General features: G+C 61.1%; 45 protein-coding genes and 1 pseudogene (2 of these 46 cut by a window edge). 25 read left to right on the top strand and 21 right to left on the bottom strand.

The window, feature by feature from the left end:
• From A4R35_RS15940 to A4R35_RS15910, 7 genes are all read left to right on the top strand, one after another.
• A protein-coding gene (locus tag A4R35_RS15940) for an alpha/beta hydrolase (protein ID WP_112431053.1) crosses the window boundary here: on the top strand, positions 1–221 show its final stretch. Its footprint begins 1,297 nt before the window's first position; only the last 221 of its 1,518 coding nucleotides appear in the window; its start codon lies off the left edge, out of view; it ends in the stop codon at positions 219–221.
• Between the two features lie 842 nt (positions 222–1,063).
• Positions 1,064–3,049, top strand: coding sequence for a magnesium transporter (mgtE, locus tag A4R35_RS15935; RefSeq protein ID WP_189361909.1), 1,986 nt, complete (start codon positions 1,064–1,066; stop codon positions 3,047–3,049).
• Positions 3,050–3,279: 230 nt separating this feature from the next.
• On the top strand, positions 3,280–4,164 hold the full coding sequence (gene modA, locus A4R35_RS15930; protein ID WP_112431049.1) for a molybdate ABC transporter substrate-binding protein: 885 nt from the start codon (positions 3,280–3,282) through the stop codon (positions 4,162–4,164).
• The gene (locus A4R35_RS15925) at positions 4,157–5,008 is read left to right on the top strand and encodes an ABC transporter permease (RefSeq protein ID WP_112431047.1); all 852 of its coding nucleotides are present in this window, start codon (positions 4,157–4,159) and stop codon (positions 5,006–5,008) included. Before modA ends, A4R35_RS15925 begins: the two co-directional genes overlap by 8 nt.
• A 428-nt stretch (positions 5,009–5,436) precedes the next feature.
• Positions 5,437–6,207 (top strand): ParA family protein, encoded by a 771-nt coding sequence (locus tag A4R35_RS15920; RefSeq protein WP_052890922.1) that lies wholly within the window; start codon positions 5,437–5,439, stop codon positions 6,205–6,207.
• Positions 6,200–7,258: a ParB/RepB/Spo0J family partition protein gene (locus tag A4R35_RS15915; protein WP_112431045.1), complete on the top strand. Its 1,059-nt coding sequence runs from the start codon at positions 6,200–6,202 to the stop codon at positions 7,256–7,258. The genes A4R35_RS15920 and A4R35_RS15915 overlap by 8 nt, the downstream gene beginning before the upstream one ends.
• A 15-nt stretch (positions 7,259–7,273) precedes the next feature.
• Positions 7,274–7,813: a DinB family protein gene (locus tag A4R35_RS15910; protein WP_112431043.1), complete on the top strand. Its 540-nt coding sequence runs from the start codon at positions 7,274–7,276 to the stop codon at positions 7,811–7,813.
• 449 nt (positions 7,814–8,262) lie between these two features.
• Here the strand turns inward: A4R35_RS15910 and A4R35_RS15905 are convergent, their stop codons facing one another.
• The 3 genes from A4R35_RS15905 to A4R35_RS15895 form a co-directional block, all read right to left on the bottom strand.
• Positions 8,263–8,478 (bottom strand): helix-turn-helix domain-containing protein, encoded by a 216-nt coding sequence (locus A4R35_RS15905; RefSeq protein WP_112431041.1) that lies wholly within the window; start codon positions 8,476–8,478, stop codon positions 8,263–8,265.
• 574 nt (positions 8,479–9,052) lie between these two features.
• On the bottom strand, positions 9,053–11,047 hold the full coding sequence (locus A4R35_RS15900) for a methyl-accepting chemotaxis protein (protein WP_112431039.1): 1,995 nt from the start codon (positions 11,045–11,047) through the stop codon (positions 9,053–9,055).
• Positions 11,048–11,049: 2 nt separating this feature from the next.
• Positions 11,050–12,003, bottom strand: a complete 954-nt coding sequence (locus A4R35_RS15895; RefSeq protein WP_112431037.1) for a phosphate ABC transporter substrate-binding protein — start codon at positions 12,001–12,003, stop codon at positions 11,050–11,052.
• Positions 12,004–12,454: 451 nt separating this feature from the next.
• Between A4R35_RS15895 and A4R35_RS15890 the strand changes: the two genes are divergently transcribed.
• The gene (locus tag A4R35_RS15890) at positions 12,455–13,336 is read left to right on the top strand and encodes a response regulator transcription factor (protein WP_223258360.1); all 882 of its coding nucleotides are present in this window, start codon (positions 12,455–12,457) and stop codon (positions 13,334–13,336) included.
• On the opposite strand, the gene A4R35_RS15885 is transcribed toward A4R35_RS15890, so the two are convergent.
• On the bottom strand, positions 13,306–14,688 hold the full coding sequence (locus A4R35_RS15885) for a glycosyltransferase (RefSeq protein WP_112431035.1): 1,383 nt from the start codon (positions 14,686–14,688) through the stop codon (positions 13,306–13,308). The genes A4R35_RS15890 and A4R35_RS15885 overlap by 31 nt on opposite strands.
• Before the next feature lie 390 nt (positions 14,689–15,078).
• Here A4R35_RS15885 and A4R35_RS15880 point away from each other — a divergent pair, with 390 nt between their 5' ends.
• Positions 15,079–17,100: a copper resistance protein CopC gene (locus A4R35_RS15880; RefSeq protein WP_112431033.1), complete on the top strand. Its 2,022-nt coding sequence runs from the start codon at positions 15,079–15,081 to the stop codon at positions 17,098–17,100.
• Positions 17,101–17,213: 113 nt separating this feature from the next.
• Here A4R35_RS15880 and A4R35_RS15875 read toward each other — a convergent pair whose 3' ends face one another.
• On the bottom strand, positions 17,214–17,765 hold the full coding sequence (locus tag A4R35_RS15875) for a gamma carbonic anhydrase family protein (RefSeq protein WP_112431031.1): 552 nt from the start codon (positions 17,763–17,765) through the stop codon (positions 17,214–17,216).
• Between the two features lie 285 nt (positions 17,766–18,050).
• Here A4R35_RS15875 and A4R35_RS15870 point away from each other — a divergent pair, with 285 nt between their 5' ends.
• A complete protein-coding gene (locus tag A4R35_RS15870) occupies positions 18,051–19,421 on the top strand; it encodes a serine/threonine protein kinase (RefSeq protein ID WP_112431029.1) in 1,371 nt (456 codons plus the stop codon).
• Here the strand turns inward: A4R35_RS15870 and A4R35_RS15865 are convergent.
• On the bottom strand, positions 19,382–20,707 hold the full coding sequence (locus A4R35_RS15865) for a thymidine phosphorylase (protein WP_112431028.1): 1,326 nt from the start codon (positions 20,705–20,707) through the stop codon (positions 19,382–19,384). The two genes, A4R35_RS15870 and A4R35_RS15865, sit on opposite strands and share 40 nt — an antisense overlap.
• Before the next feature lie 38 nt (positions 20,708–20,745).
• Positions 20,746–21,408, bottom strand: coding sequence for a hypothetical protein (locus tag A4R35_RS15860; RefSeq protein ID WP_112431026.1), 663 nt, complete (start codon positions 21,406–21,408; stop codon positions 20,746–20,748).
• Positions 21,409–21,801: 393 nt separating this feature from the next.
• Between A4R35_RS15860 and A4R35_RS15855 the strand changes: the two genes are divergently transcribed.
• Positions 21,802–22,635, top strand: a complete 834-nt coding sequence (locus A4R35_RS15855) for an ABC transporter ATP-binding protein (protein ID WP_112431024.1) — start codon at positions 21,802–21,804, stop codon at positions 22,633–22,635.
• Positions 22,636–22,719: 84 nt separating this feature from the next.
• The gene (locus A4R35_RS15850) at positions 22,720–23,991 is read left to right on the top strand and encodes an ABC transporter permease (RefSeq protein ID WP_112431021.1); all 1,272 of its coding nucleotides are present in this window, start codon (positions 22,720–22,722) and stop codon (positions 23,989–23,991) included.
• A gap of 175 nt (positions 23,992–24,166) precedes the next feature.
• On the opposite strand, the gene A4R35_RS15845 is transcribed toward A4R35_RS15850, so the two are convergent.
• The 3 genes from A4R35_RS15845 to A4R35_RS15840 form a co-directional block, all read right to left on the bottom strand.
• Positions 24,167–24,820: an ATP-binding protein gene (locus tag A4R35_RS15845; RefSeq protein ID WP_112431019.1), complete on the bottom strand. Its 654-nt coding sequence runs from the start codon at positions 24,818–24,820 to the stop codon at positions 24,167–24,169.
• A gap of 192 nt (positions 24,821–25,012) precedes the next feature.
• A complete protein-coding gene (locus A4R35_RS24735) occupies positions 25,013–25,240 on the bottom strand; it encodes a hypothetical protein (protein ID WP_146747236.1) in 228 nt (75 codons plus the stop codon).
• The gene (locus A4R35_RS15840; RefSeq protein WP_112431017.1) at positions 25,197–27,440 is read right to left on the bottom strand and encodes a MerR family transcriptional regulator; all 2,244 of its coding nucleotides are present in this window, start codon (positions 27,438–27,440) and stop codon (positions 25,197–25,199) included. Before A4R35_RS15840 ends, A4R35_RS24735 begins: the two co-directional genes overlap by 44 nt.
• Before the next feature lie 591 nt (positions 27,441–28,031).
• Here A4R35_RS15840 and A4R35_RS15835 point away from each other — a divergent pair.
• The 4 genes from A4R35_RS15835 to A4R35_RS15820 all read left to right on the top strand — a co-directional run bounded on the left by A4R35_RS15835 (position 28,032) and on the right by A4R35_RS15820 (position 31,922).
• Complete coding sequence (locus A4R35_RS15835) at positions 28,032–28,715, top strand: sigma-70 RNA polymerase sigma factor region 4 domain-containing protein (protein ID WP_112431015.1); 684 nt, start codon at positions 28,032–28,034, stop codon at positions 28,713–28,715.
• 372 nt (positions 28,716–29,087) lie between these two features.
• Positions 29,088–30,302 carry a M20 family metallopeptidase gene (locus tag A4R35_RS15830; protein ID WP_112431013.1) on the top strand — a complete coding sequence of 405 codons (1,215 nt, stop codon included), beginning with the start codon at positions 29,088–29,090 and terminating at the stop codon, positions 30,300–30,302.
• Positions 30,303–30,386: 84 nt separating this feature from the next.
• A complete protein-coding gene (locus A4R35_RS15825; protein ID WP_112431011.1) occupies positions 30,387–31,334 on the top strand; it encodes a pseudouridine-5'-phosphate glycosidase in 948 nt (315 codons plus the stop codon).
• 210 nt (positions 31,335–31,544) lie between these two features.
• A complete protein-coding gene (locus A4R35_RS15820) occupies positions 31,545–31,922 on the top strand; it encodes a hypothetical protein (RefSeq protein ID WP_112431009.1) in 378 nt (125 codons plus the stop codon).
• 155 nt (positions 31,923–32,077) lie between these two features.
• Here A4R35_RS15820 and purH read toward each other — a convergent pair whose 3' ends face one another.
• Positions 32,078–33,649 carry a bifunctional phosphoribosylaminoimidazolecarboxamide formyltransferase/IMP cyclohydrolase gene (purH, locus tag A4R35_RS15815; protein WP_112431007.1) on the bottom strand — a complete coding sequence of 524 codons (1,572 nt, stop codon included), beginning with the start codon at positions 33,647–33,649 and terminating at the stop codon, positions 32,078–32,080.
• Between the two features lie 714 nt (positions 33,650–34,363).
• On the opposite strand from purH, the gene A4R35_RS15810 reads away from it, so the two are divergent.
• Positions 34,364–35,845, top strand: coding sequence for a hypothetical protein (locus tag A4R35_RS15810; protein WP_189361907.1), 1,482 nt, complete (start codon positions 34,364–34,366; stop codon positions 35,843–35,845).
• Between the two features lie 259 nt (positions 35,846–36,104).
• Here A4R35_RS15810 and rpmA read toward each other — a convergent pair whose 3' ends face one another.
• Positions 36,105–36,425 carry a 50S ribosomal protein L27 gene (rpmA, locus tag A4R35_RS15805; RefSeq protein WP_112431005.1) on the bottom strand — a complete coding sequence of 107 codons (321 nt, stop codon included), beginning with the start codon at positions 36,423–36,425 and terminating at the stop codon, positions 36,105–36,107.
• A 26-nt stretch (positions 36,426–36,451) separates the two neighbouring features.
• Entirely contained in the window at positions 36,452–36,976 is a 525-nt protein-coding gene (gene rplU, locus A4R35_RS15800) for a 50S ribosomal protein L21 (RefSeq protein ID WP_112431003.1), read from the bottom strand.
• A gap of 839 nt (positions 36,977–37,815) precedes the next feature.
• Here rplU and A4R35_RS25340 point away from each other — a divergent pair.
• The 5 genes and pseudogenes from A4R35_RS25340 to recF all read left to right on the top strand — a co-directional run.
• Positions 37,816–38,160: pseudogene (locus A4R35_RS25340) on the top strand (MerR family transcriptional regulator); the annotation flags it as partial.
• Between the two features lie 240 nt (positions 38,161–38,400).
• Entirely contained in the window at positions 38,401–39,162 is a 762-nt protein-coding gene (locus A4R35_RS25335) for a B12-binding domain-containing protein (RefSeq protein ID WP_399358740.1), read from the top strand.
• A 249-nt stretch (positions 39,163–39,411) separates the two neighbouring features.
• Complete coding sequence (locus A4R35_RS15785) at positions 39,412–40,539, top strand: CaiB/BaiF CoA transferase family protein (protein WP_112430997.1); 1,128 nt, start codon at positions 39,412–39,414, stop codon at positions 40,537–40,539.
• A 305-nt stretch (positions 40,540–40,844) separates the two neighbouring features.
• The gene (dnaN, locus tag A4R35_RS15780; protein ID WP_189361903.1) at positions 40,845–41,993 is read left to right on the top strand and encodes a DNA polymerase III subunit beta; all 1,149 of its coding nucleotides are present in this window, start codon (positions 40,845–40,847) and stop codon (positions 41,991–41,993) included.
• 216 nt (positions 41,994–42,209) lie between these two features.
• Complete coding sequence (gene recF, locus A4R35_RS15775; protein ID WP_112430993.1) at positions 42,210–43,391, top strand: DNA replication/repair protein RecF; 1,182 nt, start codon at positions 42,210–42,212, stop codon at positions 43,389–43,391.
• Between the two features lie 71 nt (positions 43,392–43,462).
• Here the strand turns inward: recF and ruvB are convergent, their stop codons facing one another.
• Both ruvB and A4R35_RS24340 read right to left on the bottom strand, forming a co-directional pair.
• The gene (ruvB, locus tag A4R35_RS15770; protein ID WP_112430991.1) at positions 43,463–44,584 is read right to left on the bottom strand and encodes a Holliday junction branch migration DNA helicase RuvB; all 1,122 of its coding nucleotides are present in this window, start codon (positions 44,582–44,584) and stop codon (positions 43,463–43,465) included.
• A 109-nt stretch (positions 44,585–44,693) separates the two neighbouring features.
• A complete protein-coding gene (locus A4R35_RS24340) occupies positions 44,694–44,876 on the bottom strand; it encodes a hypothetical protein (RefSeq protein ID WP_189361900.1) in 183 nt (60 codons plus the stop codon).
• A gap of 95 nt (positions 44,877–44,971) precedes the next feature.
• Here A4R35_RS24340 and A4R35_RS15765 point away from each other — a divergent pair, with 95 nt between their 5' ends.
• Positions 44,972–46,027 (top strand): WD40 repeat domain-containing protein, encoded by a 1,056-nt coding sequence (locus A4R35_RS15765; RefSeq protein ID WP_189361898.1) that lies wholly within the window; start codon positions 44,972–44,974, stop codon positions 46,025–46,027.
• Here A4R35_RS15765 and A4R35_RS15760 read toward each other — a convergent pair.
• On the bottom strand, positions 46,017–46,628 hold the full coding sequence (locus A4R35_RS15760) for a class I SAM-dependent methyltransferase (RefSeq protein WP_112430987.1): 612 nt from the start codon (positions 46,626–46,628) through the stop codon (positions 46,017–46,019). The two genes, A4R35_RS15765 and A4R35_RS15760, sit on opposite strands and share 11 nt — an antisense overlap.
• Positions 46,629–46,841: 213 nt before the next feature.
• Between A4R35_RS15760 and A4R35_RS15755 the strand changes: the two genes are divergently transcribed.
• Complete coding sequence (locus A4R35_RS15755; RefSeq protein WP_112430985.1) at positions 46,842–48,920, top strand: WD40 repeat domain-containing serine/threonine-protein kinase; 2,079 nt, start codon at positions 46,842–46,844, stop codon at positions 48,918–48,920.
• Positions 48,921–49,049: 129 nt separating this feature from the next.
• Here A4R35_RS15755 and A4R35_RS15750 read toward each other — a convergent pair whose 3' ends face one another.
• Both A4R35_RS15750 and A4R35_RS15745 read right to left on the bottom strand, forming a co-directional pair.
• Positions 49,050–49,940: a DNA methyltransferase gene (locus A4R35_RS15750; RefSeq protein WP_112430983.1), complete on the bottom strand. Its 891-nt coding sequence runs from the start codon at positions 49,938–49,940 to the stop codon at positions 49,050–49,052.
• Between the two features lie 181 nt (positions 49,941–50,121).
• Positions 50,122–50,928, bottom strand: coding sequence for a class I SAM-dependent methyltransferase (locus A4R35_RS15745; RefSeq protein ID WP_112430981.1), 807 nt, complete (start codon positions 50,926–50,928; stop codon positions 50,122–50,124).
• A gap of 485 nt (positions 50,929–51,413) precedes the next feature.
• Between A4R35_RS15745 and A4R35_RS15740 the strand changes: the two genes are divergently transcribed.
• Positions 51,414–52,367 carry an alpha/beta fold hydrolase gene (locus A4R35_RS15740; protein ID WP_112430979.1) on the top strand — a complete coding sequence of 318 codons (954 nt, stop codon included), beginning with the start codon at positions 51,414–51,416 and terminating at the stop codon, positions 52,365–52,367.
• 149 nt (positions 52,368–52,516) lie between these two features.
• Here the strand turns inward: A4R35_RS15740 and A4R35_RS15735 are convergent, their stop codons facing one another.
• From A4R35_RS15735 to A4R35_RS15725, 3 genes are all read right to left on the bottom strand, one after another.
• Positions 52,517–54,454, bottom strand: a complete 1,938-nt coding sequence (locus tag A4R35_RS15735; protein ID WP_112430977.1) for a tetratricopeptide repeat protein — start codon at positions 54,452–54,454, stop codon at positions 52,517–52,519.
• Between the two features lie 319 nt (positions 54,455–54,773).
• Positions 54,774–57,074 (bottom strand): sensor histidine kinase, encoded by a 2,301-nt coding sequence (locus A4R35_RS15730; RefSeq protein ID WP_112430975.1) that lies wholly within the window; start codon positions 57,072–57,074, stop codon positions 54,774–54,776.
• Between the two features lie 367 nt (positions 57,075–57,441).
• On the bottom strand, positions 57,442–57,671 hold the 3' end of the coding sequence (locus A4R35_RS15725) for an ABC transporter permease (RefSeq protein WP_223258359.1). It continues 634 nt past the right edge of the window; the window shows 230 of its 864 coding nt (coding positions 635–864); the start codon falls outside the window, past its right edge; its stop codon occupies positions 57,442–57,444.

Below are 57,671 nucleotides of genomic sequence, written 5' to 3'. Positions count from 1 at the left end.
ATCGCCGCAGTCAGCGGCTGGCCTTCTTCCTGGGAGCGGCCACAAAAGATCAGCCCTATTATAGCGATACGCTGCAGTTCGCTCAGGTGCTCAAGAAGCTCCACGTACGCTATACGCTTGATATCGAGAAGGGCTATCATTCATGGCACGTCTGGGAGGTCCAGCTCTATCACGCGCTGCTCTGGCTCCACTGGGGCCAGAGCAGCCCCCAAGCAAGCTAGGAGAAACGGGTGACTGCTGGGCGACGGATTTCCAGAGGCTCGCCTCCCCAGCTTGCCGATTCTGCCATCAGCGTGCTATACTCTGACAAGACATAATGCTTTGTTCTGTTTGTGTGATCCCCGTGACCGCGCCTATTCTTCAGCTCCAGTGCCAGGCACAGTGGCAAGACCGCTATGCCTCTTCTCTGGAGCGCCGCGGCTCAACGGGTCAAGGAGGTGAGGGACATGGACGCTGGCCCAAGTAGTAGTAGGCGTGTAGCTCTTACATGCCTGCTCGCGGGTAAGTGTGTGTCACCTCATCGAGTAGGGGGGATCTAGCTTTCGCCCGACGTATACTGGCGTACGGTCTCATCGCTCACTCCCTTGTTCTGGAGAGCAATTAGTCAGTCAGTCAGTGATCGTCCCCTCTGTATCACCACCTTACTCGATGAGCGTGATCCTCTGCCAGCGGTCAGCCGCTATCGAGTAAACACTTCCCGCCTGCCAGTCAGTCCTACGTGCCCTTTTTTCAAGGGTACCCCTGTACGCATGGGTTTCCCGCTTCATCTGCAGCACTGACCGGGCCGACGCCCGCGCTAAGGCGATGTCTGCCTGTGGCCTCTACCCGGCTTGTTCTACCATTCGCCGGTAGGCTGTCGCAGCGCTGCGCTCCGGCCTGTCGCCTGCCGCCTGCGCCCGGCCTTACCTGTGCCGCGCCCTTCCCGGTCAGGCAGCGATCACTGTGTTCGTCATCGTCAGGCAAGCCAAACAAGTCATAAGCTCCTCTCGCTCAACCACACCGCTGTGGCTGAGCGACCGGCCTGTATTGTCCATCGAGCAGACGAGGAAAGGTGGTGATACCCTTGATCTACTTGAGCACACTGCTGCGTCAGAGTGTCCATGATAGCGAGGGACGGCGCCTGGGTACACTTTCTGATTTGTATGTCTCGCCGCGCGAGACCTTTCCTTGCGTGACGGCGCTGGTTGTGCGCCCACCGCTGAATACCAATACGCTGGTGGTGCCCTGGTCTCAGGTGCACAGCATTGAAGAGACCCCTGTTACCCTGAAGGTTCGTCAGGCCGAGATTACCCCCTATACGCCTCAACCCGATGAGCTGCTACTCAAACGCGATATTCTGGATAAGCAGATCGTTGATACCCAGGGCGTGCGCGTGGTGAAGGTCAACGATCTGAAGCTGGCACAGATCAAAGGAACGGCGCGCCTGATCGGCGTGGATATCGGCGTGAGTGGCCTGCTGCGCCGGCTTGGGCTGTTGACTCCTATCGAGCTGCTGAGCCGCGTGCTGCCATTGCGATTGCAGGATCGCACCATCACCTGGAACTACGTGGAGCCGATCCAGGTGGTTCAGGCGAGCACCAGCACCAGCGAGCAGCTTGCTCCGGCTCTGGCCGGAGCCGGGCTGGGCGGTACTGCCCTGGTCACGGCGGGCGGCGTCGTGCCCCAGGTCCAGCTGAGTGTGAGCCGCACAAAGCTGGCGGATCTGCACCCGGCAGATATCGCCGATATCCTGGAGCAGCTCGACGCCCAAGAGGCCGGCGCCATGCTGGAGCGCCTGGACACTGAAACAGCTGCCGATACCCTCAGCGAGGTTGAGCTGCCGCTACAGGCCGAGATTATCAGCGGTCTCGATTCTGAACGCGCTGCGCGCCTCCTGGCAGCCCTGGCTCCCGATGACGTGGCCGACGTCCTGGCCGAGTTGCCACGCGAGGAGGCTGAGCGCTTGCTGAACCTGCTGCCCGCTGAGGCGGCCCGCCAGGTGCGCGATCTGCTTCACTATGACAAACAAACCGCCGGCGGCCTGATGACGACCCGCGTGCTTGGGCTACCCCAGCATCTGACGGTCGAAGAGGCGCTGGCCTATCTGCGCCACCACGCCGATCATCTGGAGACAATCTATTACCTCTATGTGGTCGATGACGAGCAGCACCTGGTGGGCGTGGTCTCGCTGCGGAGCCTGGTGACCGCCGATCCGCAGACACGCCTGCAGGACCTGCTCAATCCCGATGTGATCCATGTCCATACCGATACCGATCAGGAAGAGGTGGCCCGCCTGATCTCGCACTACGACTTGCTGGCAGTGCCGGTGCTTGACGAAGAGGGCCGCCTGGTCGGCCTGATCACGGTGGACGATGTGATCGACGTGATCCGCGAGGAGCAGGCTGAGGATCTCTCGGAGATCGCTGGAACCAGCGTTGAAGAGTTCACGACCGAAGAGGAAACCCTCTCCTGGCGCGCGGTGGTCGGGCGCGTGACCTGGCTGGCAGTCAACGTTGCCGCCGGGCTGCTGCTGGCGCTGCTCTTGCACGGTCTATTCGGTCCAGTGTTGCGTGCCAGCGCCCTCCTGACACAGGACCCGGCGACGTTCGGCGGCCTCTTGCGCGCTCTCCACTCTCCAACAACCTTGAGCGGCATGGTCTCGCTACTGCCAATGCTTCTGCTGACGAGTAGCAGTGTGGGTTCACAGGCCCTCGGGGTGACCGGCTGGCAGCTGCGTTCACAGCGCGGACGCGATTTCTGGCGCGGCTTCTTCCGCGAGCTGCAGCTGGGCACCGCTGGCGGAGTACTGGCCAGTGTCTGCGTGGCCGCTCTAAGCTGGGCTCTCTTTGGATCACCCCTGCTGGCACTGGCAATGGGGATTGGGCTGGGCCTGACGCTTCTGCTGGCGGCAATCCTGGGCCTGGTCCTGCCTACGCTCTTCTATCGACTCCATCTACGCGGTAGCTTGCTCAATGCGCCGCTACTGGACCCGCTGATCGTCGTGTTGAGCGTGTGCGCCTTTCTAGGCATCACGCTGCCGTTGCTGACGGGTCCGCTCTATACAGGCTAAGCCCTGCTACAGGGATGGCGGGCCGCCAACGCGCAGGAGCGCGGCCCGCCCCTGCCCGGCTGGTTAATCTGCCCCCCTCCTGACCTTCCCCTCCGCCTGACTTCCCTCCTGGCTTGACATCTCGGCAATTCGTTCTCTATACTCAATTTGTGAATACTCAAAAATAGAGTTTTCACCGCTATTTCAATCGCGCTCATAGCTAGAGAGCAGGGAGAAGAAGGAGGCCCACCATGTCTACAGTCCCCGCGCAGACAGCCTATTTCTCGCCCTCGCCGCGCCGACAGGCTCGCTGGCGACTCCTGTCTGGCGCCTGCATACTGATCCTTGCCCTGGCGCTGGGGCTGGCCGCCTGTGGCAACAGCAGTGAAAGCACCAGTAGCAGCGGCAGTGCCAGCGCCCCGGCGGTCACGCTCAACGTTTTCGCTGCCGCCTCCCTCAAGAATGCCTTTCAGGACATGGCCAACCAATACCACAAGGCCCATCCCAACGTCAGCTTCAAGTTCAACTTTGCCGGCTCGCAGGTACTGGAGCAGCAGCTGGCCAATGGCGCCCCAGCGGATGTTTTTGCCTCAGCCGATCTGGACAACATGAACAAAGCCAGTCAGGCCGGCCTGGTCAACAATTCCCAGATCTTCGCCAAGAATCGGCTGGTCATCATTGTGCCCTCCTCCAATCCCGCGGGCGTCAACGGGCTGCAAGATCTGTCCAAGAAGGGACTGAAGTTTGACATCGCCGCCTCTACGGTGCCTGCGGGCAAGTACTGCCGCCAGGCTTTCGACAAGATGGCCCAGTCCTCGACCTATGGCCCCCAGTTCGAGAAGGCCCTGCTGAGCAACGTCATCTCCCAGGAGGACAATGTGACGGCGGTACTGCAGAAGGTTGAGCTGGGCGAGGCCGATGCCGGTTGCGTCTATCAGACGGATGCCGCCAGCGCTCAGGGCAAAGTCAAGATCATCCCGATCCCAGACGAGTTTAACGTCATCGCCCAATACCCGATTGCGGTTGTCAAGACCTCGGCGCACGCTTCCGAGGCCCAGAGCTTCGTCGACTATGTACTTGGGCCGCAGGGACAGGCGACTCTGGAGAAGTATCAGTTCATTCCGAAGAATGGTTGATGTGCAGCAGGCGCCGGCCCCCCGCGCAACCAGGCCGCGAGGCCGGCGTCCCTGGCTTTCAGCCGCGCGGGGCCGCACCCTGATGGCGATCCTGGTCGGGTTGCTGGCCGCCAGTTTTCTGCTCTTTCTGGGCATTCCTCTGGCGGCCCTGCTATTGCACGAGCCACCACAACAGCTATGGAACGCTTTGACGCAGCCCGACACTTTTACGGCCCTGCAGTTGAGCCTGGTCACCACCACCGCCAGTACGGCGCTCAGCGTGCTCTTCGGCCTGCCAGTGGCCTGGGTACTGGCACGCACGCGTCTGCCAGGCCGGCGGCTGCTAGAGACCCTGGTGACGATGCCAACGGTGCTGCCGCCAGTGGTGGCCGGTGTGGCACTGCTGCTGACCTTCGGTCGCTTTGGGCTGCTGGGACGCTATTTGAGCGCCCTGGGGATCAGCCTGCCCTTTACAACAGCGGCTGTGGTTATGGCCCAGACCTTTGTTTCGGCCCCGTTCTTCGTCAACAGCGCCCGCGCCGGCCTGGAGCAACTCGATCCTCGCTATGAGCAGGCGGCCTATACGCTGCGCGCCTCCCCCTTCTATGCCTTTCGCCGCGTGGTGCTACCCCTGATCCGCCCGGCCCTCCTGAGCGGCATGGGTCTGACCTGGGCACGCGCCCTGGGCGAGTTTGGTGCCACCATCACCTTTGCAGGCAACTTCCCCGGCACTACGCAAACCATGCCGATCGCTATCTATATCGCGGCGGAAACCAACCTCGACGCAGCGGTAGCACTCTCGGTGCTGGTCCTGGCGGTCTCGTTCGCCCTGCTGCTGGCACTACGCCTGGGGCGCGAGGGCTGAAGGAAGAGATACAGACGGGCAGGCGCCCCACTCCCAGAGGGCGACCTCTCCCGGCCCTTGCTGATGCAGGAAGCGCAGCAGCCCGAGGACCAGCCCATTCTCCTCACGGGCGGCCAGCCCGGCCCGATCCGCTCCCCCTCTCAAGGAAGCAGCTAGCAGCGGCTCTGGCTCTTCGAGGCCAGGACCAGCAACGGCGAAACGGCGAGAGGCAGGGGGAGGCAGACGGAAGGACAGGCAGGCAGGCAGAGAGGCAGGCCGGTGAGTAGCGAGCTGGCAAGGGGCAGGAAAAGCTGTTCCTAGTTGCGTCAGCTCTTCCCATTTGTTACAATGTAGGTGCCACTTGCAACACGCGCGGTCATGCTGTCAGTACATCCTTTACACCCGCCCGGCGACGGATCGGTTCGATCAGAAAGGTACGGAAGTAACCAGTGTCGAAAGTCTACGCAATCGCCAACCAGAAGGGCGGTGTGGGCAAAACCACCACCGCTATCAACCTTGCAACCTATCTGGCAGCCGCGGGTCGCAAAGTGCTCCTGGTTGACATGGACCCGCAGGCCAATACGACCAGCGGCATTGGCGTTGCTCCGAAGGTGCGCGAACACACTGTCTACGACCTGCTGGTCAGGCAGGACGAAGGTGTCACGATTTTTGATGTCATCGTACCGACCAAGCGCCGCGAGCTAGTAGTGGCGCCCTGCACCGTCGATCTGGCCGCGGCGGAGATCGAGCTGGTCAGCGCCCTGGCTCGCGAGCAGCGCCTGCGCCAGGCCCTTGAGCCTATTCGGCGCCGCTGTGACTATATCTTGATCGATTGTCCGCCCTCGCTCGGCCTGCTGACCGTCAATGCGCTGGTGGCTGCCGATGGCGTCATTATTCCGATCCAGTGCGAATATTTGGCCCTGGAGGGCCTCACCAAGTTACTGAATACAATCCAGCTCGTGAAGAATAAATTGAACCCCGACCTCTACATCGCTGGCGTCCTGTTGACGATGTACGATCCCCGTACGCGGCTGGCCGGCGAGATCGTCCGTGAGGTCCGCGGGCATTTTCCGAACGAGGTCTTTAATACGATCGTGAATCGCAATGTGCGCCTCAGCGAGGCCCCCAGCTTCGGGCAGCCGATTCTGGACTACGATCCTGATTCGCCCGGCGCCCTCGCCTATCGCGCGCTGGCAGAGGAGGTAATGGCCCGTGGTTAATAAGAAGTCTCCGATCGGGCGCGGTCTCGATGTTCTTTTCTCTGGCTCTGGCGCCTCTCCTGCCCCCGCCGTGGAGACCCCCGCCGCGCGTCAGCCGGCGCCGCGGGCGGATGCCGAGGGCGCGATCCAGTTGGTTCCTATTGATAGTATTTTGCCGAACCCACGCCAGCCGCGGCGCATCTGCCGCGACGACGATCCTGCTCTACTGGAGCTGAGCGCCTCCATTAAAGAGCACGGTCTGCTCCAGCCCCTGATTGTGACGCGCCTGGAAGAGGAGAGCACTGGCACCCCCGACCCCTGGGCCAGCGCTCCTGATGACGATCCCTGGGCCGCTCCCGCTCCCGCTCCCGCTTCGGAGGCACGCGCCGGCACTTCCTACGTTCCTCCACTCCGCTATCAGCTGATCGCCGGTGAGCGCCGCTGGCGAGCTGCACGCCTGGCCGGCCTCTCGCAGGTGCCGGTGATTGTCAAGGAGGCCAGCCCTCAGCAGATGCTGGAGCTGGCGCTGATCGAGAACGTTCAGCGGGCCGATCTCAACCCAATCGAGGAGGCTCTGGCTTATCAGACCCTGGCTCAGGAGTTTGGCCTGACCCATGAGCAGATCGCCGAGCGCGTCGGCAAGCAGCGAACAACGATCACGAATACGCTACGCTTGCTGAATCTGGCGCCCGCTGTCCGCGAGAGGCTCCTTAATCCAGGCGAACACTTCACCGAAGGCCACGCACGAGCAATCGCTGGTCTGTCGAGCTACGAAGACCAGGAGGAGGCGCTGCACCAGGTGCTCTCTCGCCGCCTGACAGTACGCGAGACGGAGGAGCTGGTGCGCGGCTGGAAAAGCCTGGAGCAGCCCGCTCGCCCCACTCCCAGCCGCTCGACTCCTGTGCGCTCCCCCGACCTGGAGGAGTTAGAGACCCAGTTTCGCAATTCGCTGATGGTGAAGGTCGATCTGCGCTGCAACGCCAGGGGCAAGGGCACGATAGTGCTGCATTTCAATAATCAGGAGGAGCTGGAGCGACTCTACGCCCGCCTGGTCAAAAACGAAGTGGAGTAGTTGCGGGAGGCTGCGATGGCTACCCTGGAAGATCCTTTCGGGAAGGTGCGCCCGAAGTTAGTAGCGGCACGCACCGAGTTTCTGGCCGAGTTAGCTCGCTTTCAGGCCGCCGAGCTGGAGCAACGCCCCTCACCCGAGGACTGGTCGGCACTGGAAGTGGCTTATCATCTCTATGTAGTCGATGGGTTGACGCTGCAGGAAATGCGGCGCGTGCAGGAGGAGGACAACCCCGAGCTGCCAGCTCTGGAGACAGAGGGGCCGCGGGTGACGCGTGAGACGGCCCGCGATCTCTCGCTGGACGCGGTGCTGGCCGGTATGGCAGCACGCCGCGAGGAGATTCTGCAGTTCCTGGCTGAGCTGCCCCCGGCAGCCTGGGAGCGCCCCTGTCATCACCACGCCTGGGGCGCGTTGAAATTCTACCAGCTGGTGAATGTCCTGGCTCAGCATGATCGGCAGCACGCCCGCCAGTTGGTGGAGATCCGTGAGCGCCTTCGCCCCCGCGATAGCGGGACGTCACAGGCCGCTTCGGCGAATTCCTCGCTTTCTTCTTCTTGAATCTCCACCAGCTGAGCCGCTCCTGTTCTTGTGCTGCGATTCTGCCGCTGTGGTTCTACACAGATTAGCAGCGGCTCAGCCTCGCAAGCCCGGTCGGACTTCCCCCTTCTCCGCTCCGCTGACGGCCAGCGGCTCTGCCAGGCAGTTCAACGAAAGAAAAAGAACAGGAAAGAGCAGGCAGGAAACCCTACCTGCTCTTGTTTCGTTTCTGTACTTCAGAACGTATAAACAAATAAGTAGGAAAGAACAGCTCACCGTCGATCGCGGCTTATCCGCTCAGCTTGGCCTGACTGCTGGCCGGCGGAACCGATTCTGCTCCTGGCCTTGGGGAGGGCCAGCGCTGCCTTCACCCAGGGCGGGTAGCGCACACAGCCCGGCTCAGGATAACAGAGGGAACCAGACTGCGCTCGCTTGCACCTGGCTCCCTGCCAATACCTACCCGCCGTCAATCAGCCCTGCTGCTCTGAAACCGAGTCGCGGGGCGACTCGCCCAGGAGCTTGTCAAGCGTCGTGCGCTTGATCCGGTAGCCATGCCGCTTGCTCTCCTTCTCGTGATGGGGGAGGAGAATGGCCTCTAGCATGCCGTTCTTAATCCAGCGCCTAACGGTGGTGGTCTCAACGCGCAAGAGGCGGGCGACTTCGCTGACGGTTAACAATTCTTCCATGTATGGTCACTCCTTTCCAGGTACAGAGGGATAGGAAACGGAAGACGGGCTTCACGCATCGTGACCGCCTCCCTCCTGAGCCATATAATTACTGATGACGGTATGAACGTATGTATGTATCTCATTGATATGTGCCTATCATATGCGATCACGTTTTCTTTTTCAAGGGTTTGCGACAGAAATAGCCATGAAGGGGAGTCTTCGCGCTGACAGCGAAGCTAAAAGTGTCGCACAGAGTGAACATGAGCTGACTCTCAAACACATCGCATGTTCGCCACAATGCAGAGCGCTATGTTAGTAGGAGAGAGCAGGAGAGCGTAGGGAGCACCGAAGAGCAAACAAGCAGACAAGAAGATGGCAGACAGGAGAAAGGACCAGTACCTACCAGTCAAGAGGAAGGAGAGCCTGAGACCTCCACCAGACCCGCTCAGCGCAGCATCTCCCTTGCTACGGCGACAGGCTGCCACTGAGTGAGCCAGCCAGGAGCGCTGGCCCCACCCATCCCGAGCGCAGGCGATCGGCTCACCCGCCCTACGCCCGACCAGAGCGGGACCAGCGCCACATCAGGCCAGCGCTAGAGACGCAGAGAACGCGATAGCAGATCAGCGGCTGCACCGGGCCCGCTCATTGCTCCACCTGGCGCTTGCAGTCGTCCTGACGGTTCGCTGCCGGCACTCCCCGCTTCCACGGTTTCGAACTGGAAGCCAACCAGGCTGCTGCGCATCTCCTGGATCACTGCCGCTAGCTGTTGAGCCAGTGTATTGACTTCGCCGGCAAAGGCCAGAGAGAGACGCATCACCTCGCTACTCTCTCCCCCTCCCGCTGTCCCCCCCACACCACCAATAGCCGCCCCTCCGGCGGCGTTGAGTACCACCCGCAGCCGGTTGATCTCTTGCCCAACGGCTAGCAGCTCTCGATCGACATCCTTCAATGAAGATTCCAGCTGGCGCTGGAGGGCCCCCAGCCCCTGCTCCAGTTGCTGGAGCAGAGGAGTGGGGATATGCAGCTCGCGACGAATGCCCTGAGCGTTGGCCGTCCAGCGGGAAGGACGGGCGGCTTCCTCCTCAATTTGGCGCAGCAGCGCACTCAGGCGCTGCAGCTGCTCGACGGTCGTCGCATCGAGCAGCCCCTGTAGACGTTCACGACTGCGGCGCAGGCGACCTTTCAGCTCACTTAGTTCGCGCTCCAACCTTTCCCCCAGGCCCTTGCCAGCAGCGGTGGAGGTCGTCAATGCGCCCGAGGGGGTGCGCCCCTTCTCAGTGCCGCTGCCCAGGCCCGGCATCTGGCCCTCGGGCCGCGCTGGGGCCTGCAGGGGATGCAAACTCTGGATGAGCGCTTCAGCATGCTCCTGCTCTTGGCGAGTGATTACTTCCAGTTGTTGAATTGCCACCTGCACACGCAAGACAAAGCGCCGGAAGCGTCCAACGGTGAAATTGAAGGCGTTGGCGAGCAGGCCAATGGGATCATCGCTCACCGGGGCATTAATGCGCAGATCACCAGCGCTGACGACGCGCATGTCGCTGAAGAGATGCTCGGCAGCGTTGGTCAGGGCATCGCGCTGGCGTCGGGTCTCTTCCAGCAGGTTGAGCAGGGTCTCCAGCATGGCGTTAAAGGCCGCCGAGACCTCAGCAATCTCGTCGCGCCCGATGACGGTGACGCGCGCCTCCAGTTGCCCGCTTTCAATGGCACGCGTCACTTGCTGCAAGTGGCGCAGACGACGTACCAGTGTCCCTGAGATGAACCAGCCTACGAGGACGATGGCCAGCGAGGCGACAATGGCACCGATGATACTGGTGATGAGCTGGTCCTGCTCCTCGACGGCTGCCGCCTGCTGCACGGCAGCGGCGAGGCGCTGGTTCAGCTGAATGAGCGCCCGCAGAGCGCTGAGCGCGTCAGCATTGGTCGGCTCGGCCTGGAAGCGTAGCAGGTTCTGAGCATCGCTGAGATTACCCTGGGCAATGTCCTGTAAAACCTGGTCCTGGGCGGAGCGATAGAGATGCCAGGTACGCAAGGCACTGGCCAGCAGCGTTTGCTGTTGTCCTTGCTGGCCACTCTGACCGGCCTCGGCGAGCAGGGCCATCTCATCGGGATGATTATCCAACAGGTCCTGAGCGACGTAGGCCGATAGGATGTTATCATAGCGGGTCGCCAGTCCCGTGATGGCCTGACGGTCCTGAGTAATCGTTTCCTGGGATGGTGCCGGGGCACTGGCAGCGGCCAGGAGATTGTGCACCTCGGTGTTCATGAGTTGGAGATAGTCGGCGCCGGTGGTGAGCGAGGTATTGATACTGAGCAGTTTCTGATAAAAGCTCGACTGCCGACTGAGGGATTGAGAGCGCAAGACCCCGATCAGGCCGGCGGCGATTGCCGCGATGAGAGCGGCCAACAGAAAGCCTAGCGTGAGACGCTTGCCAATGGAGAGATTGAGAAGCAGGTTACCGCTGCGCCGCGAGCGGGGACGAATGCGCAGGCTGGGGCTGTTGCTGGAGGCTGCCCCTGTCGGCGGCAGCGACGGCGTCGCCAGCGAGGGTAGTTGCACCTGACCCCTTCTCCGAGCTGGCTGCTGCATCCTTACCCCTCCTCTCTGCGGCTGAAGGCGCGATCTTCTTCTGGCCTGGCCACCGCGGCCAGGGAGAGCGCACTGGCACCCTCTCTGCTGCTCCCGTTGAGGTTCATGGCAGCAATAGGAATATAGCCCATCTCCTGCGCCTTCTGTTGCACTGGTGCGCTGAGCATGAAGTCAAGAAAGGCGCTCAGCAAGGGATTGTCGTCGCCCAGCGTATACATATGTTCATAGCTCCAGAAAATATAGCGACCGGCCACAATGTCAGCGAGCGTGGGCCTGGCTCCTTCGATGGCCAGAACGCGCACAGCCGGGGTCAGCACAGAAAGCCCGAGATAGCCAATGGCCCCCGGCGTGTGAGCCACGGTCTCGCGCACAGTCACGGAAGAGTCAGTCTGCAGGAGCTTCCCCTTCTCGTCGCGCCCCCCCAAAATGTATTTGCGGAAGGTGTCGCGCGTGCCCGAGGTTTGGGGACGCACGACCGGCACAATGGGCAGGTCAGGACCGCCGACCTGGCTCCAGTTGCGGATGCTCCCGGTGGAAAAAATATCGATGATCTGCTGACGCGTTAGCGAGGTGACAGTGACATCGGGATTGACGACCATTGCAAAAGGGATGACGCAGACGATATGATCGGTCAGATTGGGATCGGGATAGATGGCCGGGTCGGCATAGATATCTGAGTCGCCAATGTCCGCCTGGTGACTGGTGACAGCAGCCAGGCCGGCCCGGCTGCCCCCGCCATCCACTTGAATATGTACCTGGGGATGCTGGCGCTCAAAGAGGCTGGCCGCAGCGCTGACCAGGGGCTGCAAGGCGGTCGAGCCAGCGATGTGAAGCCGCCCACTGAGAGCACTCTGCGAGTCTGCTCCTTCCCCACATCCCGCCAGGAGGATGAGTACAATCAGACCAAGACCGATCAGGACAGTGTTGATTTTTCTCCGTTTTTTTCTGCTGACCATTTTTATCAATCGCTACCAATGATTGGAAAATACGTGCTTGAAGAAGAGAGCCAGATCTACATGTTCGCTCAGCACTCCGCGCGCCTGGGTCAGTCAGCCCACAGGCCAGCAGAGCCTCGGATACCTCCCTCACATCTTATGCAAGACAATGTTTAAGCTGTCATTAATCGCCGGTGAAGGAAAGTTGATCACAATGTTAAATCTCCCCCAGCCTCATAGGGGGAGGGCCCCCACGACGGCAGGGAAAGAGTCGCTGCTCTGATAAGCAAGGCAGCGTATCAGGACGAAGGACACAGCATCAGGGTACGCTCTCTTGTTTGCTTGTTCGTTCGCTCTGGCTCCACTGCTTGACTGCCTGGTATAATCTAACCAGGAAGACACACCTTGAGAGGAGAGCAGCCTTTTCTCTCGAAAAGGAGTATGGAGTCGTCTGGCGAAAGGTAAGCAAGCTATGCCCCAGCAGCGTAAAAAGCAACGTTCCTCTAGCTATAGTAGTAATAGCCAATCACGTACTGCAGCGCCCATCTTGAGAATCGCCTCAGGAGCAGGAGCGACCAGCGTTCTACCACCCACGGCCTCAGCTCCTATCGCTACAGCTGAGGCCAGCGCTGTCTCGTCTTCCACCCGGCCAGCGGAGAAGGCGGCTTCGGAGCATGCGGCGGAGCGGAGCGTGATCCGTATTGTGCTGGCCGATGATCATACGCTGATGCGCGAGGGTTTGCGCCATTTGCTCGAACTTGAGCCGGACCTCAAGGTTGTTGGCGAGGCCGCCGATGGCCAGGAGGCCCTGCGTGTCATTCGCCAACTCAGTCCTGATGTGGTCCTGCTCGACATCAGTATGCCGCAGCTGGATGGTTTGGCGCTGACACGCCAGCTGACCGAAGAGCAGCCCCAGGTCGCCATCATTATCCTGACCATGCACCGCCAGCATCCCCAGGTATTACGAGCCATTAAGAACGGCGCCCGCGGCTACCTCCTCAAAAGTGCCTCTTCTCAGGAATTGATCCGCGCCATCCGTACAGTGCACGCTGGCGGGGCCTTGATTGAGCCGGAATTGACCGGCACCGTGCTCGCCGAGCTGCGCCGCCTTTCTCAGCTACCAGGCGCGCCAGGCGCTCCAACTCTGAACGACCTGACGGAAAAGGAAATAGAGATCATCCGCTATGTGGCGCGGGGCATGAGCAACCGCGAAATTGCCACTCAGCTTTCCTACTCCGAGAAGACTGTCAAAAATTATCTCTCGGTCATCTTCCAGAAGCTCGGCATTCGCGATCGCACGCAGGCGGCCATCTTCGGTCTGCGTCAGGGCCTGTTGTCTGATGAGGGGCTGTGAGCTGAGAGCCAGCGAGCCAGGGCGCTGACGCTGGCCCACCAGTGATAGGGCAGGCCGAGGCCCCGAAAGAGCCGGCCCAGCATCCGACGATCGAGAGGGATGCGAGAACGGGCACCATAGACTCTGCCGCGCCATTCGACGCCGTGCCCTGTTAGCCTGTGCCAGCACGCCTGAGCTAGCATCCCCATGAAGAGCAGACCGGCCAGCGGATGGGTCAGGGCCTGGTACCAGGGCAAGCCAAGAGACTTATCGAGTGAGCGGCGATAGGCAAGGAGGGGGAGCAGGGTAAGGCCCGTAACGAGCGCAGCTTCGCCCCCACCGACCCCGTGCTGGCGCCACCAGCTCCGACCCAACCAGAGCAGCAGGGGTAACAGGAAGGGCCCGACTACGACGAGCGGCAGCCCGAGCAGGGCGGCCACCATAAAGGGGAGTCCTCCACTGCCGACAAAGATAGTCTTGCGCCAGCCACGCCAGAGAGCTGGCAGTCCCCGATACATCTGGACGCGCACCAGCCCACGCCCATCGCCGAGGGCGAGACGATAGCCAAGACGCTTCACAACGGCAGCCAGGTCGCGATCATCGAGCGGCGAGCCGCGCAGTTCAGGGCGGGCATAGCCACCGAGAGCCTCGTACACAGAACGACGCAGCAGGATATACTGCCCATTGGCTGTAGCCAGAGGAGAGCGAGGGAGATTGACAAGGGGGGGAGGAAACTGGAGGCTCATGCCCATGAGGGCCAGGGGGAGTGTGAGCCGATTCCAGCCATCGACCAGCACCTGCTCGGGCACCAGGGAGAGCAGATCGAGACCGCGAGCCAGGGCTTCGCCCAGGGTCAGGCGCAAAGTCTGCGGCGCCCAGTAGCTGTCAGCATCGGTAAAGACCAGCCAGGTGCCACGGGCCTGACAGGTGCCGGCATGCAGAGCATGTGGTTTGCCCGCCCAACCCGGGGGAAGTTCCTCACTGAGAGAGACAAGGTGCAGACGGCCCGCCGCGGCTGGCTCCGACGCCAGGCGCTCCAGAATGGCCCGCGTGTGGTCGGTCGAGCCATCGTCGACTACAATCACTTCGTAGTCTCCAGGATAGTCCTGGAGAAGAAGCGAACGCACACAACGCCCGATATTGGCTTCTTCGTTGCGCGCTGGCACGATGATCGAGACGACAGGCAGCTCTTCGGCTCCTGCCCCAGGCCGCCGATGCCGCAGAGCAATGCTCCGTCGGTAAGGGTGGGCAATCCAGTGTAGAAAGAGATAGAAGGCCGCTGTCACGAAGGCGTAGCAGCGGAGCACTAGGCGCCCGGTCCGAGGGGATGGCTCTGACGCCAGGACAACCTGTTTGAGCAGCTTCCGGCTCATAGTCTCATTATAGCAGCTCCGGGCAGAAGCTTGAAATATTGCGACCGCGCCCCCGCTGATGTACAATCACGAAGAGTGAAGCATTCTCGCTTGTTACAGGCCGAGCTGGCACAGAGGCGTGCCGTCCCGCTGCGGCGGTGTATGCTCCCGCGACAGCGGTCTGGCGCCCACCAAAGGCCGGAAGGCCCGAGTGCCCAGGACCGCATCCCCAGCACAGGCAGAAGAAGAGAGGAGGGCCTATCCTCTCCACCCCATCTTTTCGCCAGGCTGTGGAAAGGCAAGTTCGGCCAGAGAAGAGAGCCGAAAAGGGTACGGGCGCGAGCAGGGCTTGCCCCCAGGTGTGAAGAGATCAGCCCGCTCGCCTGTGAGTCGGTAGTATAGAGGAATAGCATGCGGTATGGACGGTATGGACGATACCCCAGGCTGGCACTGAGCGCGCTTTTCATCGTGGCGATCATCTTGCTTCATGCCTGGTCCCCCCTGACGCCGGCTCCGGTAGTACAGGCGCACGCTTTTGTGATCGGCTCAGAGCCGATCGACGGTTCAACGGTGCCAACACCGCCGAGGGTGGTGCGGATCTTCTTTAATGGCCCCATCAGCTCCGCTAGCAAAGCTCTGGTTTTTGATCCCAATGAGCGCGTTGTAAACGCCGCCGCCAGCTATATCCCGCCGAACCAGCCGCGGGAGCTGGATACGCCTCTGCAGCCAAATTTAAGCGAAGGGAGCTATCTGGTTCGCTGGATAGCGCTGGCGGTCAACGACGGGCGCACGACGCAGGGGGCCATCGGCTTTAATATCGGCCACTCCAGTACTGGCCTGCCCGGGCAGACCATCCTTGGTCCGAGCACCAGTAATTACTTGCCAACGCTCGATCTGCTTGGCATCCTCTCAGTAGCCTGGGAATGGCTGGTCTTGACGGCCCTGACCTTCTGGGTCGGCTTGCTGGTCATGGAGCAACTGGTTATGGAGCGCCGGGCACGTTCGCTGGACCTGCTCATGCGAGCGCGCGCTCGGGCTCGTCCCTTGCAATGGCTCTGCCTGACCGCCCTGCTGGTCGGCGAGGTGATTACCTTGATTCTGCGCTCGGCCAGCCTCAGTCAGGCTTCGGCAAGCGGCGGCATCGATTGGCAGGCCCTGCGGGCCATCCTGGTCACAACATCTTACGGCCCGCTCTGGCTGGCGCGTCTGGCCCTGATTGGCCTGGCCCTGCTCTGGCTGGGAGTAACTGGTCGCCGACGCACGCCCAAAGAAGCTACCGCCGGCGTGGCTCGCGTGCTCCAGCGCGGCAGCGGATCTCGCTTCGGACGACTCAGGCGCCAGGTGACGCAAGAGTACCGCGTGACGAAGGATCTGGTCACGACCGAGGAAATGTCTCCCGGCAGCAGTAGCCTCCCACTCTCGCCCTGGGATACGGTACTCTGGCTGACTCTGGCCGCCCTCTACCTGCTCGCCTGGACATTGACCAGCGATGAGGTGCAACAAGCCTCGCTCCGCCTCAGCGCTATCGTGCTCTCCTGGCTGGCCTTGCTGGCTCAGGCTGTCTGGCTCGGGGGCCTGGCTTACCTGGGCTACGTTTTGTTGCCTTTGCTCGCTGGCATCGAGCCGGATCACCACGCCGACCTGCTGGTAACCCTGACCCGCCGCCTGATCCCGCTGCTCCTGATGGCGATGGCCGTCCTGCTGGTCGGTCAGCTCTTCCTGGCGGAAAGCGTTTTCTCCGATCCCCAGGCTCTGCTGACTACCGCCTATGGCCGCACGCTGCTGGTGCGCCTGGCCTTAACTGCTCTGCTCCTGGTCCTGACGCTCTTTATGCTCTTCCGCATCACACCCAGGCTGGCGCGCCAGACGCTGCTCTTGCCGGTGGTCGATTCCGAGCTGCCCGCTCGCCGCACACGCCGCGAGGCCCTTCTGCAAACAGAGCGCCAGCTTGGGCGCCTGCTGAAGGTGCAGTCCTGGGTTGGCATGGCAATCTTGCTCTGCGCTGCCCTGATGAGCTTCTTCGCTCCCCCCATCGCTTTCCCTCAGATCAACTACGCTCAGGCGGTCCAGAATCAGGCCGGCCAGGCAGCAGCCCCCAACGCACCGCCGGCCACGGTGCAACAGGTCGGCGATCTGACGGTCTCGCTCCTGATAACACCAGGCCGTGTCAATAGACCCAATACGGTCGTGATTCTGCTCACCGATAGCCACGGCCAGCCCGTGACCAATGCCCGCTTGAACCTGGCCATCAATATGGTGCTGATGGATATGGGCACAGTCCAGCAGACGCTGAGTCAGGGACAACCAGCCTATGTGGCGACCTTCCCCCCGCGCGCGACCTTCGATATGGAAGGGTTGTGGAAACTTGAGCTGACCATCGAGCGCCCCGGTCAGGCACCGCTGCAGACGACCTTTGAATTCACACTAAGCTGAGTCAATCGACGGCCACAAGCCCTGGCCTGGATAGCTGGCGGACCGCGCGATCTAGCAGCTATCCAGGTCCACAGGCAGGAGCACCAGCCACGCCTTTTTCTTTCCTCGCTGGCCTAGAGATTGGGGCGCGACTCCTCTCGATAGCCGGCCTCACGCAGCGCCTCGCGATGACGAGCCGCACGCTCAACATAGCGTTGAGCGCTGCCACGGATATGCTCGATCTCCTCTGGCGTAAGGCTGCGTACGACACGCGCCGGCAACCCAAAGGCAAGCACACCTCCCGGGATTACTTTGCCCTCACTCACCAGGGCACAGGCCCCAATCATGCTCTCTTCTCCAATGCGCGCATGGTTGAGAACGACGGCTTTCATGCCCAGAAGGACGCGGTCGCCCAGGGTCGCACCGTGGATCACGCAGCCATGACCAATGGTGCAGTCCTCGCCGATGGTCAGGGGAGCGTCGGCATCCAGATGCAGCACACAGTTGTCTTGAATGTTGGTGCGCTTCCCAATGACGATGGGACCCGTGTCTCCGCGAATTACGCTGTTGTACCAGATGCTCGCGCCCTCACCAATGGTAACGTCGCCTATGACATAGGCTCCAGGAGCGATAAATACATCCTCGGCAATACGTGGCCATATTCCATTAAAAGGCAAAACAGGCATGTGCTTCCTCTCAGCAGGAACGTCTTGAACGGGCGGGTCTTCACAGCGTCGGCCAGTTCCCTGACCAGTGCGCTTACCCGCTTCCTCACCATAGTACTCGCAGCTATGCTCGCTCGACAATGCCTCCCCTGGTTCTCGCTTGACTTCTTATATATACATATATCGCTATTCTAGATATAAAAGGCGTTTTTCCTTCTTGACGTGGTGGCTATCGTAGTTTAGTATAGAAGCGTTATATTGACACACTGTCTGTCAGGCGGTAGCAGTGCAGGAAGGGTAGAAACGATGTCAGGTCTATCGACCGGTTGGAAGAGTGAAAGACCATCGCTACATGGCACAGGGCGCACCTTGCGTCACGGCGAATATCGCATTGAAGGAGCGTTAAGCTATGGAGGAGCCGGGCGTCTCTTCCTGGCGTCACACGTGACCCTGGACACGCCGCTGGCCCTCAAGCAGCTGCCGGGCGACCGGCCTCTACCGGAGAGCGTTGTTGAGGAGCTGGACCTGGCCTTGACACACCGGCAGAAGAGAGCGCCGTTGTCTCGGGGGCAGGACGATTTTCCCGTCAGCGGCGGCTCATACACCGATCGCTTTGTGCGCGAAGCGCTGCTCCTGGTGCGCCTGCGTCACTCGGCCATACCGGTGCTCTACGATTATTTCTTCGAAGACGGCTACTGGTATCTCGTCTTGGAATACTGTGCTGGGCCAACGCTAGCCAGTTATCTGCGTCAGCAAGGGCCGCTGCCGCCGCTGGAGGCTCTCAGCTATGCCATGCAGATCTGCGATCTCTTCGAGTATCTGCACTCTCAGATGCCTCCGGTGATCTACCGTGGACTGCGCCCCGCGAGCGTGATTCTGACCTCGGGCGGGCGGCTGGTCTTCTTTGACTTCGGCTGCGCCTGCTACCTTCGCAACGGTCAGCTTTACGCCGACTTCGAGCCGGGCGTTCCGGGCTATGCTGCTCCCGAGCAGTACCAGCGCGGTGGCCAGTGTGACGAGCGCTCAGACCTCTTCAGCCTGGGTGTCCTGCTCCATGAAATGGTGACCGGCCAGAACCCGCTTGGCAAAAACGGGCGCCTGGAGCCGGTGGCGCGGCTCAATCCCGGCCTCTCTCCAGCGCTTAGCGCCTTGATTACCATCGCCACGCGGGCGGACCCGCTCTATCGTTTCCAGTCGGCGCGGGCCTTCTTTCACGCCCTCGAACGGATCGTCTCTCTGGAAGAGCGGCGGGCCTATCAGAGGCTGATGCGCCTGCACCTGAGCCGCGGCTCGGCCCCTGCCGGCCCTGGCCCGATCCAGGCTTCGGCAGCGCCCGCCGCCATCACCCTCAAAGCGCTGGCTCCCGGCGGCGCCCAGCCAGCTCCCCCAACCTGCTCACCCGAAGAGTTCGCCGCTGAGCCAACAATGGCGATCCCCGCTGAGCAGATCAAAGTCGCTACCTCCCCATCTGAGCAGACCGCTCAGATGCCGGCGATCACTCCCCAGAGCCAGGAGCGCCCTCTTCGTCCCTCACAGCAGTTCAAGCGCCGCCACAGGCGGCTTGTTTTTTTCCTCGTCTTGCTCGCGCTTCTGCTGCTGGGCATCTTCGGCCTGAGCCTTTACCTGCTCAGCCAACTTCAGGATGCCCCTTTCTGGCTGGGCGTCAGAATCTCATAGATCAGCGGGCCGCTTTGGACGGGGGTCTCGCTCCAGCGATAGCAGGCAAGCAGCTCTTGACGAAGAGCTGCGCATTCCTCCTCGCTGCGCGCGTGCATCTCGACCAGCGGATCACCCGCCTGGAGATAGTCGCCGACCTTGGCCTGGAGCAGCAGGCCGGTGCGGTGATCGATGGGATCGCCCTTCCTGAAGCGGCCCGCTCCCAGGCGCATCGCCGCCAGCCCGACGCGCTCAGCATGGATAGCGGCAATATAGCCGCTGCATGGGGCAGTCAGCATGCTGATCACCGGCGCTCGCGGCAGACGCTCTGGCTGCTCTATCTGCTGCGGGTCGCCCCCTTGGGCCTCGCAGACCTCCGCCAGCTTGGCCAGAGCACGCCCACTCTCGATGGCCTCCTGTACCCGTCGCTCGGCCTCCTCACGCGTCGGTGCGGACCCGGTCATGACAAGTAGCTCAGCAGCCTCGTGGCGACAGAGCTGACTGACATCCGCTGGCCCCTCACCGCGCAGGATGGCAATGGCCTCGGCCACTTCCAGCGCATTGCCTACAGCCCTCCCCAGCGGCTGCTCCATTGCAGTGACCGCGGCCTCAGTGTAGAGGCCAGCACGCTGACCAATCTCCACCATGATACGCGCCAGCTCGTGGGCCGCCTCGCGCGTCTTCATGAAAGCACCCGCCCCGACCTTGACATCCAGCAGCAGATGGGAGGCTCCCACGGCCAGCTTCTTGCTCATAATGCTGGCTGCGATCAGAGGAATGCTCTCGACCGTGGCCGTGACATCGCGTAGCGCATACATCTTACCATCGGCTGGCGCCAGCTCCGCCGATTGACCCGCGAGCACCAGGCCATGCTCCTGCAAGATGCTCAGAAATTCCTCACGTGTCAGGGCCGTGCGCAGTCCGCTGATGGACTCCAGCTTGTCGACGGTGCCCCCCGTATGGCCCAGGCCGCGCCCGGTCATTTTGGCCACCGCCACGCCACAGGCGGCTACCAGTGGCGCTACCGCCAGGGTGACCTTGTCTCCTACGCCACCGGTACTGTGCTTGTCTACAACCGGCTTCAACCGCTCGCATACACGCAGCTGCTCGCCCGAGCGCGCCATCGCCAGGGTCAGATCGCTCGTCTCGCGGTCATCCATCCCTCGCCAGCAGACCGCCATTAACCAGGCAGCCATCTGGTAGTCAGGAATGTGCTCGTGAGTGTACTGCTCTACTAACCAGTTGATTTCTTCAGTTGTAAGTGCATCACCGTTTCGCTTCTTTTGAATAATTTCAACGGCTTGCATACTATTCTGCTCTTCCCTCACCCAGTTATCGTCGCTGGCTAAGCGCGCCGCTGCTCTGCGGGCCATTCCTCTGTGAGCACAATGCGCAGCGAGTCGACCTCGAAGCCGCGATGAGTCTCAATCAGATAGCGCCTGATGAGCTGTCCCCCCAGGCGCGCCCGCCGGTCAAAGGTAAGCCGTCCATTGTTGAAGGCAAGGCCCAGATCGCTCTCTTCGCGAAAGCCACGAATGACTACGCTATCATAGCTCTCTTCATCGTGCTCAGAGAGGGCCTTGTAGAGCGTGGCAACCTGCTGCCAGGCGGGACAAGAGGGATAAACGATGTCAACGACTTTTTTGTTGCCGGCCTCTCGTCTGCTGCTCCCCACCGTGTAGGCGAGGGCCGCCGTCGCCAATTCCTGCAATTGGGTCAGCGTCTTTGGCGGGAAGCCCGCTGGCGGGCTTGGGGCGGCCACTGGCTCCCCTGGCGGCGCCGTGGCCGCAGGCTGAGCTGTAGCTGTAGCTTCCACGATGCCTGGACCTGGCAGACGGACAGGCTGGCTCCGCACCCCTGGTCTAGACCCCGCCGGCGGCGGGACGGCTGGCGTTATCTGGGGTCGCATCGACAGGGGTGGCTGCTGCACCGTGCCGATGGCTCGTCCACAGCGCAGGCAATAACGTGTAGCGTCCGTATTGGCCTGACCGCAATAGGGGCAACGCATAGCTCTCTCCCTCCCTCTGCTCCTTCAGGGTGGTCGGCTCTTGATCAGCAATCAGCCAGTTCAGTATATCACGGCAGGATTGTCTGTCCGGCCCGGCTCATCATCCCTCCCATCACCCCAGTCGTGACTTTCGTCATAGGCATAAACGCATGTGAAGCCACAGTTCAAAATAGATCCTTCGATCCTTCCTTATCAGCCTGGCTGCTCTTTATACTACCCCCATAAGCCAAAACCAGGCAACGGTGACAGGGTACTGGAGACGCAGACCAGTAGCAACACAGGATAGAAGGCGTCTCATGCTCTCAGATCCACCTGGCTTATACATACAGGTATTACCTTTTTTAAGCAAAGCGACATTGTTACCTCTGCAGAGAGGAGAGGAGGTATCAGGGAGTGACAGATGAGCAAGAGACACGTTTCAGGGCAGAGGCCCGTACCACGCCGGCGGCGACAGCCGGGTCTGAGGCTGGTCATCTTGTCGAGGTGCGCAACCTCGTCAAGCGTTTCGGCAAACTGGAGGCTGTCAAGGGTGTCTCCTTTAGTATCAAGGAAGGCGAGATCTTTGGTCTGCTCGGGCCGAACGGAGCTGGCAAGAGCACCATCATCAATATCCTCTGCGGCTACCTGCCAGCGGACGAGGGAGAGGCCCTGATCTGCGGTCACTCTGTAAGACGCGAGTCCCAGACTGTCAAGCGCCTGCTGGGGGTAGTGCCCCAGGAGATCGCCCTCTATCGAGATCTGAACGCTCTGGAGAACCTCGATTTCTTTGCCTCGCTCTACGGCACGCCCGCCTCCGAGCGCCGTGGGCGAGCCGAGGAAGTGCTGCATTTTGTTGGCCTCTATGAGCGCCGTAAGGAGCCTTTGAAGAACTTTTCTGGTGGGATGCTGCGCCGGCTCAATTTTGCCGTCGCCCTGATGCACCACCCGCGGGTCTTGCTCCTCGATGAGCCAACCGTCGGCGTTGATCCTCAGTCGCGCGAGCACATCTTCGAGAACATTGAAAAGCTGGCCGCCAGTGGCACAACCATCCTCTATACCACCCACTATATGGAGGAGGCCGAGCGGCTCTGTCAGCGCATCGCCATTATGGACGAGGGGCACATCATCGCTCTGGGGACGCTGGAGCAGCTTCTGGCCATGCGTGATCAGACACGTGCCGCCTATCGTCCCCACGGACTGCAGGAACTGTTCATCCAGTTGACGGGCAAGACCTTGCGTGATCTCTAGCCCCGGTCGGCCAGCCAGGCCTTGCCTGGGATGGCACCTCATTCATTGGCGCCTTATACGGCTAGATAGGAGGATGGAGCGGCTATGCGAGCCATGTTCTCGATCTTACGAAAAGATTTGCTACAGATCCTCAGAGACCGATCGTCGCTGATCTTGATGCTGTTGGTCCCGCTGATACTTGTTGCCACGGTCGGCTTCGCCCTCGGCAGCGTCTATGGAGGCGGCCAGAACACTATTACGATCCAGGTAGCGGTCAGCGATCAGGATCACGGCCTGGTCGGTCAGGCGGTTTTAAAGGCCCTGGATCAGCACAGCTCTCAGCTGACCATCAAGTTGACGCGTTACAGCGACGCCGCCGGTGTGCAGCAGGCCGTTTCTCAAGGACAGGGTTCTGTGACTGGCGTAGTGATCCCGGCAGGAACGACAGCCAGGTTGCAGCAGGCCGCCGCCCGCGGTGAGCCAACGCAGAACCTGGTACAGATCTATACGATTCCCAGCAGCAACGACCCGAGCAGCGCCGTTATTCAGAACCTGGTCACGAGCACTGTAGGGCAGCTGGCTACGGCAACCTTCGCAGGCAGCGCCGCTATTCAGGAGGTTGAACGCCTCTGCCAGCAGCCGGGCAATCATTGCGAGCCAGGCAGCGTCGACCCGCAGACGATCGCCAGCCGGGTAGGGGCGGCGAGCCTCAAGGTTGTGCCGCCAGCTCAGGTGGCCAGTCTGCACGCCGGCAATGTCCCGCCCCAGGTCAATGTATTCGATGTGACCCTGCCTGGCTACGCCATTCTCTTTGCCCTCTTTGGTCTGCAGGCGGTGGCGGGTAGCATCCTGGAGGAGCGGGAGAGCGGCACCCTGCGCCGTCTGCTGGTCGCCCCAGTGCAGCGCTACGCCCTGCTTGGTGGCAAGCTCCTCACGCAGTTCCTGGTGACCATGTTGCAGCTTCTCATGCTCTTCGCGGTCGGCAGCTTCCTCTTTAAGCTGCACGTCAGCAATTGGCCTGGAGTAATCATCTTGCTGGTGGTCACCAGCTTTGCCATGACCGGCTTCGGCATTCTGCTGGTCTCGCTGGTTCGAACGCGGCGCCAACTGCCCCTGGTGCTGACCATTGTCACCTTGACAACGTCAGCCATTGGCGGCGCCTGGTGGCCACTGTGGTTAGAGCCACAATGGCTGCAGATGGTGGCTCACGTGGGCATCGTGGCCTGGGCAATGGAGGCTCTCAATGGTCTGATGATCAGTGGGCGTACGCTGGCCGAGGTGCTGCCCAACGTTCTGGCTTTGATCATCTACGGCCTCCTCTGCTTCATCCTCGGCCTGGCCCTTTTCCGCTTCCAGCCAAGAACAGTGAACGCCTGACATACCACCATCAGGGAGCGAATGGCCGTCCTCACCTCCCTCACGGGTGACGGGTCCAGGGAGACCACAGTGTGGCTTACCTTCCTGGACCCGCTGCGCTCAACTCAAGCCGTGCCCGGCTCGCTCCAGCGAGCACGCTGGCCCAGCCGCCAGGAGCGCGACGCAGGATTGAGCATTAGCAGATCAGACCGGCCTTGGCCTCTTGCCTCAAGAGCAGCTCAAAGAAGCGATCCAGGCGCTGTAAAAATAGTTGCAAAGTTTCGTTATTGTCACAAATTTCTATAGTCTGATTCAAGGAAAAATCCTTTTTAATCAGAGAGAGCTGGTCGACGAAGCCATCATCGCGGTAATAGCTGCGGAGAATCTGCTCCGAGACAAGCTGACAACCAGTCTGGCAGTAGCGCTGGCGCACGCGCTGAATGGCCGTCTCCACATCGATGCGAAAGTAGAGCAGCCGGGCATCGCGCAGAAAGCGGGGGCTGAACAGGTGGAGGGCATGGAGGTAATCGTCGCGCGCGAATTCGAGCATGGCCAGACCGTTGTCAGGATAGCGGGCAAGATGCTGCTCAACGCGGGCCTCAGCCTCAAGCAGCACCTCATCCATGACGCCGAAGTCCAGCACATCGAAGCCACAGTAGCGACCATTCACGATCAATGGCCGAAAGCGACGCTGCTCTGCGTCGGCCTGGCATTTCTCTTCCAGCAGATCATAGTCGTCGACATGCGTGGCCCGCAGACCGGCCACGGCAGCACGTTGGAGAAAATAGTGAGCGGCTGTCGTCTTGCCGCTGCCCGGTCTTCCGAGGAGCAATACTTTGAGCGCCATCATACCAACTCCTTTCCAACCTCACGGGTTCCCGCGCCCCCTCCACAGTCGTCTTGTATAACGAAGTGAAGGATCAAGCACGGGCTTCTTGTGTTACAGCCTTTGCCTTTAAATAGCACTTTCACATGAGTATAACGTCTCAGGGGGAGAACTTTTCGCCGTCAATCGCCGCAGGAAGCGCTTGCGGTACCGTTATCAGAGCGGGAAGCCAAAAAATTCGTTGTAGAAGAGGGATGGATAGACGACAGGGGAGAGGGAGGACTGCAGGCCATGCTCGCGCGGGACGGCCAGAGAGAGAGCGCGCAAAGGAACTGACGGGCGAGCCTGGATGAATGGGCAGCGTGGCCCGCCCGTCAGACAGAGGAGCCTGGCAGGCAGGTCACAAGCCGTTGGGGGACGCCAGCCGGATAAAGCGTCGAACATGGGGGCCACGGTCCTCAGCCTGGGGGTCCCAGCTGATCACGCAATCGCCGCCCTCCTCCTGACCCAGATTGAGGGCCTGATCAAGGTCGCCGACAATCAGGCTGCGCACCTCAGCCAGGGTCGAGGTTGGAGCAGCGGCATAGCGCTGGAGCAGCTCGATCAGCTTCGCCCGCAGATAGAGCGTCACCCCGAGACGCACGCTCACATCTGGCAGCTCCACGCTGGTCTCGGGCGGCTCCAACTGCCAGACCGACTGTTGCAGAAGTTCGACCCGATAGGGACGCCGCAGGGCCTGGCGAAGGGTTTGCGCGATCTGCCGCGCCCGTTCTAAAGAAATATTCTTGAGGAGCAGATAAAAGCGTCCACCATAGATATGGTAGAGGCGGCAATCGACGAGCTGCCGCTGAATGCGCTGGCCGATGGCCTGAGTCAGATTGCGCAGCGCCAGCTCCCCATAGCGACGGACTATCTGGCTCTGGTTGTCAATATCGAGGGCAATAATCGAAAGGGTCTCCAATTCGCCCGCCTCGCGTAGCGGAAAGAGATAGAGCAACTCCGCGGCTCCAGGGTCCACTGCGGAGGGAGAACCCTTCGAGACAGCAGCAGACAAGTGTTCTTCCTGTCGCTCATGATTCGCTTCCGCTCCGGCCCTCACGGCCCCATCTCCAGCCAGAGCACTCTCTTGCTGCAAGTGTGCCAGCAAGATCTCCAGATCACGGATAAACTCATTCTCAGAGAGGAAGTTGATAAAGGAGTCATTCACGACCTCGGGCGCCTTCACCAGCTGCTCCAGACCTTGCATGGCCTCGAGTCTGGCCCGATAGAGCAAGAGCAGGTCTTCCACGATCAAGCCCATGAGGCGCAGCAAGCGCAGATCATCCTCAGAAAAGGCCTCCTGAGTAATCGCGAAGACATAGAGGACTCCGAGAGCAGGCCCAGATTGACAGCCAATGGGGATGGCCACTGCCGAGCCAGCACCGCTAAAGCGCTCAGGCCATTGCGAGAGGCCCGCGCTGTCGCGGATTGCCAGGTGAGGGCGATAGAGGAGATAGGGGCAGCGCAGCGCGCGGAAATAAACATGGCTTTCATTGGGGAAGATACGCGATTGGCCTGCCCGATGGGGCGAATTGCGGCTGCAGGCCATTACCATCAGGACCTGTTGTCCTGGAGGGGCCGCTGGATCTTCAGGCATCATCAGGCAACAACAATGCCAGCGATCATCACCCGCGGGCGTCTGGCCTCCCAAAGCAATGATCAGATCCATCAGGCCATTGAGCACGGTATCGGAGGGATCTATGCCCCTGGGAAAGGCGCGCGCGGGATAGAGCCAGTTGCGCAGATCAGGAGCGAAATAGGTTGTCCATTGAGCGGCACAGGCATAGAGCGGGGCTAGCAGGCGGCGCACAAGATGGACAACCGGGCGCTGCAGGTTCAACGAGTGCATCTGGCGAGGAACGACAAGCAAGGTAGGATCGGCGGGCCAGCTTTCTCCCTCGGCTAGCAGGGGCTGAACGCGGAAATCGCTGGGATACTCGAAGGCGGGGGCAGCCTCAAGAAAGAGGTGAAGGGAGCGACCATGACTGAGCCAGCCGATCAGTGACTCGCCCAGTCGGGCCAGCTCCTCGGGCAGGCGCGGTTGCCCGAGTCGGCCATCGTCGGGAGCGCGACGTGGCAAAAGAATCGCCGCATGGCTGCGAGAGAGATCCTCACAGAGTAACAACAAAGCATGATGAAGAGCCTGACTGGCAAAATAGCGCCAGAGGAGGGCGCTGTCCGTCTGAGCCACGCGCCGATCAAGCGGCAAAGAGGCAGTAGCCGCCTGGCCACCAACGCCAGCCCCGGCATTGCCTCCTCCATTGAAGCTGGCAGGCCCGAGCGAATGCCAGAGTTCCGCAATATTGAGGGGAATAGCTCCAGGTGGGTAACCAGCATTGATCAGATCGCGAATGATCGCCAGCTTCTCCAATTCGGTGGGTGGATAGCGCCGCTGACCAGTATTCGGGCGAGAGCGCAGAGGACGAAGCAGACCTCGCTCTTCCCAATCGCGCAGCTGGTTTTCCGTAAAATCGAAGAGCTGGGCAGCCTCACCGATCGTCACCGTCAACTTCTCGCTGACGAGCTGCAGATAGCCCCGAATCCTCTCCCAGGTCTCTGGCTGCTGCAGATGCTTGCGAATGCTCTGGAGCACGCGATCATCCATCCTGTCCTCCTCTCCTGGTTCACCAGGCAAAGCGTCCTTCCTTCTCCAACAGCGGCAAGCGAGCTAGCAAGCAAGCAGAAGAGCAGATACGCCCGCTCGCACACGCTTGAACTGACAACGGGATACGCGCGAGGGCAACCACCCCGCACCCTCTCCACCTACAATGCGCTGCGCAAGTGCTGCAAACGTCGTAACAATGACAAACATTCTACCGTCCCTATGCTCCCATGTCTCTATTATAACGAAACCTTAGCTCTATGTCAACTTTTATGACTTTTAAGGAAGACTCCTCTTGACAGAAAGAAGTTTTCTGCTGTATACTACTGATGCATACTAAGATTATCTTTAGCCTTTCCCAGATTTCTTTATATTCAGCTCCTTCTCCTGGTTCAGGGAGCGATAGCTCGCTGGCGTGGCAGGGATCAAGAGGGGAAGGTGCTCAGCGCCTCCGGGTCACCGCGGCGCACTCGCCTGGCTCGCTTCGGCTTGCTCCAGAGCGGCTCGCTCGCTCGCTCGCTTTGCCCGGAGGCCCTCTTCGCGATTCTTGTGCGTAGACTAACCTCTGCTGGTCAGAGGCGAAAGGAAGCGCTTATGACTCTGCGTTCGGTTTCTTCCTGCCGCAGCTCTCCCGAGGCCCCTGGCAGCGACATGCCCTGGGAACAGCTCTATTGCATCCTGCGCCCCAGAGTGGCTCACTGGGTCCACTCTTCCTCTCTCTCTTCCTGGTCAAGGCAACGCGATGAGATCGTGACCGACATCGTCCAGGAGACAATGATGCGCCTGCTGAACTACGCACGACGAGCTGAACGAGGAGAGGTGGCACCTATCGATTCGCTAGAGCACCTGGGCCTGATCGTGGCCTACAATTGTTTCCGCGATCTCTGGCGCCGCGACCATTGCCTCATCTATATTATACAGCGAGATTACGCCGCTCAGCGCGCCAGTTCACTCCCCTCCGGCCCCGATCAGTTCGAGGCTGTCCTCGATCATGTCTTCGAGGAATGGCTGTTCTCTTTCCTGGCGCACGAGATTGTCAACTTTCCTGAGAAGCAGCGCACCGCTCTTCTCATGGACCTGGCCAACCGCATGCATTTTGGTCCGCAGCCCACGGCGCTCCAGCGTGCCTTTCTGGAGGTCGGCATCGATCTGCGGCAGTATCAGCGCGAGTTGCCCGCCGACCCGGCGGAGCGCGGACGCCATGCTTCTCTGCTGAGTCTGGCCTATAAGCGCCTCGCTCGCATTGTTCAGGGCCAGCTGCGCGCTCAGGCCGCTTAAGCTGGTACAGCGCCTCCACCTGCCTTGACTGGTTGTTCTTGCTTTGGCCTGGCTGTCTGTATCCTTGCCCTTCTCCAGGAACAGGCCCGTCTGGACCCGGCCCAGGTAAGATCTCCTCGCTCTCTTTTCTCTTCCCTACCCCCTCGCACTCGTGGCTCATATCGACGCCCTCATCTCGGCGCGACGCTCTCCTTGGCAACCGGTGCCCGCCCGCCAACTCCTTTTTCCCGCTCGATCTGACTAACCTGGCTTGCAGCCGCTCCGCTGTGGACGATACAATAAGAGCAACTGCGCGGCGCCTCTCGCGCTATTCTCTCTCGCTGTGGCCAGTTCGGTTCTCGTCTCTGGCCCTGGTTCACTTGAACAGGTACTATGTCAGTTACATTCTCGCAAGCCTACCTCACGACCCTGCAGCACTACGAGGAGGAGATGCTGCAGCGGCTGGCCCTGCTGGTCAATATCGATTCGGGTACTGGCCAGGTCGAGGGGGTCACACGCATTATGGGCTACCTCCGCTCCTGGTTGGAAGCGCTCGGTTGCTCGGTGACTCTTCACGATGGTGGCCAGTATGGACCTCATCTGGTGGCCCGCCTCCGCGGAAGCCGCCCCGGCGAGGGTAGGCGCTTCCTGCTGGTGGGCCATGTCGATACTGTCTATGCTCCAGGCTCCGCGCTGGCCTGCCCTTTCCGCCGTGATGGCGAGCTGGCTTTCGGTCCCGGCGTGATTGATATGAAGTCGGGCGTCATCATGGCTCTCTATAGCCTGCGCGCTCTGCTGGAGTCGCACTTTGCGGACTTCGGGGAGATCTGCCTGGTCTTCAACGGCGATGAGGAGATGGGATCGCCATCGAGCGCTCCGCTCCTTCGGGAGCTGGCCCGCCAGGCTGACGTCGGCCTGGTGCTGGAGCCTACACGCTCGCCAGAGATCATTACGGAGGCACGCAAAGGCGCTGACCGCTATCTGCTGGAGATCAGTGGCCAGGCAGCCCATTCGGGAGCTGAGCCACATCGGGGCCGCTCGGCGGTCATTGAGCTGGCCCATAAGATTGTGGCAATCGATCACCTGCATACGCTTCTACCAGGGGTGACCTTTAATGTGACGCGGCTCGGTAGCAGTGAGCTGCTCAATGTGGTGCCCGAGATGGCCCGTTGCTGGATTTCGGTGCGGGCCTATACTCAAGAGGGACTGGAGGCCGCCGCCGAGGCCCTGGAGCAGATCGCCGCTTGCTCCAGTGTGCCTGGCACACGAGCTTACCTGACACGCACTCGAGGCCGCCTTCCTTACCAGGCAACTCCCCAGGTGCGGGCTTTGGTGGCAGTGGCACGTCTGGAGGCACAGGCTCTCGGCCTGGAGCTGGTGGCTGAGGCCAAGGGGGGGGTCTCGGATGCCAATCTCTTGATGCAGACCGGCCTTCCAACTCTGGATAGCCTCGGACCAGTGGGAGGGAAAATGCATGTGTTGCGCGAGGAATTTTTGCGCGTTCCTTCGCTGGTGCTGCGTGGGGCCTTGTTGGCGGGCTTGATCCGTCAACTGGCGCTCCAGGCTCCAAACCCGGTAGGGGGCGAGGAGACACCCGCCAGCTCCTGAGCGAGAGAACGTCTCTATCCGCCCCAGGATTGCTGAGCGCGGCACCCGCCCATGTTAGCTTAGCTAGTTGAGGTGAGGGAGAGCATGCCTTTCTCTGCAGCAGCAGCTGCTGCTGATCGTTATCTATTGCTTGCGCCCACGGTGCGCGACGCCTTGGCCGAGGGCCGCCCGCTGGTGGCTCTGGAATCCACGGTCATTGCTCACGGTCTGCCATATCCCACCAACATAGAGACAGCCCTGGCTATGGAGGAGGCCGTTCGTGAGGAGGGAGCCGTGCCGGCGACAATTGCGATCCGCGCCGGTCGAATTATGGTCGGCCTTGACAGAGCGGCCCTTGAGGAGCTGGCAACGGCTCAGGATGTGCTGAAGGTGAGTCGACGCGATCTGGCTTTTGCGCTGGCGAGTCGGCGGCTGGGGGCGACGACGGTCTCCGGGACGATGCTCTGCGCCCATCTGGCCGGTATCCGCTTCTTTGCCACTGGCGGTATCGGAGGCGTGCATCGTGGAGGTGAGAGTACGCTGGATATCTCCGCCGATCTGATGGAGCTGAGTCGAACGCCGGTGCTGGTGGTCTGCGCCGGGGCCAAGGCTATTCTGGACCTGCCCCGTACGTTGGAGTATTTGGAGACGCAAGGGGTGCCAGTCCTCGGCTGGCAAACGGATGAGTTTCCAGCTTTCTATACGCCGCGCAGTGGTCTGCGCTTGCAGCAGCGCGTCGACGATGAGGTGCAGGCGGCCACTATTGCCCGCACACATTGGGAATGTGGCCTGGCTGGTTTGCTCGTGTGCTCGCCGGTGCCGGCGGAGGCAGCCCTGCCCGCCGAGCAGGTGGAGGCGGCTATCACGGCGGCGCTGGCCAGGGCAGAGGCCCAGGGCATTAGCGGGGCCGCCCTGACGCCTTTCTTGCTGGGCCAGATTGCTGAGACCACGGGAGGCGCTAGCCTGCGGGCTAATTGCGCGCTACTGCTCAATAATGCTCGTGTGGCTGCTCGCATTGCGCGCGCTTACTGCGCCGTCAGTGGGCGGTCCTGAGTCTGTCTGGATGGCAGGTCGGCCACCAGAGGTCGGTTCCTGTTGATTTCTCGTCGGCTAAGGACTACAATAGGAAGTCGGAAAGCACGTGCCAGAAAGGAGACGTGCCTTGAGATCCCGGGCAACGACGCTGTTCGCGTGGCAGGTCGGGGCCTGATACTTGACCTCGCCGCGGACCCCCTGGGTACTCCGCGAAAGGAGCTTTGTCACGTGATTTCTGTTGCACCAAAGGGCAAAGTCATCGGCAGCATTATTCTGACGATCCTCTGGATCTGCTGCTTTCTTTTCATAAAGCCGACGCTGGTCTTCGACTTCGGCGGCGGGGTGATGATTAACCTGCTCCTGCTGGCAGCGATCATCGGTCTGCTGGTGCTGGTGCTCTATCATATTTTCTACCCGTCCCCGCCGATTATTACGAAGCTGAGCCTGACGGTTGTCCTGACACTGGTCTGGCTTGCCCTGATCATTTTCTATCCCTTCAAGGACCCGAACAATACAGCGGCGGGTGCCGTCGGCTTCTTTACGCTGATCGGTGGCCTCGCTGTGGCGATTCTTTGGGTCTACTTCTTCTGCGATGAGCTGATTTGAGAGTCTCGCTGTTGTCGGTCGGGACCGTACCTACCTTTATTATGCTGCAGATACCTGGCAGCCGCTCCTCGAAAGTGGGGAGCGGCTGCTCTCGTGTTTTGGAGCTTCGGAAAGAAGATCTCCTGGCAGCTGGAGAGAGGATAGTACCCGCTTGCTTAGTGACGGAAGTGTCGCCTGCCGGTGAAGATCATGGCGATGGCGTGCTGGTTGGCGACACGGATAGAGTCCTCGTCACGAATGGAGCCGCCAGGTTGGATGATGGCCGTCACCCCGGCCTTGGCGGCAGCTTCGACACCGTCAGCAAAGGGGAAGAAAGCGTCTGAAGCCAGAACAGCCCCGCGAGCACGCTCTCCCGCTTTCTCGACAGCCAGCTGCACGCTGGTGACGCGGTTCATCTGGCCAGCCCCAACGCCCACGACCGCCAGCTTATGCGCCAGAACGATGGCGTTCGATTTGACATGGCGTACGACCTTCCAGGCGAACATGAGGTCGGTCATTTCTTCCAGCGTTGGTTTGCGCTCGGTGACAACGCGATATTCCAGTTCGTGCTCGCCAATGAAGTCGGCTGTCTGCAGGAGGAGGCCGCCGCTGACGCTGCGGATGTCAAAGCGCCCGGATTTGAAGATCTGGGCGTTGAGGGTCGAGGGATCAATAGGGGCATGCGTGGCAAGCAGGCGAATGTTCTTTTTCTGGCGGAGGATGGCCAGGGCCTCGGGCGTGAAGTCGGGCGCAATGACTGCCTCATAGAAGAGCTGGTGAATTTCTTGAGCCACGTCAGCCTCTACGGGCCGGTTGCAGCCGATGATACCGCCATAGGCCGAGACCGGGTCGCCGGCGTGGGCCTTGCGATAGGCTTCAAGCAGGGTATCGCCACAGGCCAGACCACAGGGGTTGGTATGCTTGATGATGGCTACTGTGGGCGCGACGAAACTGCCAGCGGCGGCCAGGGCCGCGTCAAGATCCAACAGGTTGTTGAAAGAAAGCTCTTTGCCGTGCAGCACTTCGGCAGTGGCAACCGCCGGTCGATAGTCCTTGACGGTCGAGAGTCCTCCCCAGCGATAGAAGGCGGCGCGTTGGTGGGGATTCTCGCCGTAGCGCAAGGTCTGAATGCGCTGCAACGGCAGGGTAAGCTCTTCAGGAAAGTAGTCGGTGTCCTGGCTGCGCAAATATTCGGCGATAGCGGTATCATAGCTGGCCGTATACTGGAAGGCGATGGCGGCCAGCCGTCGCCGCGTCTCCTGGCTGACCTCGCCGCGCTCCTGCCATTCCTGCAGGACAGGCTCGTAGTCCTGGGGACGCACCAGGACGAGGACATCCTGAAAATTCTTGGCGGCGGCGCGAATGAGGGCCACGCCTCCAATGTCGATCTGCTCCTGGGCTTCTTCCAGGCTCACGTCTTCACGGGCAACAGTTTCGATGAAAGGATAGAGATTGACAGCCACCAGGTCGATGGGGCCAATGCCATGTGCTTCTAGCTCACGCATGTGGGCCGGATCAGAGCGCCGCGCCAGGATGCCCCCGTAAATGTGGGGGTGCAGCGTTTTGACACGCCCCCCCAGGATCTCGGGGAACTGGATGAGACTGCTGACCGGTTGAACCGCTACGCCAGCGCTCTCCAGAGCCGCCGCGGTTCCTCCAGTGGCAAAAATGGTCACCTGGCGCTCTGCCAGGGCATGGCCTAGCTCGTCTAGATGCTCGCGATTGGCTACGCTGATGATTGCTCGCATGCTGTTTCGTTCCTTTCGCTTGGCTGGGCTGCGAGTAGAGCCACTTTCCACATTTGTTGCTGAGCAAGCAAAGCATATTTGCTCGCCTTCGTACCTGCCCCGCCCGCGCTCACATGGCCTCACGAGCTGAGTGGCCGCCACGACACCCGCTCTCGGCGGGGCCAGCGCTCCGACCTGCGCCTCCTGCCGGGAGGAAGACGATCCTTCCTCTCTCTGTCTGCTCTGCCTTTTCTTCTTCACTTATACTTGCAAGACGAGAAAGCTGCCACAGTACCATTTCGCCTGCAAAGCCTTCCCTACTCCTCTGAAGGAGCTTCCTGACTGCCAGTGCATCAGGAAGGCAGAACAGCCCGCCACCTGACTGGTCCGCTGGCCGGATGAGCAGAAATTTCAATGCATAGTATAGCAAAAAGGGGAGACCTCTCGACTAGCATCCAGCCCTCCGCCAAAGGCTGGAGTCTGGCCCTGCCTCTTTTCGGCATACTGCCGCTTCTCTGCTCGCGCTCGCCATCTTAACCGCCTGATGGTACTTTCCTGCCAGCTTCTGGCCGAAGTATCAACATCGGCAGAGGCTCAGGGTATTATCTCATCCAGATCGCATTGATCAACATGCATTATTCGATACAGGATTCTTTCACCGCATTTCAGCAGGATGCAAGGGGGTACCAGTCAGCACGCCAGCGGACTGGCGCTCTCAAGGGGGTCTGAAATTCAATGAAGTCACTGCTCAAAGAGGCTGTCAGGCCGGCGATAGCCGGCCTGGGGTCCGAACGCCGACGAAGGCGTCGACGTTTCTCTCCGCTGATGCTGGTGGGGATCGTGGTGCCGCTGGTTCTGGCCCTGACGGGCAGTGCCCTCTACCTGGTTCCACGACTCACCGGTTCGCACGCCGCCGCGCCCGCCAATACCGATTGTACGCTGATTGTGCCATCTCACCCGCTCACGGCGCGCGGTCTGGCCACGCCCTATCAGCTCGTGGCCACTGACCCGGCCCGCGGTCCCTGCCACGAGGCCAATCCTGATCAGGCGGCCTTTGTCCAGGCAGCGGTGATTGATCCAGCAACGGGACGAATCGCTATTTACAACCCCCTGGTGGTTGATCGGGGTCAGAAGCCGGCGCTTGCCCCTGTGGTGCCGCAATTGCCCGCAGGGGGTATTGTGGCGCTTTGGTTTGGCTTCAATGGCGAGAATTTGACGCTGCGCAGCAGCGGTAATAGTCTGACCGAAGGCCACTGCGTGAATGGCATCCGCGGCTCGCTCTTTGGCCAGTTCGCCTATTGCAATGCACCCGCTTTCTTTGCTGCCGCCAATCAGGCCATCCGTGCTGGCAAGTTGAAGCCGCCACCACTAGGACGGGCACGCGACGGCCTCCCCTGCCCCAGCGTGCGTGATTTTGCGCTGGTAGACCAGGACCAGAGCGATAATGTGACGACGGCCTATCTGGTTACCAGGGATGGGCGCACGGCTCAGATGACACGCCATGCCATCGCCGTCCTACAGCATGCCCAGCCCCAGGTGAATGGCAGTGATAACCGTCTGCTGGCGCTCGGGCTGGATGGCGCTCTGGGCTGCACACCCTGGATGGCCCCCGATCTGGCTGATCCAGGCCAGGTGACAACTGCCCTGCCGCTCAACGAGTTACAGGCCGCTGTCTGGCAGCGGGCGCCAGTCGCCCTGGTTCCTAATGGTGACCCGATGGTGACCGTTGCTGGCCACCCCAACCTTGCCAAGCTCAACGCCTACCGCGCTGGCGTCGACCAGCCCCAGGTACGCGATCAGGTCTTTGCCAGCACAACCCTGTACTGCGCCAACCTGCTGGCCATCGCTCCGCTACGCCTGCTCGTCGATGCCTCGCTCACGAAAACACGTCCTTCGCCCGATCCAGCGGCGGCTAACTCACTCTTTACTTTCCTGGCACAGCGCTTCATTACAACCTTCGAAGCTGATGGCCTCAATTGTACCAGGCTGCTGCATGTCCCCGATCCCGTGCAGGTTCAGCGCACGCCCCAGGGCGTAGCCATCGCTGCCACGATCAACGGCGAGGTCATTAACACCCCGCTCGACTGTAACGTCAATGGCACGCTGGTGGTAGGCTGCAACGGGACAGCGACCCTTAACGGCCAGACCTGTAGCCTGATGAGCGACCGGCGGACACATCAGATCGTGGTAACCTGCCCGGCCAATACTCGCCAGTGAGTGAGGCACTGGCAGGCCACCCACCAGCGAGCATAGTGGCCGGGCCGGCTATGGCATGGATGTCATAGGCTGGTCCCCAAAGCAAAAAAGAGAGAGCAGGCAGACGACTGATCTGACCTGCTCTCTCTGTGTCTGCTGAGTACTGACCTGCCCTGGCAGCCCCTCGCTCGGGATAGCGATCGCCAAGCCGGCGCTGGCCAGTGCAAGCGGTTGGGATGCTGCGCTATCTTTTGCTCCCCGCTCAGGCAGAGAAAGGTAGCTAGCTCCCAGCCTCAAGCTGAGCCTGGGCCTGAGCCACCAACTCCTCAACGGAGGGCCGCCCGGGGAAGGTTGGATAGACGCTCACCTTGCGCTGAGTGCGCGAGGCATGACCAAACTTCACATATCCATCGATGAGCGCAAACAGCGTGTAATCGCGCCCGACACCCACATTATCGCCGGGCTTGATCTTCGTACCGCGCTGGCGTACGATAATGGTCCCGGCGGATACAAGTTGACCATCGTAGCGCTTCACACCCAGGCGCTTCGCCTTGCTATCGCGACCATTGCGCGAGCTACCAACACCTTTTTTATGCGCCATAGCTGGTAAACCTCACGATCTCTACTCTACTCTTCGCTTGAGGCTTGAGAAGCTTCACCCTCCTGGGGCCGTACGCGACGACGGCGACGAGTCCTGGCCTGCCCCTCTTCCTCGGAGGCGCCAGCAGGAGTCTCGGCGGCAGCTCCCTGCTCCTCAGCCGCGGGTTGCAGAGCCGCCCCCGACAGTGGCGTACCCTGCTCAGCTGCCGTGGGGGTCTGGCCGGTTACGAGGCTCACTCCGTCGAGCAGGATGTCATCGATGGTCAGGATGCTAATCTCCTGGCGATGACCCTGGCGACGACGATAGCGCTTCTTCGACTTATACTTGAAAACGACAATTTTATCACCCCGTGCATGCTGCCTGACAGTGGCCAGGACGCTGGCGTTTTCCACAAGCGGACGCCCGATCACAGTGCGATTAGCGTCTGCGAGCAGCAGGACCTCGCTAATGCGGATCTGGGTGCCCTCCTGCACGGGGAGGCGATTGACCTCCAGGGTCTCGCCGACCTCAACTTTGAATTGTCTTCCACCACTTTTAATAACTGCGAACATCGCTTCTGTTCGGCTCCTTTACCTCTACCTCCGCTCATCAACGCTGTGCGGCAATCACCTTCTCCAGGCGTCAATCGCTCCTCTGTCTTGCTGCCTGCCCTGAGCCACCGGCCAGGACGAGTCACTGCAGGCACGCAGGTCTGCGAACGGGATACGTCGAAGGCGTGGGTGGAGGCCTTCGGCACAGTTCCCGGGCCGTGCGCACAATGATGCTCGCTTGCCCCCATCGTCGATCGAGCGCTGGAGAGCACCGAGCCGGTAAAGCGGCGTTTGCTGCTCCAGAGAGAAGGTGCGGCGCGCCCTTGCCCGCGAGGAGCAGCCTCAGTCTGTTCCGCCTCTCTATCTGCCTGTCTGCCTGCCTGCAGCCGTGAGCTGCCCCTCAGCGAGCAAGCCTTTCTGGCAGAACAGATGGCACACGGCCAGTCGCAATCTGGTAAGGTCTCAGTTAGAGCCTGGAGAGGAGCGCGTCTCTTTCCTTATACCAGGCCAGGCACGCTAATCCCAGCCGCGACCTTAGATCAGACAGACTGTCTGGTGCGGGGCAAATCCTGGCCTGATTGACCTGACACGCCCTGCCGTCACGGGCGGTCTTGCCGCCCACGCCTGGGCGGGAGCGGATGCTTCTTTGAAGTGCGCGGTCAGCGCGACACCTACAGGGTCAGACCGCGACACCTGAGAGCGATACTTTAGATGCTTTGTCATGATAGCAAGCCCACAAGCGCTTTGTCAAGCATGAGTCCGCTCGCTCCTTCTGCCTGACAGGCCAGAGCTGGGAGGGAGTACTCTCTAGAGATAGACCCTATAGGCCATATGGTAGGCCGGTGCCAACCCGACCAAACATGTGGTCGGCTCGTGCTATGATATGCTATAGTTGTGGTAGTCAGCGGCATCGACCGCCCGGCCAAGCCGCTCGCCAGGCCAGATCGGAGCGCGTTGCAGTGATGGATAGAAAAAGCGGGCATATCGAACGGCCCGAGCTGGAGCGCTATTCAGACAGCCCCCTCTTCAACACCAAAGCCGTCGTTCAGCAGACTGGAGTGCCGGCGCCCACGCTGCGGGCCTGGGAGAGTCGCTACGCCATTCTCTCGCCGGAGCGAGCTACTAACGCCTACCGTCTTTATTCTGAGCGTGATATTGCCCTCATTCGCTGGCTGAAAGAGCGCGTTGACAGCGGTATGGCCATCAGCCAGGCCGTGGCCCTCTGGCGCCACCTGGAGGAAGAATATCAGAAGGCGCGCCAGCTCCAGCAGATGGCCACCGAGTTCCCAGACGAGCGACGCCCGGCCTTTCACGTCGCCCTGCCTCTGGCAACGCCAACCTGTCCCGAAGGAGGCGGCAGTTCCCAAACAACGACAGAGCCGCGGCCCCTGAGCAGCGCCAGCCCGGCTGCCATCAGCGACCGCCCCGCCGGTCTCCCGTCCACCTTGTACAATATTCGCAGAGTACAGGAGGAGCTGATCGATGCCTTTAAGTGCCTGGATGACATCCGGGCCCAGCGTCTCCTAGCCTCGCTGCTGGCCCTCTATCCGGTTGAGCAGGTCTGTGCCGAGGTTGTGACGCCAGTGCTCTGGCAGGTCGGTCACCTCTGGGAGACAGGTCGGCTCAGCGTGGCCATCGAGCATTTTGCCAGTAATTTCCTGCGTGGCTTCCTCATAAATCTCCTCTATATTTCGGTGAACGAGAATCGTGGGCCGCTGATCATCTGCGGCTGCGCGCCCGGCGAACCTCACGAACTGGCCCCGCTGATGCTCGCCTTGCTCCTGCGCCGCGCCGGTATGCGTACGATCTACCTCGGCCAGAGCATCGAGACCAGCAGCCTGCTGGAAGTGGTACGCGAGATGCAGCCGGTCATGCTCTGCATCTCGGTCACCATGCCGGCCTACGTGGCGACTCTGATCGACCTGGCGCGCCGTCTGCAGGAGCTACCTGAGCCACGTCCGCTGCTGGTTTTCGGGGGTCAGGCTTTTCTCTACCACAGCGAGCTAGCCCACCATGTGCCCGGTGGCCTCTACCTGAGCGGCCCGCTTCAGCAGATCGTTCACGAGCTGCGTCAGGTGCTACAGGATTACCTGGCCAGTGGTCCCGCACACTCACGCGAGCCGCAGAGCAATCCCGACCCTGATGTTCAAGGCTCCGCGGGCAGCGCCTTGCCTTCCATCTCACCGCCATCCTCTCCTGCCCCCTAGCACTATGACTTGACAGGCCCTTGCTCCTTCCGCTTAACTGTCTGTATGGCGATGGCGCGGGCTGGCACAGACCTTCGCTCCAGCAGCGGCGCGCTCTCGCTTGCTCTCTACCCGGCTGGATAGTTGCCAGCCAGGCCAGGCAGGAGCCTGCTCCCGCTATGCCAGCGCCCTCCTATGCTGCCGCACGCTATACAGGCAACAGGCAACGGGACAGCTTAGACAGGCTTGAAGCGAAAGGGAAGAATGATTATGGAAGCAGCTCTCTCCGATGTCCTCGTCATCGATCTCTCGCGCGTTTTGGCTGGCCCCTATTGCACAATGATTCTCGGCGATCTCGGGGCCACGGTGATCAAAGTCGAACAGCCAGGCAAAGGCGACGATACACGCCAGTTTGGTCCGCCCTACATCGCCGGCGAAAGCGCCTACTATTTGGGACTCAACCGCAACAAGCTGAGCATTACCCTGGATTTCACGCGCGAAGACGACCGTCAACGCCTCTTAGAGCTGATTAAGAAGGCGACCGTTCTCGTGGAGAACTTCCGCCCTGGGACGCTAGCCCGCTACGGTCTGGGCTATGAGGATCTGCGCGCGATCAATCCCGGCTTGATCTATTGCTCGATCAGCGGCTATGGCCAGACTGGCCCTTATGCCCAGCGCGCCGGCTATGACTTCGTCGCTCAGGCTGAGTCAGGCATCATGGCGGTGACCGGCGAGGTCGACGGAGAGCCGATGCGCGTGGGTACACCCGTCGGTGACCTGACTGCCGGCACTTTCGCCTGTATCGCTATTCTGACGGCTTTGCGCGTGCGCGATCGCACAGGTCGCGGGCAGTATATCGATATCTCTCTGCTGGAAGCCACGATTACGCTGCTGGGTAATGTGGCCTCTAATCACCTGATCTCAGGCGAGGAAGCCCAGCGCTATGGCAATGGACACCCCAATATCGTGCCCTACCAGGCCTTCCGCACCCGCGATGGCTATATTGTGATCACCTGCGGCAACGATCGCCTCTTCCGCTCGCTGTGCCGCCTGCTCGGTCGCGAGGAGCTGGCCGATGACCCGCGCTTCGCTACGAATCCTCAGCGCGTACGCAACCGTGAGGCGCTGATTCCGATATTGCAGGAGCTGCTGCTCACGAAGGATAGCGAGAGCTGGCTGCAGGAGCTGCGCGAGGCCGGCATCCCCTGCGGAGCGATCAATAAGGTAAGCGAAGTCTTCAGCGATCCACATATTCAGGCCCGCGGCTTTGTCTGGGAGTGCGAGCATCCAACGGCGGGTACGATCAAGCTGGTCGGCTCACCACTGCGCCTCTCAGAGACCCCGGCCCGGCTCTATAAGGCGCCCCCTCTGCTCGGCGAGGATAATGATAAGGTCTGATCTGCCCTGCATACGGCAGCCATGAACGCAGGGAGCGCCACCAGGCCGCCCCCTATCCGTTCCCTCGCTGGCCCCTGAGAATGATCAAAACAGAACCCATTGCAGACAGTGAATGGTAGGGGAGAGGAGAGGGCTGGATTCTCTCCGCTGGCCCCTCACAAAGCGGTCTGACATGTGAGCCAGGCCCGTCCCCGAGCGGAACGCGCCAGGTCGCCAGCGTAGCGACAAATGGGTCTGACAGTTGTCCCCCTCGACCCCATAGGATATACTAATCGAGGACATAATGGTGTATCTGGAGGAAGAACGTGAAATTCACTTGTAAGCAGCAGGATTTGAGCCGTGGTCTCTCGGTAGTAAGCCACGCCGTCTCAAGCCGCAGCACTCTGCCGATCCTGGCCAATGTGCTGTTGAGCGCAGAACAGGGGCGGCTGAAGCTGGCGGCGACCAACCTGGAGATCGGTATCAATTGCTGGGTTGAGGCCCAGATCGACGAGGAGGGAACAACGACCGTTCCGGCCCGCCTCTTCACGGAGCTGGTCAATAGTTTGCCCCAGGGATCGGTCCAGGTGACGGCCCAGCCGGATACCCACGTGGTCAATCTGCAGTGTCTGGGTCTGGGCATCAATACTAACGTCAAGGGCATGGACCCCTCCGAGTTTCCGCTGATTCCAACCGCCGAGGGGGGCGAGCCGCCGATTCTGTTGGAGGCTCCCCTGCTCAAGGAGATGATCAGCCAGGTGGCCTTCGCCGCGGCGAAGGATGAGTCGCGTCCCGTCTTTACAGGCGTGCTGGTGCAGGTCCGCGAAGAGAAGGTGACCTTTGTGGCCGCCGATGCCTTCCGCCTGGCAACACGGACAGCCCCGCTCCCAGGGGCGACCGAGCCGCGCGAGGATATCTTGATTCCAGCTCGCACGTTGACTGAGCTGGCGCGCATCTTGCCCAACGAGGGCCCGGTCGAGATGATCGTCACCCCCAACCATCGCCAGGTGCTCTTCCATACGGAGCAGATCGATCTGGTCTCTCGTCTGCTCGACGGGACCTTCCCGAACTATCGCGCCATTATCCCTCTGGAGTATAAGACGCGCGCGGTGCTGGAAACGAAGGCGCTGACTGAGCGTGTGAAGGCCGCCGCTCTCTTCGCGCGCAATAGTTCGAATATCACGCGCCTGAAGATCTCGCCGCAAGGCGCCACCGGCTCGGAGACTGGCACAGTGACGATTGAGGCGACCGCTGAGGATTTGGGTGATACGACCAGTACGCTCAATGCCGCCGTTGACGGCGAGGAGATCCAGATTATTTTCAATGTGGATTATCTGGTCGATGTGCTCAATGTCCTGGATGCACCGGAGGTGGCTCTGGAGGTCACTTCGCCGATGCGCCCCGGAGTGCTGCGTCCGGTAGATGCCACCGAGTATACCTATGTTATTATGCCGATGCACACGAATCGCAGCTGATTGGCGGGCCTGCTCGCCCCGCTTGGGTCTCACCCCGGACAGGTCAGGGTGAGGGCGCCCGCCCGTCCGCCAGCTCTTCGAGCATGCTCAGCAGAGGCCAGGCGGCGTCGGTACCGGGGAGCGGGGCCAGCCAGGCCAGCCGGATTGTCCGTCTGCCTGCCGCACGGCAAGGCAGCACCTCTTTTTATTGGAGACAGGTAGGTAGCTGGAGCGTCGATGCACCTCGTACATCTCGCGCTGACCGATTTTCGCAACTATAGACAGCTGGATCTGTCGCTGGGGCCGGGCCTTTTTCTCTTCTGCGGAGAAAATGCTCAGGGCAAGACGAACTTGCTCGAAGCCGTTTCGATGATCGCGACCAGTACTTCGTTCCATGCCTCGGCAGATCGCGAGGTGGTCAACTGGTATGCGCCCGATCATCTGGCCCGCCTCGATGCGCGCATCCGGCGGCGCGACGGCGAGTTGCACGTGGAAATCGTCATTTTCGACCCGACGCCCCCACTGCTGGGCAGCGGCGAGCAGGCCACTCGCCCGCCTCACTGGCCCGGCGGCACGCAGCGCAAGCGCATCAAGATCAACGAGGTGCCACGTCGGACGCTCGATCTCATCGGCAGCATGACCAATGTGCTCTTTGCACCCGCCGATCTTCATCTGGTCGATGGCTCGCCCGACGAGCGCCGACGCTTTATCGACCGCAGTCTATGTCAGGTGCGGCCCCGCTATTGCCAGGCGCTGCAGCAGTACCGGAAGATCATTATGCAGCGTGCCGCTCTGCTCAAGCGTATTCGCGACTACCACGAAGATCCTCGCCTGCTGGACTACCTCGATGAGCGCCTGACGCTGCTGGCGACGATGATTATGTTCGAGCGCGAGCGTATGCTGTCAGCTCTCAACGAGCTGGCGGCACCGTTTCAGGAGCAATTGAGCGGGGGACGCGAGCAGCTGCAGATTGTCTATCGTCCTTCCTTTCACCCTCATCCGCAGCGCTCGCTCACCGAGGCCCAGGAGCATTATCTGAGACAGCTCCACACCGTGCGCCAAAAGGAGATTCAACAGGGGGTCTGCTTGCTGGGGCCGCACCGCGACGATCTGGAGTTTTTGGTCAATGGGATGAGCGTGATCACCTACGGCTCGCGCGGACAGCAACGCACGGTGGCCCTGGCGACGAAGTTCGCCGAGCTGGCCTATATGCGGGCCGCGACCGGCGATGAGCCGGTGCTATTGCTGGACGATGTCTTCAGCGAGCTAGACCAGCGACGGCGGGAGCAACTCCTGCAGGCCATTCTCGACCATGAGCAGGTGCTGCTGACTACCACCGACGCGAGCCATTTTCCTCCAGAGGTGCTGGAGCGAGCTTATAAGTTCCAGGTGGTCAACGGTCAGCTTCATCCCTGGTAAGGCTGCCAGTTCGGCCACGATGAACAGCCGCGGTAGTCCGGGCTACCCGGGTCTTCACGTGCGTCCTTTTCTCAGTCCTCGCCCTCGGAACCGGAGGAAGCCGTAGAACGCTCGTGAGCCTCGCCGGCGGTCCACAGCTCGGGGCCACCGCTGGCGGCAGGACCCTGAGCAGCAGGAGAGCGTCCACCCAGGCCAGCTGCCGGAGGATTAAGGCCAAGGTGCTCATAGGCCAGGCGGGTGGCGACTCGCCCACGCGGGGTACGGGCAATAAAGCCGAGCTGGAGCAGGTACGGCTCGTAGACATCCTCGATAGTTTCCGGGTCCTCGCTCGTGCTGGCCGCCAGCGTCTCGAGGCCGACAGGTCCCCCATCGAATTTGTGAATAATGGTTAGCAAGAGATGGCGGTCGGTCAGGTCCAGGCCAATGTGGTCGATCTCCAGGGCATCGAGGGCGGCGCGGGCGATCTCGCGCGTGATGACTCCGTCGGCCTTGACCTGAGCATAATCGCGCACACGCCGCAACAAGCGATTCACGATGCGCGGCGTGCCCCGGGCCCGGGCGGCAATTTCTTCGATGCCATCTTCATCGGCGGGCACGCGCAGGATGCGCGCCGAGCGGCGCAGAATCTGCTTGAGAGCCTCGACACTGTAATACTCCAGACGATAGATGGCCCCGAAACGATCGCGCAGCGGGGCAGAGAGGGCCCCAACGCGCGTCGTCGCGCCGACCACTGTGAAGGGAGGCAAAGAGATCCGCAGCGAGCGTGCGCCCGGCCCCTTTCCAATGACGACATCGATGGCGAAGTCCTCCATCGCCGAATAGAGGCGCTCCTCCACGGCCCGCGAGAGTCGATGAATCTCATCAATAAAGAGCACCTCGCCCTCCTGCAGCGAGGTCAGAATAGAGGCGAGATCGCCGGCATGCTCGATGGCCGGACCCGAGGTCGTTTTCAGATTGACCCCCATCTCGGCGGCAATAATGTTGCAGAGCGTGGTCTTGCCCAGGCCAGGCGGCCCATATAACAGGACATGATCCACAGGCTCATTCCTGCGCCGGGCCGCCTCCAACAAAATCGCCAGATTCTCCTTAATTCGCTCCTGACCGATATATTCGGATAAGCGGCGAGGGCGCAGGCTGCTCTCGATAATCTCCTCTTCCTGACTCACGCGCGGCGAGACGAGCCGGTCGCTCATAGTTCTCTCCTGCTGCTGATCTCTCCTGATCTGATTAGGCAATGGTCGGGGACGGCCTCACTTCCTCCTCATCTCAGCCGGGGAAGCTTCTCCTCGACTTGAGGTATCCCTACCCTGTCTTTTCTTTCCCTACATTATAGCAGCGGAAGCCCCAAGGGAGAAAGCGCCAGGCTGGCGCTGATGGGGCCGCCCGCAGCAGGACAATGGTCAGTGGGGGCTGGGGACAAGCTGAGCAGTGAGAAATGGCAGGGAGCAAGGGAGCGAAGAGCATCTGATCATGCAAAAGTACCATTCCAGCGAGGCACCTTGACACCGGTACGTTGCTCTCCTACAATCGATCCACGAAATACCCAGCGAGAGGATAAGGAAGGAAGAAGAGGATCGAGGATGATCAACCGCTCCAGCCGCTACGCCGTCGCTCAGCCTTCCCGCCCACCTTCACGAGTCTGGCTCTTCGCCCGAGCGAACGCAGCCGCCGCAGCTGGCGGTCACAGCGGCAATAGTGTAGCGACAGCGACAGCAGCAAAAGCAGCGACGGGGGTCCTGGCCGTGCCCACACCTGGAACGACGCTTTATGTTTACCGCGACCATCGCAACTGGGTGCGTACTCTGGACTGGTCGCCCGATGGGACATGTATCGCCTCTGCCAGCATGGACGGCACCGTGCAGGTCTGGGAGGCCGCCACAGGCAGTGAGCGTTTTACCTATACTGGTCACCGGGGCCAGGTCCTGACTCTGGCCTGGTCGCCCAATGGGGCCTATGTGGCAACAGGTGGTAACGATCGGACCATGCAGATATGGAACGCCGCCGATGGTGAGCGGCTGCTCTCGCGCCGTGACCACGCGCGCTACATTCTGGCGCTGGCCTGGTCGCCGGTGGGGGCGAAGCTGGCCTCCGGCAGCGAAGATGGCCTGGTAGAAATTTGGAGTTTGAAGGACGGCGATATTATCTTCACCTATGGCGGTCACAGCCATAAGGTGCTGGCCCTGGCCTGGTCGCCAGAGGGACGGTCTATCGCCTCCGTCTCCTGGGACGGCACCCTTCAGGTCTGGGAGGCGAGCAACGGCCATCAGCTCTTTGCTCCCCGGCAGCATGACACTCCTTTGGGAGCCTTAGCCTGGTCGCCCGACGGCCAGTATGTGGCCTGCGGCGGCTTCGGCGGCCAGGTCTATTTATGGAATGCCTCCACGGGCGAGGCTGTCGCCAGTTACGCGGCCCATCCCGGCTGGGTCAACACCCTGGCCTGGTCCCCTGACGGGCGCTTTCTGGCCTCCGGCGGGGACGACGGCCAGGTGCACCTCTGGGAGCTGGCCGCCCGCTCGATCACCTTTACCTATACGGGTCACAGCGATCAAGTCAACGCCCTGGCCTGGTCGCCCGACGGAAGCTGCATTGCCTCCGCGGGCGACGACCAGACCGTGCAAGTCTGGTTCACTCCTTGATCGCCTGCACAACGACCAGCGGCATCAAGCCGCCTCCCTCATCCCGCCTGGAGGCGACGCGCAGCCCGGCCTCGGCGAGCGTTGTGAGCGTGGGGCGATTCCAGTGACAGTTGCCCGCACAGCGTCTCATCAGGGGCGTCAGCAGGTCTTGCAGCCGTGCCGTCACGGGGCTGGCTGCGCGTACGTGCTCCACCAGGAGCAAGCGACTTCCCGGCCTGAGCACGCGCCTAATCTCGGCGAAGCCCCGCGCTGGCTCCTCAACCGAGCAAAAGACCAGCGTGGCAACCGCGCTATCGAACGTTGCGTCGGCAAAGGGCAGCTGCTCTACACGCGCCTGATGGAGCAGAACCGGCACCGGGGCCTCCTGCTGGCGCCGCCGGGCATAGCGCAGCATGGCTGGGTCCGGTTCGACAGCCTCGACTCTCTCAACCCGCTGAGGGTCGTAATAGGCGAAATTTAGCCCCGTACCAGCCCCTACCTCCAGTACATGGCCCTGTGCCATCCCTACTATTTCCCTTCTCAGGGCCTTCTCCCACTCACCCCCGGCGCGGCTCAGTCGCTCGTAAACGGTGGCAAAAAGCGGATGATGAATACTCTGCATGGTGTTTGACAGCTTTCTTTAGAGAATGTTACTATAGCTGAGAGCGCGAGCCGACTCTCCTACACCGGCAACCTGCGCGCCTCAGCCAACGTGTAGAGCACTGAAGCACGCAATGCCATGCACAGCAAGGCAACGACGACCGGAGACCGTGGCCCCAGTCTCTGTCTGCGTCCTGGCCGGCCCGGCTCCTCTCTCAACGGAGTAACGTAACGGATGTACAACGACGATGCTACTCCCATCTATTGCGATCGCTGCGGCCAGGCAAACCGCCCACAGGCCCGCTTCTGCTTCCACTGTGGGCAGCCCTTGCCAGAGCGCCCTCTCTCTGCAACACCCGGGAACGAGAGAGAAACCGCTTCCGATTTGAGCACCAGCACCGGCAAGCTTCCGATCAATCATCTGCTGCGGCAGCGCTACCGCATCGTGGCCCTGCTCGGCAAGGGCGGCATGGGAGCCGTCTATCGCGCCCAGGATACTCAGTTTGGTGACCGCACTGTGGCAATCAAAGAGATGAGCCAGAGCGGTCTCGGCCCGGAAGAGATCGCGGAAGCAACGGCGGCTTTCAAACAGGAGGCCCTGCTGCTAGCGAACCTGATGCATCCCAATCTGCCGCGCATCTACGACCACTTCTCGGAAGAAGGGCAGTGGTATCTGGTGATGGATTTCATCGAAGGTGAGTCGCTGGAGCAGTATCTGCTGCGCTGGCAGCGGGAACATCCAAACGGCCCGCCCGGACTGCCAATTGCCGAGGTGCTGGATATCGGCATTCAGCTCAGCTCGGTGCTCAGCTACCTCCATAGCCGCCAGCCTCCCATCATTTTCCGCGATCTGAAGCCGAGCAATGTGATGCGCACCGCCGAGGGCCATCTCTACCTGATTGACTTTGGCATCGCGCGCCACTTCAAGCCAGGTCAGATACGCGATACCCGTGCCTTCGCCTCGTGGGGCTACGCCGCCCCCGAACAGTACGGCAAGGCCCAGACGACGCCGCGCTCCGATGTCTACAGCCTGGGCGCCACCCTGCACCATCTCCTGACCGGCCAGAGTCCTACGCAGTCCCCCTTCCGTTTTACGGCGATGCATTCGTATACACAGCCGCTGGAGTACGAGCTGGAGAAGCTGATTATGCTGATGGTGAGCCTCGATGAGCAGCAGCGCCCAGCCTCAATGGCGGCCATTAAGCAGGAGCTGCAGCGCATCGCCGCCATGCAGACAAGTAGCCAGCTCATTAATCAGTCGCAAACTCTGCCTTCGTTGACGGCGGCCTCCTCAGAGACGCCCGCCCCCGCTTCGCCAGCGACTCCCGTTGGAGCCGCAGGCACGCCCGAGATCATCTCGATGCCGACGCCAGCGCCAGGCGCTTCTTCTATTACTCCACGCCTGGAGGTGTCTCCGTCAACACCAATGCCTGGCAGGCGCCTCTATACCTACAGCGGGCACAACGAGCGCGTCTTTGCTCTGGCCTGGTCCCCTGACGGGCGCCGGGTGGTCTCTGGCGGCTACGATCACACTCTCCAGGTCTGGGATGCCACCACAGGACGGGAGATCTTCGCTTACCGCGGCCATCAAGAGCCGGTGCGCACCGCCGCCTGGTCGCCCGATGGCACCTACATTGCTTCAGGCAGCAACGACCACACGGCCCACGTCTGGGAGGCCGCCAGTGGACGCCGCGTGACGACCTTCCGCGGCCACCAGGATTCCGTGATCTCCTTGAGCTGGTCCCCCGATGGTCGCCTGATCGTCTCCGCCAGTTTGAGCAAGCAGGCTCTCGTCTGGGAGGCCATGACGGGCAAGCGCGTGGCGACTTTGCGCGGTCATACGAGCCTGGTGAGCGCCGTGGCCTGGTCACCCGATGGGAGCCGCATCGCTTCCGCCAGCCTGGATAAGACCGTTCGCATCTATGACATCAGCTCCTGGGAGGTCATTTTCGTCTATCAGGGCCACTCCGATAGCGTGACTACCCTGGTCTGGTCACCTGACAGCACACGCCTGGCCTCCGCCGGCGAAGATAAGACCGTCCAGGTCTGGGACGCCACCAATGGGCATCACATTCTGACTTATACCAATCACAGCGATGAGGTGACCGCCCTGGCCTGGTCACCCGATGGGGCGCGCCTGGCCTCCGCCGGCGAAGACAAGACCGTCCAGGTCTGGGACGCCACCAGCGGCGACCACCTCCTGACCTATAGCGAGCATCCCGAGGACGTCAACGTCGTGGCCTGGTCGCCCGACAGCACGCGCCTGGCCTCCGCCGGCGACGACGGCCAGATCCACGTCTGGCAGGTAGCCTGATGAGCCAGGCACCCGGGCCGCCCGTCCAAGGCCAATTGTCCGCTCACTCTCAGTAGCGCCCGTGTCCTTCCCGCCCCTTTCAGCGGCAGAGAAGACATGGGCGTTTCGTTTCTACTTGCTGACCGCTTTTCACTCGGGCTTCCAGAAGTCGAGCAGATACTCGAAGGTGGTACCCATTGTAATATAATTGCTGGGCCAGCCGAAGATCCCTACACGATTGACAATATTCGTACGGTCCCAGATGATGATGTTGCGCAACTCGTAGCCGGCCAGGCGCAGGGCCTCGATCACGGCCAGGTGGATGGTGATGCGTTGGTTCTCCCACCACATGTCGGTGACGTTGACGACGCAATGAGCACGCTTCTTGAGCAGGGGTAGTAGCCCAGCAAAGATTTCACGCATAGCCTCAGCGTAGGCTCCCAGCTCTAGCGTGCCCAGGTCTTCAGGAAGCTGGCTGTACTGCTCAACACGATGGTACTGATCGTTTTTACGCGCCTGACCGCGTCGGCTTTTGTTGAGACGCGCACGGTTGAGCAGGTTAGCGTAGGGTGGCGAGGTGACGATACAGGCCACGCTCTCGGGGTCCAGATACAAAGGAATGTTGCGCGCATCATCCTGGAGGGCAAGCTGACGAGCCTGGGCCGCCAGGGGATCGCCGGGCACTGGCACACAACTGAGCCGTTCCTCCGCCAGGGCGACGTAGTCAGGATGGATGTCGAAGCCGACAGCGTTGCGCCCGACGTCGCGGGCAGCGATCAGGGTGGTGCCGCTCCCCATGAAGGGATCAAGCACCAGCTCGCCGCGATGGGTGAAGAGTTCAATGCAGCGCCGCGCCAGGGCAATAGGGAAGGCCGCCGGATGCCTCTGCTTGTCGCGAATGTCGCGTTTCTCGTAGGAGAACTGCCAGACGCCCAACTGGCATTTGATCCATTCTTTGGGCGTCTGGCAGTTGAGGTGGGAGGGATCACAGTGGCAGGTACGCTGGCCACTAATCATGAGTTTCTTCGATTGGGCTTCCATGAGATGGCTGTCCCTCCCTTCCCGCTCTCCCGCTCACTTGGAGACAGGCAGGGTGGAGTTTGGCAATTGCAACAGAGACGTGGACCAGGGACCAGGGACCAAGAGCCGTCAGTCCGATTGGAGTGCCCTTGGCTAACTGGATCGATCTATCTACCTACTCTATTATTCTACCCTCCTCATACTACGTTCTCTTGCGCCCAACAATAATCTGCCTGGTACCTTTACCAAAAGGCCGCCGCTCGTAATCACCATAGATGGCCTCTACGGCGAAACCGCTGGCGAGAAAGAGTAGCTGTAACTCACGCGGAAAGTACATGTGGAGATCGAGCTGGGTGAGATAGCGCTCGTTCTCCCCTTGCTCGGAGAAGCGTTCGTGAATCCAGACCATGTGCTCAAGCTGCTCACATGGATCGTAGCGACGGCTGCTGTAGATGAGCAGGGTACTTTCGCTGGCGGGGTCGCCGATTTCGTCTTCCAGATAGAGCTGGGTGGGACGATTGAGGGCGGCGCTCAGATAATCGAGGTTGGGCAGCAGCACATCGATAACAAAGCGCCCTCCAGGCGCCAGATGGTCGTATGTGCAATGAAAGGTTGCTAACTGCTCTTCTATAGTATAAAGATGACCTGCCGAGTTGAAAGGCAAGAAAATCAGGTCAAAGTTGCCGCAGGCGGGCAAGTGATAGTTACGCATGTCGCCCTCATGGAGGATGACCCGGCGTTGAACCTCCAGCGGCTCGCCTCCGAGCTTGCGCCGGTAGGCGGCGAGCATCTGGGGCGAGCTATCCAGGCCCTCAATGAGGAGTTCGGGGAAACTGCGCGCCAGGGGCAGGCCAATGCGCCCGCTGCCACAGGCCAGTTCCAGCACATGCCGAGGCCGATATTCTTCGATCAATCCATGCCAGAAGGGAACATCTTGTTCGCTCTGGCTTTGATATTCCAGATCGTAATCCTCAGCTCGCTCGTAATACTCACCAACACAATAGGTCATACTGGTCCTCACCAGCCAGACATCAACACAAGACGGCGCGTAGAGAGCAGGTCCGGTACCGATCACAGAACAGGCTTACTACGCACAAAGGCCCCTTTTGCAGGGGCAGTAGCAGAGACAGGGGAAACGGTTAGAGAAGGAAAACGATGGAGGAGAACGGTAGAGGAACCGCTCTCACCATCTATAGTAGAGTTTAACATATGGCGGACCTGGTGCGCAAGGGCTGGCCTGGGCCTTCCTCGGTTAGCGCCTTTCTCCTCCTTGGCTGATCCCGCTCTCCCCCTCCTTCAGCCCACGTGATATATTACGGTTGACCCACGACTATGCCTGGCGACGTGGACGGCGCCGGCAGCAAACGGCTACCATCAGGAGAGCAGCCGATGCTTCGCGCTGTCCTTTCCTGGTGGATAGCTGCAACCTATTCGCGAGCAAAACTACACTAAGTTTTTTCTAGTGAGTGACAGAGGGACATAAGGAGTATTCTTATGAAAATCAGAGGGAAAATTGTGGCGACCGGCCTCATTGCCAGTGGTGTGCTGGGGACGGTGGCGGTGGTCAATAAGATTACAGAAGCACTGGCCGGCGAGCTGAGTCCCGGCCTTGCCGGAGAGGGGCGCCGCTATCCTTGGAAATATGGTGATGTCTTCTACACCATGCAGGGAGCGCGCGAAGCGAAGCCTCTGGTGCTCGTGCACGGCCTTGGGCCTGGCGCCTCGTCCTACGAGTGGCGACGCAATATTGAGGCTCTGGCTCAAGACTTTCGCGTCTATGCCCTGGACCTGCTTGGCTTTGGCCTCTCCGACCGTCCGGCCATTGCCTATGAGCCGCAGATCCTCAGTGATCTGCTCAGCGATTTCCTGCGCGAGGCGGTGCGTGCACCGGCTCTCGTTGTGGCGCGCGGATTGAGCGGGGCCTACGCCATCGCCGACGCCTACCGCCATCCGGGCAGCTACGAGCGGCTGGTTCTGGTTTCGCCCCCAGAGACGATGCTCGAAGAGCCTTCCCCAAGTCCGCTGCAAGTGGCCATGCGCTTCGGTTTGCGTCTGCCGCTCGTGGGTCAGTTTGCCTACAATCTACTGACGACCCGGCGCGCGATCCGCAATTACTACGAAGAGCGGGCCTACTATGACCCCTCTCTCATCAGCGATGAGCTGATCGAATATACCTATATCAGCGCTCATCAGCCCGATGCGCGCTTCCCGGTGGCCGATCTCCTGGCTGGCAAACTGCATGCCGACGTCAGTGAACCGCTTGCGCGCCTGACTGTGCCGGTGATGGCGCTCTGGGGACGCAACGGCGCCGGCGTCAGCGCCGCCTTCAAACGCATCAATCCTCAGCTTGAAACGCACGTCCTTGAACGCTGCGGTGAGCATCCGCACGAGGAACAGCCGGAGACCTTCCATTCGCTGCTTCGCTCCTTTGTTGGCAGCGCCGTCTAGGTGACCTTGTGAGATGTGAGTCTTCCAGGCAGCCCCTGCGGGTCTCTGGGTTTGAGCAGTAACGTACAGAAGAAGCCGCAGCCTCAGACGAGGCTGCGGCTTTGTTTTCTCTTGCCTGAGTCGGCCCGAGCCATCCCCCTCTCTCAGGCTCATGGGCGATGGTACGGCAGATGAGGCCGGAACTGCAGCGCCTGGGCTTTCCGGAGACGACTGAGGGCCTGATCCACTGCCGCGGCCTGGCGATCCATCTGCAGGCGATAGAAGACGCGCAAAGCCGCCCGGTAGCAGTTACGCGCCTGCTCCAGGTAGCCACTCCTGCTGCGAGGATCGCGCCCCAGCTGGCTATAGGTCTTGCCGCGTTCAAATTGTAGCTGGGCCCATTCACAAGGGAAAGTCTCGCGCGTGTAGACCTGCAGGGCCTGATCGTAGCAGGCCAAAGCCTGGCGCAGCGCTACCTGACGGCTCCTGCCTCGGGCTGGCAGACGGCGGTAGGCCCTACCCAGCGCCTGCACGGTGGCCGCCCAGAGGGTAGGAGTGCTGTCGGGCCGGTAGACCTCCAGGGCCGCCGTATAGCAGGCTATGGCCTGCCGCAGATGACGGTAGCGATTGCCCTCGCGCAGGCTGCTCCAGGCATCGCCCAGAGCACGCTGGAGCTGGGCCCATTCTTCGGGATGGCCTTCGCGCGCCAAGACCTGCAACGCTGCCTGATAACAGCGTATCGCCTGGCGCAGCAGACCAGGCTGGTGACCTGCCAGTTGCCGCAGAGCTACACCCAGGTTGTGCTGCACTCTGGCCCATTCATATGGGAAAGCTTCGCGTGTGTAGACCTGCAGCGCTGCCCGATAGGCCGCAATGGCCTTGTGCAAGAAGGTGTAGCGCGCCGGCCCCAGACAGTCGGCATAGGCGTTACCGAGATTGCTCTGCGTCAGCGCCCACTCAACGGGATGGCTGCTCCGGCTATAGATACGCAGGGCCGCCCGGTAGCAGTCGATGGCCCGCGCCAGATATTCCTGACGTTTGCGCCCGGGTAGACTGCGGTAGACATTGCCCAGGTTGAGCTGCGTCGCCGCCCAGTCGAGCGGCGCCGTCTCAGACGTGCGTATCTCCAGCGCAGCCTGGAGGCAAATCAAGGCCCGCTCCAGATAGGAATGCCGCTCCTGCTCCTCTCCTACACTGGCCAGCCCGGCATAGGCAATACCGAGATTGCTCTGGAGCCGCGCCCACTCCCACGGATAGGCATCGCGGGTAAAGACTCGTCGGGCCGCCTGGTAGCACATGATGGCGCGTTCGATATTGACACGACGTGGCTGACCAGGCAGCTGAAGATAGGCATTGCCGCGATTCTGTTGCACCGTCGCCCACTCGTAGGGATGGGTAACATGGGTATATATCTGCAGGGCGGCCTCGTAGCAGGCAATAGCGCGTTCCAGCCGCGGGCGACGATCGCGCGCGGGCAGACTCAGATAGGCCGTGCCCAGATTGTTCTGGAGGCGTGCCCACTCCAGAGGATGCTTCTGGCGATCGCAGAGGCGGAGGGCCGCCTTGTAGCAGGCTATGGCTCTTTTCAGGTTGCGATGACGCCCCCCCGCTGGCAGATCCCCCCAGGCATTACCCAGGCTCTGCAGGGTGATCGCGCGCTGGAAGGCAAACTGTTCGCCGCGGAAGACGCTGAGGGCCGCTTTATAGCAGGCTATGGCCCGCCTCAGCTGCTCGCCTCGTTCTCTGCCCGGCAGCTGGCTGTAGACGGTGCCCAGATTGTGCTGAAGCTGCGCCCACTCGCGCGGATACTCCTCCCGCCTGTAGACCTGTAACGCCGCCTCGTAGCAGGCTATGGCTCGCCTCAGATTCGCTTCGCGCTCGCCTGCGGCCAGTTGGGCCAGCGCATCCCCCAGCCCTTTCTGGGCAGAGGCCCACTCGCGCGGATACTCCTCCCGCCTGTAGACCTGCAACGCCGCCTCGTAGCAGGCTATGGCTTCACTCAGCTGTTGTTGCCGATCGCCAGTGGACAGCTTCGCGAGAAGATGGCCACGCTCAAGCTGTGCCGCGGCCCACTCGGCATCTTGTCGCATATCATGATGGTCGATCATACCAGAACTCAGCCCCCTGCTGGATTACTTCGTCCCTACTGGAACAATCGGCTTGTTCCAGCCTTCGCTTGAGATGCTCGTCCTCCAAAGCCGCCGGCCCTCTCTGACCGCCCTTACTCCTGGATGAGCAAGGCAACGGCTACCGACAAGTCAGCGGCGGACGACAGGGGCAGATTGGTTGATGAGCTATTGCGAGAGACGACGAGCGATGGGTTGATCTGGCTGACACTTTTAGCTTAGAAAACGGAGCCGTTTCTGTCAAGCAGTCAAGCAGACAGGCCAGATAGAGACCTGCGGCTGGTCAACAAGCAAGGACGCGCTATCGCTGGTCTGCGCCCTCACCAGCATCTGTCAGCAGGGGCAGAGTAAACCAGAAGGTTGATCCGGCTCCAGGCTGACTGGAGACACCGACGCTCCCCTGGTGACGCTCAATAATGGTTTTACAGATGTGCAGGCCCAGGCCAAGACCAGGGCTGGCGCTCCCTTGGGCCTGGACGCCAGGAACGCGGTAGAAGCGCTCCCAGATGCGCCGCTGCTCGGCGAGAGGAAGACCCGGCCCCTGATCACGTACAGAGACACGAGCCTGGCATTCTTCACACTCAATTGAGACTTCGATCGGACTCTCGCGTGGCGAGTACTTAATGGCGTTGGTGAGATAGTTGGTGATAACGAGGCCGATGCTCTCAGCATCAGCCAGCACCATGATGGGCGCTGGCTCGTTCTCCAGTCCCAGCTCCTGGCCAGCCACCAGCAGACGAATACGCCGCTGAGTCGCTGTCGACTGCAGATCGCTCACCGTCTGACGGACAATGGATAGCAGATTCTCAGGCCGACGCTGCACCACAAGGCGATCAGCCTGGGCCCGCGAGGATTCCAGTAAGTCGCGCACCAGGCGCGTGAGCAGGCCGGTCTGGCGGTCTGTTCGTTCCAGCAGCTCCTGGACGATGGCCAGTTTTTCACGCAGCTCAGCGGTCAGGGACAGGCGCTGCAGATGGCGCCGGGCAAGCTGGACATTGCCCTTGATGGTGGTCAGCGGGGTCCTGAATTCGTGGCTGGCGATACTGAGAAACTCATCCATACGACGGTTGCTCTCACGCAGAGCCAGCTCATTGGCGCGCGCTTCCGCTCGCTCGTGCAAGAGACGCTCGTGCTCAGTGACCAGGGCCGCCAGACGGGCCACGGCCCTGACAAGCGCCATCTCTTCGGCACTATATTCGTGCTCACGCTCGGCCTGCTGAATGCGGATCAGGCCAATCAGCTGCTGGTCAATGAGCATCGGGGCAATCACTGCCGTATAACGCTCACCAACCTCGATCGGAACAACCCTGCCGTCAGCTCCGCGCTGACCAAGCAAGCGATCAGCCCTTAAGGCAGCAACAGCCTCGGGGGAGAAACAGAGAGTGAGCTGGGGCTCAGCGGAACAATCCGCAGACAGCCAGTGTTGCCAGCGCTCGCCAGCGCCTTCATCACCGGCATAGGCCAGGAGCTGGAGCATTTCGCTCTCCGGCGCCAGGTGCAGGATCACCACCTGATGGCAGTTCAAGACCTGACAGATCAGTCGCGCCAGGCGGTGCGTAATTTCGTGCCTCTGTTGCGTGCAGGACCCGTCTGCCTCGACGGATGGGGCGCCTGCCTGTTGAGGCGGCGGGCCAGCCAGGTCGCGAGGGATCTCTACCAGGGCCTCGGCCAGAGCAAGCAAGGCCTCCAGAGCCTCGTGGGTACGGCGCTCTAGCAGATAGCGCTCGGTAACATCGCGCCCAATGGCCACAGCCCCGATGACACAGCCGCGGTCATCGCGCACCGGCGAGCCGCTCACGCTGATCCGCCGCTCGCAACCGCCGGGCAGACGCAAGAGGAGATCGCTCAGCGGGGCATCGGCCAGCACCTCACCCCGTAGCAGGCGCTGCGATGGCCACTGCTCACGTGGCAACGGCTGCCCTGCGGCATCGCGCAGGTCAAGCAGGGCCAGATAGTCATCGATGGTCATCTCTTTGTCAGGGAGCGGCGCCACGCGGCTCAAGAAGCGGCGGGCCGCGGCGTTAACGCTGAGAATCTGCCCTTCGCAGTCAAAGATAAAGACTGCATCGGTCATGGCCTCAAAGGTCGCCTCTAGCTGATTAGCGCGTAGAGTCGCCTCGTAGGCCGTCTGAACCAGCTCGTCTTCAAGCCGCTTGCGGTCGGTGATGTCCGTGCAGGTGCCCACCCATTCGCGAATGCTACCGTCAGCTTCACGGACGGGGACACCGCGTACCCAAAAGGTGCGATAGACACCGTCGTAGCGCCGAATGCGATACTCGATCTCGTAAAAGCCACCGCTGGCCAGCGCCTGTGACCAGACGTGCAGCGTCCCAGGCCGGTCGTCAGGGTGGACAGCCTCTAGCCAGCCCAATCCCAGGACCTCCTCAAGGCTCTGCCCGGTATAGGCTCGCCAGGACGGCGAGTCCTCTTCGACCAGTCCCTGGGCACTGGCCACCCAGACAATCTGAGCCGTGGCCGCTACCAGTGAGCGATAGCGCTCTTCACTGCGCCGAAGGCGCTCTTCAATGCCGGCGGCTTCGCCCGGCAGTGGAGGAAACGCTTCCCCAGAGGGAGCCGGTGGTAATTCTGGGAATGTGCTCATGGCGCTCCTGCTCTTTTCTTGATCGCCGTTCCCGCTTTCGGCTCAGAGACGCATTCGGGGAAGTTCCATCAATATGGGCATTTTCCTTGTAATTGATATATCAATATGTTTTGTGGCAACAGTCTAAGTGTAGCAGAGATAGCGGGAGTGCGTCAAGTTTTTGCAGGCTGGCTCACACCCACCTCTACTGAGAGCCAGAAGATTACCACCAGCTTGACAGCCAGGTCGCAGAACAAGGGCCCGCCGCCAGGTGAAGCTGAGCACGGAGTCCAGACAACACCAGGAGGCAGGGCATGATAGAACAGAAGCAATACCGCTCGCTTGCTGATCAGCGAAGCCGCAGTGGCGGATTGCCTTTGCCAGCCGCTTAGCTAACCACGGCGCGGCGGAAGGTATAGATACCCAGCCCGAGGAAGGCGACGAAGGTCACGCCCAAGCCCAGCAGCACCCAGCCGATGCCCAGCGTCGGCAAGGTGTAGCCGTGGACAGGAGGCACCATTGCATAGCGCAGTCCTTCACAGGCATAAGTCAAAGGATTGAAGAGAGTGATCACCTGGAACCAGCGAATCCCGTCGAGCTGACTCCAGGGATAGTAGG

The sequence above is a fragment of the Thermogemmatispora tikiterensis genome (genome assembly GCF_003268475.1).
Classification (GTDB): domain Bacteria; phylum Chloroflexota; class Ktedonobacteria; order Ktedonobacterales; family Ktedonobacteraceae; genus Thermogemmatispora; species Thermogemmatispora tikiterensis.
This window is presented reverse-complemented; position numbering and strand designations above follow the sequence as displayed.

Bases quoted from the DNA above. Each gene is read 5' to 3' on its own strand.
- A4R35_RS15740 (WP_112430979.1), top strand. From the start codon at position 51,414: ATGAAAATCAGAGGGAAAATTGTGGCGACCGGCCTCATTGCCAGTGGT.
- A4R35_RS15825 (WP_112431011.1), top strand. From the start codon at position 30,387: ATGCCTTTCTCTGCAGCAGCAGCTGCTGCTGATCGTTATCTATTGCTT.
- A4R35_RS15830 (WP_112431013.1), top strand. From the start codon at position 29,088: ATGTCAGTTACATTCTCGCAAGCCTACCTCACGACCCTGCAGCACTAC.
- A4R35_RS15850 (WP_112431021.1), top strand. From the start codon at position 22,720: ATGCGAGCCATGTTCTCGATCTTACGAAAAGATTTGCTACAGATCCTC.
- ruvB (WP_112430991.1), bottom strand. From the start codon at position 44,584: ATGAGCGACCGGCTCGTCTCGCCGCGCGTGAGTCAGGAAGAGGAGATT.
- A4R35_RS24735 (WP_146747236.1), bottom strand. From the start codon at position 25,240: ATGTTCGACGCTTTATCCGGCTGGCGTCCCCCAACGGCTTGTGACCTG.
- rpmA (WP_112431005.1), bottom strand. From the start codon at position 36,425: ATGGCGCATAAAAAAGGTGTTGGTAGCTCGCGCAATGGTCGCGATAGC.
- A4R35_RS15835 (WP_112431015.1), top strand. From the start codon at position 28,032: ATGACTCTGCGTTCGGTTTCTTCCTGCCGCAGCTCTCCCGAGGCCCCT.
- A4R35_RS15755 (WP_112430985.1), top strand. From the start codon at position 46,842: ATGTACAACGACGATGCTACTCCCATCTATTGCGATCGCTGCGGCCAG.
- A4R35_RS15745 (WP_112430981.1), bottom strand. From the start codon at position 50,928: ATGACCTATTGTGTTGGTGAGTATTACGAGCGAGCTGAGGATTACGAT.
- A4R35_RS15735 (WP_112430977.1), bottom strand. From the start codon at position 54,454: ATGATCGACCATCATGATATGCGACAAGATGCCGAGTGGGCCGCGGCA.
- A4R35_RS15890 (WP_223258360.1), top strand. From the start codon at position 12,455: ATGCCCCAGCAGCGTAAAAAGCAACGTTCCTCTAGCTATAGTAGTAAT.
- A4R35_RS15730 (WP_112430975.1), bottom strand. From the start codon at position 57,074: ATGAGCACATTCCCAGAATTACCACCGGCTCCCTCTGGGGAAGCGTTT.
- A4R35_RS15880 (WP_112431033.1), top strand. From the start codon at position 15,079: ATGCGGTATGGACGGTATGGACGATACCCCAGGCTGGCACTGAGCGCG.
- A4R35_RS15870 (WP_112431029.1), top strand. From the start codon at position 18,051: ATGTCAGGTCTATCGACCGGTTGGAAGAGTGAAAGACCATCGCTACAT.
- recF (WP_112430993.1), top strand. From the start codon at position 42,210: ATGCACCTCGTACATCTCGCGCTGACCGATTTTCGCAACTATAGACAG.
- A4R35_RS15885 (WP_112431035.1), bottom strand. From the start codon at position 14,688: ATGAGCCGGAAGCTGCTCAAACAGGTTGTCCTGGCGTCAGAGCCATCC.
- A4R35_RS15905 (WP_112431041.1), bottom strand. From the start codon at position 8,478: ATGGAAGAATTGTTAACCGTCAGCGAAGTCGCCCGCCTCTTGCGCGTT.
- A4R35_RS15750 (WP_112430983.1), bottom strand. From the start codon at position 49,940: ATGGAAGCCCAATCGAAGAAACTCATGATTAGTGGCCAGCGTACCTGC.
- A4R35_RS15925 (WP_112431047.1), top strand. From the start codon at position 4,157: ATGGTTGATGTGCAGCAGGCGCCGGCCCCCCGCGCAACCAGGCCGCGA.
- modA (WP_112431049.1), top strand. From the start codon at position 3,280: ATGTCTACAGTCCCCGCGCAGACAGCCTATTTCTCGCCCTCGCCGCGC.
- A4R35_RS15900 (WP_112431039.1), bottom strand. From the start codon at position 11,047: ATGCAGCAGCCAGCTCGGAGAAGGGGTCAGGTGCAACTACCCTCGCTG.
- A4R35_RS15765 (WP_189361898.1), top strand. From the start codon at position 44,972: ATGATCAACCGCTCCAGCCGCTACGCCGTCGCTCAGCCTTCCCGCCCA.
- A4R35_RS15865 (WP_112431028.1), bottom strand. From the start codon at position 20,707: ATGCAAGCCGTTGAAATTATTCAAAAGAAGCGAAACGGTGATGCACTT.
- A4R35_RS15810 (WP_189361907.1), top strand. From the start codon at position 34,364: ATGAAGTCACTGCTCAAAGAGGCTGTCAGGCCGGCGATAGCCGGCCTG.
- A4R35_RS15845 (WP_112431019.1), bottom strand. From the start codon at position 24,820: ATGATGGCGCTCAAAGTATTGCTCCTCGGAAGACCGGGCAGCGGCAAG.
- A4R35_RS24340 (WP_189361900.1), bottom strand. From the start codon at position 44,876: ATGGTACTTTTGCATGATCAGATGCTCTTCGCTCCCTTGCTCCCTGCC.
- purH (WP_112431007.1), bottom strand. From the start codon at position 33,649: ATGCGAGCAATCATCAGCGTAGCCAATCGCGAGCATCTAGACGAGCTA.
- A4R35_RS15840 (WP_112431017.1), bottom strand. From the start codon at position 27,440: ATGGATGATCGCGTGCTCCAGAGCATTCGCAAGCATCTGCAGCAGCCA.
- A4R35_RS15760 (WP_112430987.1), bottom strand. From the start codon at position 46,628: ATGCAGAGTATTCATCATCCGCTTTTTGCCACCGTTTACGAGCGACTG.
- A4R35_RS15910 (WP_112431043.1), top strand. From the start codon at position 7,274: ATGGCTACCCTGGAAGATCCTTTCGGGAAGGTGCGCCCGAAGTTAGTA.
- A4R35_RS15860 (WP_112431026.1), bottom strand. From the start codon at position 21,408: ATGCGTTGCCCCTATTGCGGTCAGGCCAATACGGACGCTACACGTTAT.
- rplU (WP_112431003.1), bottom strand. From the start codon at position 36,976: ATGTTCGCAGTTATTAAAAGTGGTGGAAGACAATTCAAAGTTGAGGTC.
- A4R35_RS15785 (WP_112430997.1), top strand. From the start codon at position 39,412: ATGGAAGCAGCTCTCTCCGATGTCCTCGTCATCGATCTCTCGCGCGTT.
- A4R35_RS15875 (WP_112431031.1), bottom strand. From the start codon at position 17,765: ATGCCTGTTTTGCCTTTTAATGGAATATGGCCACGTATTGCCGAGGAT.
- A4R35_RS15895 (WP_112431037.1), bottom strand. From the start codon at position 12,003: ATGGTCAGCAGAAAAAAACGGAGAAAAATCAACACTGTCCTGATCGGT.